Below are 54,052 nucleotides of genomic sequence, written 5' to 3' on the forward strand. Positions count from 1 at the left end.
ATCCACTCGCCGCTCTCCAGGGTGACCGGCCGCGACTCCCTCATGTGCGTCAGGGTCCGGGCGATGAGGACGTCGGGGGTGGGCGGCGGGCTCTCGCCGGCGGCACGCTCGTACATGTCCCGCACCACGCCGAGGACTTCGGTCACGATCGCGGCGATCAGCTCGTCCTTGCCCTTGAAGTAGCGGTAGACGGCACCCGCGGACAGCCCCGTCTCCTGGAGCACGTCCTGCATCGACGTGGCATGGAAGCCGTTGCGCGCGAAGCACAGGGCCGCGCCGTCGAGGATCTGCCGGCGGCGGGCGTCGAGGTGTTCCTGGGATACACGGGCCATGGCCACAACTTAAAACGAACGTTCCTTCTTGACAAGGAGCCGGAGACGCAGGACGGTGGAGTCACCCAAAACGAACGATCCTTCTTTTTAGCGGAGGAGCACGCCATGCCCCCGTCACCGCCCCCTTCTCCCTCGCCGTCGGCCTCCCCGTCACCGCAGGCCGCTCGGTCGCCGTCGGCGTCGCCCGTCCCCGGTCGTCGCGCCGTCGGTGTCGTCCTCCTCCTGGTCCCGGCGCTGGTCGCCCTGGCGCTGTGGGCCTTCGCGTGGCCCGCCGTCCGGACCGCACCCCGGGACCTGCCGCTCGGCGTGGCGGGTCCGGCCACCGCCGTCGCCCAGGTGGAGCAGCGGCTCGGCGAGCGGGAGGGCGCCTTCGAGGTCCACCGCTACGCCGACGAGGCCGCCGCCCGTGACGCCGTCGAGGACCGGACGGTGTACGGCGCGGTCGTCGTCACCGATCAGGGCCCGAAGCTGCTCACCGCGTCCGCGGCGAGCCCCGCCGTCGCCCAGCTGCTCCAGCAGGCCGTGGCGGAGCAGGCGGCCGGCGCCGGCACCGAGGTGCGGACGGTCGACGTGGTGGCCGCCCCCGCGTCGGACCCGCGGGGCGCCGCCCTGAGCGCGAGCGTGCTGCCGCTCGCCCTGGCCGGGATCGCCACCGGCGCCGGGGTGACGTTGCTGGGGCTGCGCGGGGTGCGCGCGGTGGCCGTGCTCACCGGCGCCGCCGCCCTGGTCGGAGTGGTCGCCGCCGCGATCGCGCACGGCTGGCTGGAGGCGCTCGGCGGAAGCTGGTGGGCCGTGGCCGGGGTGCTCGGGCTGGCGACGCTGGCCGCCGCCGGGGCGGTGGCCGGCCTCGGGGCGCTGCTGGGGCGGCCCGGTGTCGGGCTGGGCGCGTTCCTGGTGATGCTGCTGGGCAACCCGTTCTCCGGCGCGGCCTCGGCGCCGGAGCTGCTGCCCGAGCCGGTGGGGACGGTCGGCCAGTGGCTGCCGCCGGGCGCGGGTGTGCAGCTGCTGCGCTCGGTGTCGTTCTTCGACGGCGCGGCGGCCACCGGACCGGCGCTCACCCTGGCCTGGTGGGCGCTGCTGGGTCTGGGCGCGGTGCTGCTGGGCGAGGCGCTCCGCGGCCGGACGCGCCGTACGGTCCCCGCGGCCGGGGAACGGGAGCCGGCCCCCGCGGGCTGACCCCGGCGCCCGGCCCACGGCCCCGACGCCGCCCCCGTCCCGTCACGGACCCGGTCCCGTCATGGCCCCGACCTGGCCACCGCCAGGGCCGGGGCCACTGCCTGCGCCGGCGCCACCGGCACGCCCACAGCCGCCAGCACACCCGCCGGCACGGGCACAGCCGCCGCACCGGCACGGCCGCCCGCGCCGACAGGAGCGTCGGCACCGGCACACCCGCCCGCACCGACACAGCCGTCGGCGCGGGCACGGCCGCCGGTGCGGGCCCGGCCAACGTACGAGCCGCTCTACGCCCACCGCCCCGGAGGGAACTCGGGGCCGCCGGTGCCTGCGGGCGAGGTCAGGTGGGGTCCGGCCCCCGGTGCTCCGCCGCGATGCCGAAGCGCTGCCGGGGGCGCTCACCAGGGGCGGCGGGAGCGGCGGGAGCGTCCCCGAGCCGGGAGGCCGAGGTGACGACCTGGTCGTCGGAGGACTCGGGCAGTGCCTCCAGGCGCTGGAGGTCGGCGGCGGAGACGAGGGCGACGAGAGGCTTGCCGTGCCGCGTCACGACGACGCGTTCACCGCCGTACACCACGCGGTTGATCAGCTCGGCGAGTTCAGCCCCGGCTTGCGTCACCGGAATCCCGTAGGCCATGTGACCGGCTTACGGCGGCGGTCGTGGCGGCCCGGCTGCGCCGGACGGCCCCGCGCAGGACCATGGAACCCGGGGTGCGGGCGGCACACCGGCGGGCTCAGGAGGTCCCCATGGCAGGCGAACCGTCGTTCTTCGAACTGGGTGTGGCGGACCCCGAGCGGGGGCGCGCCTTCTACGGCGCGCTGTTCGGCTGGGACCTGGAGCCGGGCCCCGCGGGCCGCGGCTTCTCCATCGGCACCACCGGACTTCCGGGCGGGATGCACGGCGGCGACCCCGCGGCGTCCCCCTGTCTCTTCTTCCGGGTCGACGACCTGGACGCCGCCGTGGCGAGGGTGCGCGAGCTGGGCGGGTCGGTGCAGGACGTGGGCGAGGAGGGCGAGGAGGACGCCGCGTCGGAGGCGCGGTTCGGCCGCTTCACGCTCTGCCGGGACGACCAGGGCTCGTGGTTCGGGCTGCACGAGCCGCCCGCGGGCCGCTGAGCCGGTCTCCACACCGTCGGCTTGCCGGCGGACCGTTGGAGACCACGTGCCTGGGCCGGCCGAGTCCTGCGCGGCCGTGCTGCTCGCCGCGGGCACGCCGGGAAAGCGGGCCGTGCTCCCGGGCGCGCGCGTGGTGCTGCGACAGCCCGCGGTCACCGCACCGCTGGAGGGCCGGGCGAGCGACATCGCCATCCGGGCCGACGAGTTGACGCGGGTCCGCGCCCGGCTGGAGGAGATGCTCGTACGGCATACCGGCCGCACCCTTGAGCAGGTGCGCGCGGACCTCGAGAGGGACACGGTCCTCGACGCCCGACAGGCGCTGGAGTACGGCCTGGTGGACCACATCGTGGACCGGCCGCCCGGGCGTGCGCCCCGCCCCGGGCACGAGGTGAGCCGCCGACGCCCCAACGGGTCGCCCTGCCCCCGGAGAGCGGCAGTTGACGCATCCTCGGGTCCCGTGGGCCGGGGCGCCCCGCGGCAGCGACGAAACGGACCAAACGGCTGACCCTCTTTCGGCGTAGAAATATCTAGTTTTTCCGGGGCATCCGGGTTGCGTCCCCCGCCCGGCCAAGCGTCGGCGCCGGCCCCTTCGTTGCTGGTCGAGCGGTCCTCGGGGACCCCGCCACCACTGCGACCGCCCCGGCGTCCACCCGAACGGGCGAGCGGTGAGTAACAACACATATCCCCGGTTCCGTTGGGATTTTCCGACTTCGGTGGAGCAAGATCCGGACTGACGACAAGCCCCCGCCGCAGCGGTGGGGCGGTCCGGGCGGACGCCGAGTCCTGCCGCCGTCCGGACGACCGGTCGACAGGAGTGGATCGGCAGGAGTGGAGGACCCGAGCACGACGGGTCGCCGGAACGGCCGCCTCCGTGGTGGAGGTGCCGGACCGAGCAGCCCTTGGGGTGAAGCCGCAGTCATGCGGCCGGGCAACTTCGCCAGCCCGAATCCGACAGGTCATCCTTCACAGGCGGCTGACGAAGGGTTGCGCATGACCGCGCTCAATCGTGTCCCGTCTCTCATGGCCCGGGCCGGTACGGCCTCGGCCCTCACCCTCGCCGCCGTCGGCGGCTCCCTCGTGGTCCCCGGCGCCGCCTCCGAGGCCGCCGCCGCGAGCCACGCCACCAAGGCGCTGAACGTGGCGGCCTCCAAGAAGGGCTCCCCGTACCAGTACGGGGCCACCGGGCCCCACCGGTTCGACTGCTCAGGGCTGACGCTCTACTCGTTCAAGAAGGCCGGCAAGAAGCTGCCACGCACCGCCGCCCAGCAGTACAACAAGACCCGCCACATCTCCGCGAAGAACCGCAAGGCCGGGGACCTGGTCTTCTTCCACTCGGGCCGGAGCGTGTACCACGTCGGGATCTACGCCGGGAAGGGCAGGATCTGGCACGCCCCGAAGACCGGGGACGTGGTGCGGCTGCAGAAGATCTGGAGCAAGAGCGTCTGGTACGGACGCGTCAAGTGACCTGCCGCCGCCCGAGGGGGTGACGGTCACTCACGCCACCGGTCACCCCCTCGGGCGCGCGGCCCGGTCCCGTCCAGGGCAGCTCGATGGAGATGGTCTTGCCGCCCTCCCGCGTGGGCCTGATCCGCAGCTTGCCGCCGCACTCCGCCGTCAACCAGCGGATGATCACCATGCCCCGGCCGTTGTCCTGCTGGACGGCGGCCGGCAGCCGTTTGGGGAAGCGGGGGTGGCTGTCGGTGACGCCGACGCGCAGCCGCTCGTCACGGTCGAGCGCGAGGTCGACCGTGAAGGTCGGCGACTGCCCCAGCGTGTGCTGGACGGCGTTGGTGGCCAGCTCGGACACGATGAGCCGGATGGTGTCGGACACGTCCGTGTCCGCGGGCAGACCCCACTCCGCCAGGGTTCCCACCACGTAGGTGCGGGCGGCGGAGACCGAGGCGGGATCGCTCGGCAGAGTGACGGATGCTTCCAGATGGTCTGCCATGGCGACGTCGCCCCTTTCCCACGGGACCGGAGTCCGACACGGAGCGGATGGTTCGAGTACGGTCCCGGACTGGTGCTTCGCCCGCCAGACTGCCATCACCACACCGGTGAAGGGTGGCGATCCGCCAAGATATGCATATATCTGTCGCTCGAAGCGGTGAACTCTGCGACGGCAGACCGTATTTGGGCGGCTCATCAGGAGTAGAGGAGTGGCCCATGCAGCACGGTCCCGTGGTGCGCCGCCGGAAGCTGGGTGCCGAGCTGCGTGCGCTGCGCACCTCGGCCGGCATCACCAGCGGTGAGGCGGCGCGGCTGGTGGGCTGGCACCAGTCGAAGGTGAGCCGGATCGAGACCGGCACCAGCGGGACGAAACCGGCCGATGTGCGGTTACTGCTGGACGCCTACGGCGTGACCGACGCCCAGTTGCGGGAGCTGCTGCTGATGCTCGCGGGAGACGGCGGGGACGGCGGCCGGCACGACTGGTGGCACGCCTACCGCGGGGTGCTGCCGCCCACCTATCGGGACTTCATCAGCCTGGAGTCCCAGGCGAGCGCCATGCGCACCCTGGAGACGACGGTCGTGCCGGGGCTCCTCCAGACACCGGAGTACGCCCGCGCGGTGACGCGGGCCGCCGTGGACGGACTGCCGGAGGAGCGGCTGGACGCCCTGGTGGAGGTGCGGCTGGCCCGTCAGGTGGTGCTGCGGGAGGACCCGCCGCTGCGGCTGGACGCCGTGCTGGACGAGGCGGTGCTGCGCCGCGAGGTCGGCGGACCCGGTGTGATGGCCCGCCAGTTGCAGCGGCTGGTGGCGGCGGCCCGGCTGCCCCATGTGCGGCTTCAAGTGCTCCCGTTCGCCGCCGGGGCGCACATCGGCGTCACCGGACCTTTCGTAATCTTCTCATTTTCGAGCACTTCTGATCTGGACGTGGTTGTTCTCGACCACTTGACGCGTAGCCTTCATCTCGAACGGAAAGAAGACCTAGAGGCCTACACCGAGGCCTTCAACGCCCTTCGCAATCACGCCCTTTCGCCCGACGACTCGTTGGATTACATCGCCGCGACAGCGGCCGGCGCGTAAGGAGGCCACCATGACCGCACTGCCCAGGAACGTCACCTCCAGTACCCGACTGCACGGCGTGCGGTGGCTGCGCAGCAGCTACAGCACCGGAGCCAACAACTGCGTGGAGACCGCCCGGCCGGCGGCCGGCCCCTGGGCCGGACTGCTCGCCGTGCGCGACTCCAAGGACCCGGCCGGACCCGCGCTGCTCTTCTCCCCCGAGAGCTGGACGGAGTTCACCACCGGCCTGCGCACCCGCTAGGACAGGACGACAGCCACCGGGCGACGCACGGCCGTGCCCCGCCGACTCATGGCCGCGTTTCGCCGATCACCCGTACAGCGCGTTCGATCTGGTCCCCGGAGAGGTCCGCACGGGCCGTCAGCCTCAGCCGTGACACACCGTCGGGCACGGAGGGCGGACGGAAACAGCCCACGGCCAGGCCCGCGGCGCGGCAGTCCGCCGCCCACCGCACGGCCCCCTCCGGGGAAGGCGCGCGCACGGACACCACCGCGGCGTCGGGGCGCACCGCATCGAAGCCCGCGGCCGTGAGCCGTGCGTGGAGTTCGGCCGCCACCTCGCGGGCCCGGGCCGCCCGCCCGGGCTCGCGACGCAGCAGGCGCAGCGCCGCGAGCGCCGCGCCCGCCGCGGCCGGGGCCAGGCCCGTGTCGAAGATGAACGTCCGGGCGGCGTTGACCAGATGGTCGATCACCCGAGCCGGTCCGAGCACCGCGCCGCCCTGGCTGCCGAGCGACTTCGACAGCGTCACCGTGACGACGACGTCGTCGGCGCCCGCGAGTCCCGCCGCGTGCGGCGCGCCCCGGCCGCCGTCACCGAGCACCCCGAGACCGTGCGCGTCGTCCACCACCAGCCCGGCGCCGTGCTCACGGCACACCGCGGCCAGCGCGGCCAGCGGGGCGGCGTCGCCGTCGACGGAGAAGACCGTGTCGGAGACGGCGATCGCCGGTCCGTCGTGCGTCCCCAGCGCCTTGCCCACGGCCTGCGGGTCCGCGTGGGCCACGACCTGGGTGGTGCCGCGGGCCAGCCGGCAGCCGTCGATCAGGGAGGCGTGGTTGCCCGCGTCGGAGACGACGAGGGAGCCGTGCGGGGCCAGCGCGGTGACCGCGGCCAGATTGGCCGCGTACCCGGAGGAGAACACCAGCGCGGCCTCGGCACCGCAGAACGCGGCCAGTTCGCGCTCCAGCTCGGTGTGCAGCTCGGTCGTCCCGGTGACGAGCCGGGAGCCGGTGGCGCCGCCGCCCCAGACGCGCGCGGCCCCGGCGGCGGCCTGGGTGACCTCGGGGTGCCGGGCCAGGCCCAGGTAGTCGTTGCCGGCCAGGTCGAGGAGCGGGGAGCCGGCCGGACGCGGGCGCAGGCTCCGCACCAGGCCCGCGCGGCGGCGCAGCGCCGCCTGTTCGTCGATCCAGCCGAACGCCATGGGTCGGTCCTCCCCCGGACGGGTGTGCCGCCGGTGTCCTGTGGCGGTGAGCCGCCGGTGTTTTGTAGGCAGTGAACAGACACTAGCGGCACCGGTGGAGTCGCACGGTGTGGCGATACCCACACGGTGAACCGCCGGTGTTGTGCGAAGTCTCCTTGGCCCGGGGCCCCTGCGTAGGACAGGATCGGCTCTCATGGACCTGCTGAACACGCTGGTGGACAAGGGGCTGCGGCGCGAGCTGCCGACCCGCGAGGAGGCGCTGGCCGTCCTCGCGACTTCCGACGACGACCTGCTCGATGTGGTGGCCGCGGCCGGCAAGGTGCGCCGGCACTGGTTCGGCCGACGGGTGAAACTCAACTATCTCGTCAACCTCAAGTCCGGCCTGTGCCCGGAGGACTGCTCCTACTGCTCCCAGCGGCTCGGCTCCAAGGCCGAGATCCTGAAGTACACCTGGCTGAAGCCGGGCCAGGCCTCCGAGGCCGCCGCGGCGGGCGTGGCCGGCGGCGCCAAGCGGGTCTGCCTGGTGGCCAGCGGGCGCGGCCCGACCGACCGGGACGTGGACCGGGTCTCGGAGACGATCAGGACCATCAAGGAGCAGAACGACGGCGTCGAGGTGTGCGCCTGCCTGGGCCTGCTCTCCGACGGCCAGGCCGAACGGCTGCGCGAGGCGGGCGCGGACGCCTACAACCACAACCTCAACACGTCCGAGGCGACGTACGGGGAGATCACGACCACGCACACGTACGCCGACCGGGTGGACACGGTCCGCCGGGCGCACGAGGCGGGGCTGTCCGCCTGCTCCGGGCTGATCGCCGGCATGGGCGAGAGCGACGAGGACCTGGTCGACGTGGTGTACGCGCTGCGCGAGCTGGACCCGGACTCGGTGCCGGTGAACTTCCTGATCCCGATGGAGGGCACGCCGCTGGCCACGGAGTGGCACCTCACCCCGCAGCGGTGCCTGCGCATCCTGGCGATGGTGCGGTTCGTCTGCCCGGACGTGGAGGTGCGCATCGCGGGCGGGCGCGAGGTCCATCTGCGCACGATGCAGCCGCTCGCGCTGCACCTGGCCAACTCCATTTTCCTGGGCGACTACCTGACCAGCGAGGGGCAGGCGGGCAGGGCCGATCTGGAGATGATCGCGGACGCGGGCTTCGAGGTGGAGGGCGCCGACCAGGTGACGCTCCCGGAGCACCGCGCGGGCGGCGGCTGCGGCTCGCACGAGACCGGCGGGGGCTGCGGTGCGCACGAGACCGCGGGCTGCGGCTCGCACGGCACCGGTGGGGGCTGCGGCTCGCACGAGAGCGGTGGTGTCTGCGGGTCCGCCCCGGCCGCCGCACGGCCCGAGGAGCCGCGTACGGACCTGGTCGCGGTGCGCCGCAGGGGCGCCGGGACGGATCTCGCGCCCAATGCCTGAGCCGAAGCTGAGCGTGGACGACCTGCTCGCGCTGGACCGGCGGCACGTCTGGCACCCCTACGGACCGATGCCCGGCCGGCAGGAGCCGCTGGTCGTGGAGTCGGCGAGCGGGGTGCGGCTGCGGCTCGCCGACGGCACCGGCGAGCTGGTCGACGGCATGTCGTCGTGGTGGTCGGCGATCCACGGCTACAACCACCCGGTGCTCAACGAGGCCGCGCGCACCCAGCTGGGGCGGATGAGCCACGTCATGTTCGGCGGGCTCACCCACGAGCCCGCCGTGCGGCTGGCGAAACTCCTCGTCGACGTCTCCCCGGAGGGCCTGGAGCACGTGTTCCTCGCCGACTCCGGATCGGTGTCGGTCGAGGTCGCGGCGAAGATGTGCCTCCAGTACTGGCGCTCCCTCGGCCGCCCGGGCAAGCGGCGGATGCTGACCTGGCGGGGCGGCTACCACGGCGACACCTGGCAGCCGATGTCGGTGTGCGACCCCGAGGGCGGCATGCACGAGCTGTGGAGCGGCGTGCTGCCCCGCCAGATCTTCGCGGACGCGCCGCCCGCCGCCTACGAGGAGGCGTACGCGGAGCATCTGCGCGCGATGGTCGCCCAGCACGCCGACGAGCTGGCCGCGGTGATCGTCGAGCCGGTGGTGCAGGGCGCGGGCGGGATGCGGTTCCACTCCCCCGCGTATCTGCGCGTGCTGCGCGAGGCGTGCGACGCGCACGACGTACTGCTGGTGTTCGACGAGATCGCGACCGGCTTCGGCCGCACCGGCGCGCTGTTCGCGGCGGAGCACGCGGCGGTGACCCCGGACGTGATGTGCCTGGGCAAGGCGCTCACCGGCGGCTATCTGACGCTGGCCGCCACGCTGTGCACCTCGCGGGTGGCCGACGGCATCTCGCGCGGCGAGGTGCCGGTGCTGGCGCACGGGCCGACGTTCATGGGCAATCCGCTGGCGGCGGCCGTGGCGTGCGCGTCGATCGAGCTGCTGCTCGGCCAGGACTGGCGCACCGAGGTCAAACGGATCGAGACCGGCCTGCGCGACGGGCTGGCGCCCGCGGCCGGGCTGCCGCACGTGACGGACGTCCGGGTGCTGGGGGCGATCGGGGTGGTGCAGCTCGACCACGCCGTGGACATGAAGGCGGCGACGGAGGCGGCCGTGCGCGAGGGCGTGTGGCTGCGGCCGTTCCGCGACCTGATCTACACCATGCCGCCGTACGTCACGAGCGACCCGGACGTGGCGGCGATCGCGCGTGCCGTGTGCGCGGCGGCACGGGAGGGATGAGATGCCGGTACTGGTGATCACGGGCACGGGCACGGAGGTCGGCAAGACGGTGGTGACGGCCGCCGTGGCCGCGACCGCGGTGGCGGCCGGCCGGTCGGTGGCCGTGCTGAAGGCGGCGCAGACGGGCGTCGCCCCGGACGAGCCGGGCGACGCGCAGGAGGTCGCGCGTCTGGCGGGTCCGGTGACGACGGCGGAACTCGCCCGGTACCCCGAGCCGTTGGCGCCGGCGACGGCGGCGCGCCGGGCCGGGCGGGCACCGGTGCATCCGCGGGACGTGGCGGACGCCGCGGCCAAGCTGGCCACCGAGCACGACCTGGTGCTGGTCGAGGGCGCGGGCGGGCTGCTCGTGCGGTTCGACGCGGCGGGCGGGACGCTGGCGGACGCCGCCGCGCTCCTGGGGGCGCCGGTGCTGGTCGTCGCGGCGGCGGGCCTGGGGACGCTGAACACCACCGAGCTGACGACGCGGGAGCTGCGGGCCCGGGGGCTGGAGCCGGCCGGCGTCGTCATCGGCAGCTGGCCCGAGGCACCGGACCTCGCCTCGCGCTGCAACCTCGCCGACCTCCCGGACGTCAGCGGCGCGCCCCTGCTCGGCGCGGTCCCCGCCGGTGCCGGGTCGCTGGCCCCGGACGCCTTCCGGGCGGCGGCGCCGCTCTGGCTGGCGCCCCGGCTGGAGGGCACGTGGGACGCGGAGGCGTTCCGGGTCCGTCAGGCGCCCTGACCGGCGGGGCGTGAAGCGGTGCCCGGCAGCGGGGGTGCGCCGGGGCGGTACGGGGGACAATCGCGGTAAGGCGCCGCCTCGTGAGGGAGGTCCCATGCCGTTCCTGTCCGCCCGCTCCGGCCCGGTGCCGCGGGACGCCGTGCACCACCCGCTGTTCGCCCGCTGCTACGCCCGGTTCAGTGTCCGCGCCGAGACCGGCATGGGCATGGGCCCGCTGCGCGACCGGATGCTGGCCGGGCTGTCGGGGCGGGTCATCGAGGTCGGCGCGGGCAACGGTCTGAACTTCGCGCACTACCCGGGCGGCGTCTCGGAGGTCGTCGCCATCGAACCGGAGCGCCTGCTGCGGCAGTTGGCCGTGGAGTCGGCCGTGCGCTCCCAGGTGCCGGTGGACGTGGTGCCGGGCGCGGCCGAGGCGCTGCCGGTCAAGAGCGAGGCCTTCGACGCGGCCGTACTGTCCCTGGTGCTGTGCAGCGTCCGGGACGTGCCGCGGGCGCTGGCGGAGGTGCGGCGGGTGCTGCGGCCGGGCGGCGAGGTGCGGTTCCTGGAGCACGGCCGGGGCGGCGGACGGGCGATGGTCCTCACCCAGCGTGCCCTGGACCGGACGGTGTGGCCGCCCCTGTCCGGCGGCTGCCACCTCTCCCGGGAGCCGGTCACGGCCCTGCGGAGGGCCGGCTTCACGCTGGGCCCCTACCGGCGGGTCCTGGTACCGGAGCAGGGACCACGGCTGCCCAGCTCCTACTGCGTGCTGGGCACGGCGTGGCGGACGCCGGACGGGGAGTAGACGCGTCGCGGCCCGCGTACCCGGGGTCCGGCGGCGGCCGGTCCCGCTCCGGGTACCGCCGCACCTGACGGGGGAACAGGCGCGGGAAGCCCCCCATCGTGCCGGAGCCGCCCATCGTGCCGGTGGGGACCGTCGGGCAGGTGGCGGAGGGGGCGCGGGCCCCGGCGGAGCGGGCACGGTCCCGGCGGAGCGGGCACGGTCCCGGTGGAGCGGGCACGGTCCCGGCGGGAGCGCTGCGGGTTCTCGTACCCGACCGTCCAGATGCCGGAATTCCGCTTCCGCGGCCTCGCCCCGGTGATGGGATCACCCCATGACCGAACTGCTTGTACGGGCCGCCGGGCCCGAGGACCTGGACGCGGTGCTGGCCTTCTGGAAGACGGCCGCCGAGGGCACGAGCATCAGCGACGACCGGGACGGCGTGGAGCGGCTGGTCGCCCGCGATCCCGAGGCGCTGATCCTCGCCGAGCGGGGCGGCGAGCTGGTGGGCACGGTGATCGCGGGCTTCGACGGCTGGCGCTGCCATCTGTACCGGCTGGCGGTGCGTCCGGACCACCGCCGGCAGGGGATCGCCTCGGCGCTGCTGGCCGCCGCGGAGGAGCGCTTCGTACGGCTCGGGGGCCGGCGCGGCGACGCGATGGTGCTGGTGCGCAACGAACAGGCGCAGCACGCTTGGCGGGCCGCCGGGTACACGCCGGAGGAGCGGTGGCGGCGCTGGGTCAAGCCCCTGGCCGGGTAGCGGCCGTCGGGCGCCGGGACACCGTCCGGCCCCCGACAGCGCGCGGTCCGCCCCGCCCTGGCCGATCATGGGACGGAGGTGAACCGATGACCGAAGTGCTCCTGCTCCTGGTGGCGATCCTGCTGTCGCTGGCCTGCGGTGCCTTCGTCGCGGCGGAGTTCTCCCTGACCACCGTCGAGCGCGGCGAGCTGGAACGGGCCGCGGCACGCGGGGACCGGGGCGCGCCGGGCGCCCTGAAGGCGGTGCGGAACCTGACGTTCGAGCTGTCGGGGGCGCAGCTGGGCATCACGGTGACCAACCTGGTCGTCGGCATGCTCGCCGAGCCGTCGGTCGCCGCGCTGATCGCGGGCCCGCTGCGGGACCTGGGGGTGTCCCGGTCGGTCGCCTCCTCGCTGGCCCTGGTGCTGGGCACGGCGCTGTCGACGGTGGTGCTGATGGTGGTCGGCGAGCTGGTGCCGAAGAACTGGGCGATCTCCTCGCCGCTCGCGGTGGCACGCCGGGTCGGCAACCCGCTGCGCTGGTTCAGCATCGTCTTCCGCCCCTTCATCACCCATCTGAACAACACGGCCAACCGCATCGTGCGCCGGCTCGGCGTGGAGCCGGCCGAGGAGCTGGCGTCCGCGCGCGGCCCGCAGGAGCTGGCCGCGCTGGCCCGGCACTCGGCGAAGGAGGGCGCGCTGGAGGCGGACACGGCCGAGCTGTTCGTGCGGACGCTGAACCTCGCCGACCTCACCGCGGAGAACGTGATGACGCCGCGCGTGCAGGTCATCGCCCTCGACGACCGGGCGACGTGCGAGGACGTGGCGAACGCGACCCGGGCGACCGGCCTTTCCCGGTTCCCCGTCTACCGGGAGAGCCTCGACACGGTCGTCGGCACCGCCCACATCAAGGACGTGCTGGCGGTACCGGCCGAGCGCCGGCCGCGGGTGGCCGTGGCCGAGCTGATGCGCGAGCCGCTCCTGGTGCCGGAGACGCTCACCGTCGACCGGCTCCTGGACCGGCTGTCCGGGCGGCGCACGATGGCCGTCGTCATCGACGAGTACGGCGGGACGGCGGGGGTGGCGACGCTGGAGGACATCGTGGAGGAGGTCGTCGGCGAGGTGCGCGACGAGCACGATCCGCACGAGACGCCCGAGCTGGATCCGGCCGGCACCGACGAGCGCGGTCGCGCGCTGTACCGGGCCGACGGCGCCGCCCGGGTGGACCGGCTGGCCCGGCTCGGCTTCCGGGTGCCCGAGGGGCCGTACGAGACGCTGGCCGGGCTGGTCGCGGCCGGGCTGGGGCGGATCCCCGAGGCGGGCGACACCGTGGAGGTGGCCGGCTGGCGGCTGGACGTGGTGGACGCGACGGGCCGCCGGGCCGCCCGGGTGCTGCTGCACGCCCCGCTGGACGACACCGGGACCGGTGACGCAGAGGGGGCCGGGCGATGACCGCCGTACAGCTGCTGATCGGTCTGCTGACGCTGTTCCTCAACGCCTTCTTCGTCGGCGCGGAGTTCGCGCTGATCTCGGTGCGCCGCAGCCAGGTGGAGCCGTACGCCGAGGAGGGCGACCGGCGCGCCAAGAGCGTGCTGTGGGGGCTGAAACACGTCTCCGCCCTCATGGCGGCGGCCCAGCTGGGCATCACGCTGTGCACCCTGGTCCTGGGCATCGTCGCGGAGCCGGCGATCGCGCATCTGCTGGAGCCGGTGTTCCACGCCATGGGCGTGCCGTCCGGGGCCGGGCACGCGGTGTCGTTCGTGATCGCGCTGGCCCTCGCCACGTATCTGCACATGCTGCTCGGCGAGATGGTGCCGAAGAACGTCGCGGTGGCGGAGCCGGTGCGCAGCGCGCTGGCGCTGGGCCCGCCGCTGGTGGCGCTGGCACGGGCGCTGCGTCCGGTGATCTTCACCGTGAACGCCTTCGCGAACGCCCTGCTCAAGCTGCTCAGGGTGGAGACGAAGGACGAGGTCTCGGCGACGTTCACGGACCGGGAGCTGGCCCAGATCGTGAAGGACGCGAGCGAGGCCGGTCTCATCGACGACCGGGCCCAGGAGCGGCTGCACGACGCGCTGGAACTGGGGCGGCGGCCGGTGCGGGACGTGGTGCTGCCACTGGAGCGCGTCGTCCACGCGCGCGTGGGCGTCACTCCGGAGCAGTTGGAGCGGCTGTCGGCCCGGTCCGGGTTCTCCCGCTTCCCGGTGGTGGACGACGGGCGGCGGATCGTGGGCTACCTGCACGTGAAGGACGCCCTGGACGCCTCGCCGCGCGACGTGCCGTTCCGGCTGCGCGACATGCGGCCCATCGCGCGGGTGCGGGAGGCCACGCCGCTGGACGACGTGCTGACGGCGATGCGGGGCAGCCGCACGCATCTGGCGGCCGTCCTGGGGGCCGACGGGCGGCTCGCGGGCCTGGTGACCATGGAGGACGTGCTGCGGGAGCTGTTCGGGCAGCGGACGTGAGGCAGGGGCTCCGCCGGGGCGACCGACCGGCGGGTATGTGCAGGCGCTACCATTTCTGTCGCCATGCAGACGAACCCCACCCACTCCAGCCTGGTCGCGGTCGGCGACTCCTTCACCGAGGGCATGTCGGACCGGCTGCCCGACGGCTCCTACCGTGGCTGGGCGGATCTCCTCGCCGGCCGGATGGCGGCCCGCACGCCCGGTTTCCGGTACGCCAATCTCGCGGTGCGCGGGAAGCTGATCGGTCAGATCGTCGACGAGCAGGTGGACGTCGCCGCGGCCATGGGCGCCGACGTGATCACCCTGGTCGGCGGGCTCAACGACACGCTGCGGCCCAAGTGCGACATGGGCCGGGTGCGGGGGCTGCTCACCGAGGCGGTCGAACGGCTGGCCCCGAACTGCAAGCAGCTGGTGCTGATGCGCAGCCCCGGCCGCCGGGGCCCGGTGCTGGAACGGTTCCGGCCCCGTATGGAAGCGCTGTTCACCTGCATCGACGAGCTGGCGGAGCGGCACGGCGCGGTCGTGGTGGACCTGTACGGGGCGCCGTCCCTGGGCGATCCGCGGCTGTGGGACGTGGACCGGCTGCATCTGACCTCCGAGGGGCACCGGCGGGTGGCGGAGGCCGTGTGGCAGGCCCTCGGGTACGAGGCCGAGGACCCCGAGTGGCGCACCCCGCTGCCGACGGCGCTGCCCCCGGGCTGGGTCCTGCGGCGCGCCGCCGACCTGCGGTTCGCCCGGCAGCACCTGCTGCCGTGGATCGGCCGCCGGCTCACCGGCCGCTCCTCCGGGGACGGGCTGCCGCCGAAGCGTCCGGAGCTGCTTCCGTACGAGGGGTGAGCGGGGCCCGGGCATTCGGGTGACCCGGGCGTTGCCCGGCCCCGGGGACGGTCGTTGGGACGAGCATGATCAAGAAGCTCTCCCTCGTCCCCGCCGTCGCCGCCGCCCTGCTGGCCTCCGCGCCCGCCGCCCAGGCCGCGCCCGTCACCCACGCCGTCACCGCCGCTCCGGCCACCACCGCCGCGGCCCCCGGCCCGTCCACGGTTCCCGGTGGAGAGCTGCTGGGCGCTCTCCTCGGCTCCCTGGAGATCGGTCACCCGGTCGCCTCCGCGCAGTCGCTGCTGCCCGGCGGTGTCACCGGCAAGTGACCCCGCTCCACTGAAAGACCCACCGTCGTCGCAGGTCGGAGGGCGTCCACCGGGCGCTCCCCGGCCTGCGCACACGTGCGGGGGCCGGCCGGGGCGCCCGGTACACTCCGTACACGTGACTTCCGCTCCCGCCAAGCCCCGCATCCCGAACGTCCTCGCCGGACGGTACGCCTCCGCCGAGCTCGCCACGCTCTGGTCCCCCGAGCAGAAGGTGAAGCTGGAGCGGCAGCTCTGGCTCGCCGTCCTCCGCGCCCAGAAGGACCTCGGCATCGAGGTGCCCGACGAGGCGATCGCCGCCTACGAGCGGGTGCTCGACCAGGTCGACCTGGCCTCGATCGCCGAGCGTGAGAAGGTCACGCGGCACGACGTGAAGGCGCGGATCGAGGAGTTCAACGACCTCGCCGGGCACGAGCACGTGCACAAGGGCATGACCTCCCGCGACCTCACGGAGAACGTCGAGCAGCTCCAGGTCCGGCTCTCGCTGGAGCTGATGCGGGACCGGACGGTCGCCGTCCTGGCCCGGCTGGGCAGGCTGGCCGGCGAGTACGGCGAGCTGGTCATGGCCGGCCGCTCCCACAACGTCGCCGCCCAGGCCACCACGCTGGGCAAGCGGTTCGCCACCGCCGCCGACGAGCTGCTCGTCGCCCACGGCCGGCTGGAGGAACTGCTCGGCCGCTACCCGCTGCGCGGCATCAAGGGCCCGGTCGGCACCGCCCAGGACATGCTGGACCTGCTCGGCGGCGACGCCGGCAAGCTCGCCGACCTGGAGCGCCGGATCGCCGGACACCTCGGCTTCTCGCAGGCCTTCACCTCCGTCGGCCAGGTCTACCCGCGCTCCCTGGACTACGAGGTGGTGACCGCGCTGGTGCAGCTGGCCGCGGCGCCGTCCTCGCTGGCGAAGACGATCCGGCTGATGGCCGGGCACGAGCTGGTCACCGAGGGCTTCAAGCCCGGCCAGGTCGGTTCCTCGGCGATGCCGCACAAGATGAACACCCGCTCCTGCGAGCGCGTCAACGGCCTCATGGTGATCCTGCGCGGCTACGCCTCGATGACCGGGGAGCTGGCGGGCGACCAGTGGAACGAGGGTGACGTGTCCTGCTCGGTGGTGCGCCGGGTCGCGCTGCCGGACGCGTTCTTCGCCCTCGACGGGCTGCTGGAGACCTTCCTGACGGTGCTGGACGAGTTCGGCGCGTTCCCGGCCGTCGTGGCCCGGGAGCTGGACCGCTACCTGCCGTTCCTCGCCACCACCAAGGTGCTGATGGGCGCGGTGCGCGCGGGCGTCGGCCGGGAGGTCGCGCACGAGGCGATCAAGGAGAACGCCGTGGCGTGCGCCCTGGCGATGCGCGAGCAGGGCGCCGAGCGCAACGAGCTCCTCGACCGGCTCGCCGCCGACGAGCGCATCCCGCTGGACCGTGAGCAGCTGGCCGGGCTGATGGCGGACAAGCTGTCCTTCACCGGTGCCGCCGCCGATCAGGTGACCGCCGTGGCCGGGCGCATCGAGGAGATCGTCAAGCAGTACCCCGAGGCCGCGGGCTACACGCCCGGCGCCATTCTCTGAGGCGCCCGTCCCGTATGGCGCGCTTCACCCCGGAGGAGCTGGAGGCCGCCCGCGACCGTCTCGTACCGGACGTCGTCGCGGACGGTCTCCGCGTCCTCTTCTGCGGTATCAACCCCGGTCTGATGACGGCCGCGACGGGCCACCACTTCGCCCGCCCCGGCAACCGCTTCTGGCCCGTGCTGCACCTGTCGGGCTTCACCCCGAGGCTGCTGAAGCCGTCGGAGCAGCACGAGCTGCCGTCGTACGGGCTCGGCATCACGAACGTCGTCGACCGCGCGACCGCCCGTGCGGACGAGCTGTCCGCCGAGGAGTACCGGGAGGGCGGCCGGCGGCTGGCGCTGAAGGTGATGCGGCTGCGGCCCCGCTGGCTGGCGGTGGTCGGGGTGACCGCGTACCGCGCGGCGTTCGACGACCGCAAGGCCCGGGTCGGCCCGCAGGAGCGGCTCATCGGGGACACGCGGGTGTGGGTGCTGCCCAATCCCAGCGGACTCAACGCGCACTGGACGGCGCAGACGATGGCGGAGGAGTTCGCCCGGCTGAGGGTGGCGGCGGAAGCGTAGCGCCCCCGGGCGACCGATCGCCGGGCCGTCACGGCGGGTCCGTCTCCGTCACGGGGTCCGTCTCCGCCACGGGGATCCGTCTCCGCCACGGGGGTCCGTCGCCGTCACGGCGGGTCCGTCTCCGTCACGGCGGCCAGCAGTTCCACCTCGTCCTCCTCGTCCCGGTCCGCGACGGCGACCGCCACCCAGCGGCCGGTGCCCCGCGCCTGCCAGAGACAGGCCACGCGCGCCCGCGCGGCGAGGCCCGCCCAGGGCTCGGGTATCTCCTCCCGCTCGGTCCGCAGCAGGACCGTCTGGAGGTTCCACGGGTCGGTCTCCCCCCAGCGCGCCGCGAAGTGTTCGCAGAGCGCGTCCCGGTACTTCTCGTACTGCTCGACCGTCACCGTCCGCTCCGCGCGGTCGCCGGCGCGCAGGCCGTGGCTGCTCTCCAACGCCACCACGAAGTGGCCGTGTCCTCCCCTGCCCTCGCCCGACGGGCCGTGCCCCGCCGGGAAGGGGCGGTGGCACAGCTCGTCGACCAGGGCGATGTGCCGTGCGATGTCCATGGGCCCAGTAAAGCGGCGACCACTGACAATTGGCGGGGAGTCAGCCCCGGCCCGGGTCAGGCGTCGTGCCGTCGCAGCCGCCACGCACCGGCGAGCACGGCGGCGGCCGTCCACAGAGCGGTCACCGCCAGTCCGCTCCAGGGGCCGAGGGACCCGTCCCACGTCCGGTGCAGGACCACCTGCCCCGCCTTGTCGGGCAGGAACCCGGTGACGCCGCCCGCCGCGTCCCCGACCACGAACGACACGACGAGGATGAACGGGATCAGCACGGACAGGGTGGCGACGCCGCTGCGGAACAGGGCGGTGAGGCCGGCGGCGAACACGGCCATCAGCATGAGGTAGATCCCGCAGCCCACGACACCGCGCGCCTGCTCACCGACGGTGAGTCCGCCCGCGGCCGGGCCGAGGCCGGCCCGTGCCGCGGTGAGCGCGGCGAGCGCCGTGACGAGCCCGACGACGAGCGCCGGCACCGCGACGACCGTCAGTTTCGCCGCGAACCACCGGCCGCGGCGCGGAACCGCGGCCAGGGACAGCCGGATCCCTCCCGCGTGGTACTCGGCGGACACGGCCATGGCGCCGAAGGCGATCGCGGCGATCTGGCCGGGCAGGGCGCCGGACAGGGCCGTGTACAGCGGGTCGAACTCCGGCTCCGAGGGCTCGGAGAGCCCGGCGAGGGCGGAGAAGGCGGTGGTGGCGGCGAACACCGCGGCCAGGGCGCCGTACAGCGACCGCAGAGTGCGCAGCTTGATCCACTCGGCGTGCAGAACGGGGGTGATCTCCATGGTCAGACCTCCTGCGACGGTGCGGTGAACTCGGTCTCGGCGGCGGTCAGACCGAGGTAGGCCTGCTCCAACGTGCCCTCCTCCGCCGCCAGTTCGAGGAGCGGCACGCCGGCCTCGGAGGCCAGGCGCCCGATGTCGTCCACGCGCGCGTCGTACACGGTCCAGTGCCCGTTCGCGTGCTCCACGGCGTCGTGGCCGTGCCGTGCGAGGACGCCTTTGAGGGCACCGGCGTCCGAGGTGCGCACCCGCACGCGCGGCCGCACGCGCGCGTGGATGAAGTCCCGCATCGGGGTGTCCGCGAGCAGCCGGCCCCGTCCGAGGACCACGAGGTGGTCGGCGAAGGACGCGGTCTCGTTCATGAGATGGCTGGAGACGAGGACGGTGCGGCCCTCCGCCGCCAGTCGGCGCAGCAACTCCCGGATCCAGATGATGCCTTCGGGATCGAGGCCGTTGGACGGCTCGTCCAGCATCACCACCTCCGGCTCGCCGAGCAGCGCGGCGGCGATGCCCAGCCGCTGGCGCATGCCGAGGGAGTACGTCTTCACCCGGCGGTGCGCCACCGCGGCGATGCCCGTCTCCTCGAGCACCTCGTCCACGCGGGGGCGCGGGATGCGGTTGCTCGCCGCCAGGGCGCGCAGGTGGTCGCGGGCGGTGCGCGAGCCGTGGGCGGCCCCGGCGTCGAGCAGGGCTCCGACGCGTCGCAGGGGTTCGCGGAACGCGGGGTAGGCGTGCCCCCCGACGGTGGCGGTTCCGGAGGTCGGCCGGTCCAGGCCGAGCACGAGCCGCATGGTGGTGGACTTGCCGGCGCCGTTCGGGCCGAGGAAGCCCGTGACGCGGCCGGGCCGCACGGTGAAGGTGAGGTCGTCGACGGCGCGTCGGGTGCCGTACTCCTTGGTGAGGCCGTGAACGTCGATGCTGGTCATGGCAGCAGCGTGCCGGTGCGTGCGGGGGCCGGTCCTCCCCCGGCGGTGGAGATCGCCTCCCCCCTGCGGGGGAGGACCGGTGCCGGTGACCACTGCGAGGATGGCGGGATGATCCGGCTGCTGCGCCCGCTCGTCCGGTGGAGGACGTACACACGGCTGATCCACCTGTGGGTGCCCATGCTCATCGTGAGCGTGTGGGCGCTGGTCCACGGGCCGACGCTGTGGTGGTCCCCCGCCGTGCTGGTCCCGGTCGGGCTGGTCCCGGCGGTGCGGACCGGCGAGGGGGTCCAGGCGCGGTGGCTGCTGGTGCTGGGACGGGAGGACGCGGCCTTCTCGGTGGCTCCGTCGGCGACCTGGCGGGACCGGCTCCGCACGGTGGTGTGGCTGGAAGTGCGCATGGTGCTGGGCGGATGCGCGGCGTTCGCCTGCGTCTGGCTGCCGATCCTCACCGTCAAGCTGATCGGGCTGTCCCTCGGGCACCCGGGCGACGGCGCGCCCGTGGTGTGGGACGCCGACCCGCACTGGGCGTACGTCTTCCTCGCGCCGCTCCCCCTCCTCGCGCTGTACGGCTCCGTCGTCGGTCTCGGCGCCCTGGCGACGGCGGCGGCCCGCGCGTTCCTCGGCCCCTCGGCGGCGGAACGGCTCGCCGCTCTGGAGGAGCGCACCGAGCAGCTCCTGGAACGCAACCGCATCGCCCGCGAGTTGCACGACTCCATCGGGCACGCGCTGACGGTGGCGGTCGTGCAGGCGGGGGCGGCCCGCGCGGCGAACAGCCCGGAGTTCACCGAGCGCGCACTGGCCGCCGTGGAGGAGACCGGGCGGGCCGCTCTCGAGGACCTGGAGAGGGTGCTCGGGGTGCTGCGGGAGGCCGGGCGGCCCGCGAGCGCGCGCCCCACGCTCGCGGACGCGGGCCTGCTGCTGGAGTCCGCGCGGTCCTCGGGGGCGACGGTCGAGGCCGACCTGAGCGGACCGCTGGACACGGTGCCGGGGCCGGTGTCCCGCGAGGGTTACCGCATCCTCCAGGAGGCGCTGACCAACGTGCTGCGGCACGCCGGAGCCGTTCCGGCCCGCGTCCGGGTCCATGTGGCGGCCGGTCTCCTGACGCTGGAGGTGCGCAATCCGCTGGGGGCCGCGCCGCCAGGTCCCGGCCGGGGCAGTGGTCTGCGCGGCATCCGCGAGCGGGCCGCGCTCCTCGGCGGGCGGGCCCGCACCGGTCCCGACGCCGGTGACTGGCAGGTGCGCGTGGAGCTGCCGTTGGGCTGATCCGGGGCGGGCTCTAGGCTGGCCGGATGCCGGTCACCGTTCTCCTCGTCGACGACGAACCCCTCGTACGCGCGGGTCTGCGGGCCGTGTTGGAGGCCCAGCCCGACATCGAGGTGGTCGGGGAGGCGGCGGACGGTGCGGCGGTCGTTCCGCTGGTGCGGCAGACCCGGCCCGACGTGGTGGCCATGGACGTGCGTATGCCGCTGCTGGACGGCATCGAGGCCACCCGGACCCTGCTGCGGACGGTGGCCGATCCGCCGAAGATCCTCGTGGTGACGACGTTCGAGAACGACGAGTACGTCTACGAGGCGCTGCGCGCGGGTGCCGACGGGTTCCTGCTGAAGCGGGCCCGCCCGGCGGAGATCGTGCACGCGGTACGGCTGGTGGCGGAGGGCGAGTCGCTGCTGTTCCCGGCGTCGGTGCGGCGACTGGCCGCCGAGCACGGGGACGGCGGCGGGAACCGCGCGGCGCGCGCGGTGATGGAACGGGCGCACCTCACCGAGCGTGAGGGCGAGGTGCTGCGGCTGATGGCGCGGGGGCTGTCCAACGCGGAGATCGCCGCCCGGCTGGTCGTCGGCACGGAGACCGTGAAGTCGCATGTGAGCGCCGTCCTGGCGAAACTGGGGGCGCGGGATCGCACACAGGCGGTGATCGCGGCGTACGAGTCCGGGTTCGTGGCGCCGGGTTAGCACCCGCCTCCGGGCCCGGCGCCGGCATCCGGCGGCACACCTGAGCGGACCGGCGCTCGCCGGTGGACGGCACGCCGAGTACGATCCGGCCAACACGCGCACGAGCTGGGAGGGCGGACGGTGGGGCGGCTGACCGGCGGGGACCCCTCGCTGTTGCGGAGGATCAACTCCGCGGTGGTGCTGCACGCGCTGCGCGCCACGGACTGCGCGACGCTGACCGAGATCACCCGGGTGACGGGCCTGTCGCGGCCCACGGTGGAGGGCGTCGTCGAGGGGCTGATCGAGGCCGGTCTCGTCATGGAGGCGGCGGCCGAGGAGGGCGCCGCCCGGCGGCAGGGGCGGCCCGCGCGGCGGTTCCGCTTCCGCGCGGAGGCGGGGCATCTGCTGGGGCTGGAGATCGGGCCGCACCGCGTGGCCGCGCTCCTGTCCGACCTGCACGGCCGGGTGATCGGCGCGCAGGCCAAGGACGTGGACGAGACCGCGTCGGCCGACGAGCGCCTGGAGCGGCTGCGCACCGCGGTCGCCGAGCTGCTGCGCCGGGCCGGGGTGGCCCGGAGCTCGCTGCGGGCCGTGGGCGCGGCCACCCCGGGGATCGTCGAGGCGGACGGCACGGTCCGGCTGGGCACGGCGCTGCCCGGCTGGACGGGGCTGCGTCTCGGGGAGCGGCTGGGGCGCTCCTTCAAGTGCCCGGTGCTGGTGGAGAACGACGCCAACGCGGCGGCGGTCGCCGAGCACTGGAAGGGGGCCGCCACCGAGTCCGACGACATGGTGTTCGTGCTGGCCGGTTTGAGCCCGGGGGCCGGCGCGCTGATCGGCGGGCGGCTGCACCGGGGGTACGGCGGGGCGGCCGGCGAGATCGGCGCGCTGCATCTGCTGGGCCGGGAGGCGACGCCGGAGAGGCTGCTGTCGACCACCGACGAGCCGCTGCATCCGCTGGACGAACAGGCCGTCGCCAAGGTCTTCGCCCAGGCCCGGGACGGCGACCAGCGGGCCCGCGCGGCCGTCGACCGCTTCATCCGCCGGCTGGTGCACGACGTGGCGGCGCTGGTGCTGGCCCTCGACCCGGAGCTGGTCGTGATCGGCGGCTGGGCGGCCGGTCTGGACGGCGTGCTGGAGCCGCTGCGGCGCGAGCTGGCCCGCTACTGTCTGCGTCCGCCGAGGGTGACGCTGTCGCTGCTCGGCGAGGCGGCCGTGGCGACGGGCGCGCTGCGGTTGGCCCTCGACCACGTCGAGGAGCAGTTGTTCGCGGTGGAGGGCACGACGGCGCGCCGCTAGGGCCCGCCGACGGTCCCGACACCCCGGCGCCTCGCCCCTTGCCGTCCGGGCGGCGTTCCGACAGCCGCCCGCGGCGTGCGCCGAGTCCACGTCGGCCCCGCGGTGCCCGGCAGTCGCTGGGGGCAGCACCGAACCCGGCCGCCATGGCACCGTCCCGCGGGGCGCGCCGCATCCCCGGTGCTGGCCCGGCGGTGCCCGGCAGTCGCCTGGGAGCGGCACCGAACCCCGGCCGCCACGGCAGTCGTCCGCGCGGTGCGCCGCATCCCCGGCGCCCGCTCAGTGGTGTCCCGGCAATCGTCCGGGAGACGCGTCGGCCCGGCGGTGCCCCGTCCGGCGCATCGCCGGCGCCCGGCGGGCCGGCGGCCGGTCAGGAGGCCCGGGACTCCGGGCCGTGGTGGATCTCGACGTCGCCGGAGTCCCCGAAGGTCAGCCGGCAGGTGTCCGCGCGGTAGGTGGCGACGGAGAGCGCCACGGTGTTGCCCTCGGCGCGGTAGCTGGTGGTGACGACCAGGACGGGCGCGCCGGGCAGCCGGTCCAGCTCCCTGGCGTCGTCGGCGCGTGCCGACCCCAGCTCCACGGCGCTGTCCTGCCGCTCCAGCTCCAGGTGCTGAAGCTCGCGCAGAACGGCACGCGCGCGTGCCGGCCCGGACGGGGCGTCGATCGCGGAGAGGTCCGGCACCGAGGACGGCGGGATGTACAGCAGTTCGGCGGCGACCGGCTGGCCGTGGGTGACGCGGGAGCGGCGCACGGTGTGGACGGGCTCCTCGCGGCCGGTGCCGAGCGCCGCGGCGACCGCGGCGGGCGGCGCCGCCAGGGTGCAGTCGAGCACCTGCCAGGCGTCTCCGGCCGCTCCCGGCCAGGCGTGCTGGCGGGTGCCGACGGCCACGCCGACGCGCGGCGGGGCGACCGTCGTCCCGACCCCGCGGCGGCGCTGGAGCCGGCCTTCCAGCTCCAGTTGCTCCAGTGCCTGGCGGAGCGTGGCCCGGGCGACGCCGAAGCGTGCGGCCAGTTCCCGCTCGTTGGGCAGGATCTCGCCCACCGAGAACTCCGAGTCCAGCGCTTCGCTGAGCACGGTCTTCAGATGCCAGTACTTCGGCTCCGGCACCGATTCCAACTGCGTGGTCCCCACCCTGTCCTCCGCAATCGCCGTGTCCGGCGGCGTTTTGGCGCCCTTGTTTATTAAAGGTTGTTGCACTTGTCTGCGACCATAAGGCGGCCCTCCCCCTTGGTCAAGACCAATCCTCGACCGCCCGGGCACCGCGCGGGTGCGGCGCAGCACAGCGTTCACGGGGCGTTCGCAGGGGACGGCGGGAGTGACGGGACGGCGAAGTCCCCGCCGGCCGGCGCGGGCGGCCCGCGACCCGGGCGGGGCGGGGCGGCTTCGGGCTGCCGGGTGCGCCTACGCGGCCAGGGAGCGCAGCTTGTCCGGGTTGCGGATGATGTACATCGCCTGGATGCGCCCGTCGGCGACATCCACCTGGAAGACGGAGTCCGGTCGGCCCCCGGACAGGGCCAGCAGGGCCGGCCCGCCGTTGAGCTCCAGGAAGCGGTAGGAGAAGTCCGGGATGCCCTTGCGGGCGGCGCCCAGGAGGAAGCGGCCGACCTTGTCGGCGCTGTCCAGGACGCGCAGCGGGGCCTTGGACTTGCCGCCGCTGTCGCCGACCAGCCGGACGTCCGGCGCGAGCAGGGCCATCAGCCCCTCGAGGTCGCCGTCGGCCGCGGCGGCCAGGAACCGTTCGGTGAGATCACGGCGCTGGGCCGGGTCGACGTCGTAGCGGGGGCGCCGCTCGTCGACGTGTTTGCGGGCGCGGCCGGCGAGCTGGCGCACGGCGGCCTCGCTGCGGTCGAGCACGGCGGCGATGTCGGCGTAGGGGTGGCCGAAGGCCTCCCGCAGGACGAAGACCGCCCGTTCCAGCGGGGACAGCGACTCCAGCACGACGAGGACGGCGAGGGAGACGGAGTCGGCGAGCACCGCCCGCTCGGCGGTGTCCGGCACGGTGTCGCCGAAGTCGGTGGCGTAGGGCTCGGGCAGCCAGGGACCCACGTAGGTCTCGCCGCGCGCCTTGATCTGGCGGAGCCGGTCGATGGCGAGGCGGGTGGTGACGCGGACCAGGTAGCCGCGCGGTTCGCGGACGTCCGACCGGTCCGCCCCGGCCCACCGCAGCCAGGCCTCCTGCACCACGTCCTCCGCGTCGGCGAGCCGGCCCAGCATGCGGTAGGCGACGCCCAGGAGGACGGAGCGGTGCTCTTCGAAGACGTCGGTGGCGGTGTCGGTGCTCACCGTCCCATCCCAGCGGACGAGCACGGGCGTGTCCAGGCGGATACGCCGCGCCCGGAACGGAGACCGAGGAAGGACGACCGGGGTCTACCCGTCGGTAGCTATTGCTGACAGTCTGTCTACGCACGCTGTCACCGAGCGTTCCCCGAGGAGCCCCATGTCCACCACCGTCTCCTTCCCGGTCCCCACTCCGCACGGCTCGCGGAACCTGACCGTCGCCTACGCGCGCGTGGGCACCGGCGAGCCGCTGCTCCTGCTGCACGGCATCGGCCATCACCGCCAGGCCTGGGACCCGGTGGTCGGCATCCTGGCGACCGAGCGCGACGTGATCGCCGTGGACCTGCCGGGGTTCGGTGCGTCCCCGGCACTGCCGGAGGGGCTGCCGCACGACCTGCCGACGATGAACGCGGTGCTCGGCGCCTTCTGCACGACGCTGGGGCTGGACCGCCCGCACGTGGCCGGCAACTCGCTGGGCGGCCTGCTCGCCCTGGAGCTGGGGCGGGAGGGGCTGGCCCGGTCGGTCACCGCGCTGTCCCCGGCCGGCTTCTGGTCCGAGGCGGAGCGGCGGTACGCCTTCGGCGTGCTGACGGGGATGCGGGCCACCGCGCGGAGGCTGCCGCTGCCGCTGGTCGAGCGGCTGTCCCGCACGGCGGCCGGCCGCGCCGCCCTGACGAGCACCATCTACGCCCGTCCGGGCCGCCGCTCCCCCGAGGCCGTGGTCGCCGAGACACTGGCGCTGGCCGGGGCCGAGGGCTTCGCCGAGACCCTCCGGTCCGGACGGGAGGTCCGGTTCACCGACGACGTCCCCGGCATACCGGTCACCGTGGCCTGGGGCAGCCGCGACCGCCTGCTCATACCCCGGCAGGGCGTCCGCGCCAAGCGCGTCGTCCCGCGGGCCCGCCTGGTGCGGCTGCCCGGCTGCGGTCACGTGCCGATGAACGACGATCCGGCCCTGGTCGCCCGCGTGGTCCTCGACGGCAGCCGCGTTCAGTCGGCCAGTGCCTCGAGCACCACGCGCAGCACCGTCGCGTTGTAGGGCATGCTCGCGTGCGGGGTGTGGTCGTCGGGGGCCAGATCCTGGAGGACGATGTTCCGCACGTAGCGGCCCTCGGTCTCTTCCAGGGCGCACGAGGTGTACGGGGTGACCACGTCGTCGTACCGGGTGGCGATGACGGTGTGGCGGACGCCCTCCGTGGTCTCCCCCAGCTCGGCCAGCTCGCGCTGGAAGGGGTGGTCGTGCTGGAGCTGCGGCCAGGCCGGCACGACCTCCCCGATGGCGCCCTGCTCGACGATCTCCTTCGCGCCGGGGATCTGCCGGGCGAGGTTCATCAGCCCCTGGGCGGTGACACCGTGGTTGCTGGGCGAGATGCCGACGAAGTTGTGCACCTTCGGGCCGCCGCCCAGGGCGTTGAGGTAGTAGCGCGGCAGCATGCCGCCCTGGGAGAAGCCCACGATGTCCACCTGCCGCGCGCCCGTGCGGCGCAGCACCTCGTCGACGAAGTCCGCGAGCTGCCGGGCGGACCGCTTGATGTCGCCGAGGCCGAAGATCACCGGGTTGAGGTGCTGCCCGTAGTCCAGCCGGAAGACCCGGTACCCGTGCTCCCGCAGCAGGGGGGTGGCCGAGGTCCAGGTGTAGCCGCGGTTGCCGAAGGTGCCGTGGACCAGCACCACCGGCCGGGGATGCTCCTCGGTGAGCGGCAGGTCCCAGTCGTCCTCTCCGCCGTCCACGTCGACGGTGGCGACGACCGTGGCGCCGGCCACCTCGGTCAGGGCGGTGGCCCGGTGGGGTGCTTCGGTGATGTCCGTGACGACGTCGTCCGAGTTGAACCCGGGGACACGTGGATTGAGGAAACTCACGGAATTGCTCCTCCCTTTCCTGCCGGAAATCCGGCATGGACGGGAAACCAGGGGGATTTCCCGGGCTTCTCAGTGTTCCGTCCAGGAAATGCCGTCACGATCCCTCGTCCGAGGGAAAGAATTCCCACCGACGAATGAACAGGGGTCACCCCTTCGGGGCCGTATCCGGGCGGGAAGTCGCCTGGACGGCCAGGCTCGGCACCAGCCGGGCGGTGGCGGCGCGCAGCAGGCGTACGTAGGGACTCCAGGTCGCGGGGCGGGCCACCCGGCCGGTCAGCGCCCGCTCGGCGCGGTCCAGGGCCTGGCGGAACACCGCGTCGTGCACGGGCCGGAAGAAGAGCGGCCACGCGGCCCAGCGCACCCCCCGGGGGCGGAGCACCAGCGTATGGCGCAGCACGCTCCGCCCCCCGTCCAGCGGCTCGACGGCGAACTCGTGGAAGCCCTCGAAGCCCCGCGGTCCGGTGAAGCGGAACCGCACCCAGCGGCCGGGCACGTAGTGGCTCACCACGTAGCGCACGGGGCCGTGGGCGCCGGGCACGCCCACGGCGAGCGGACCGGCGAAGCGGACCGGGGGCCAGCCGGGCGGCCAGAGACGGTCGTCCGCACCGCCCAGGGCGTCGATCAGCGTGCCGACCTCCTCGGGCGGTGCGGCAAGGGTGCGTTGGTGGGTGTTGAGCACGGCGATCACGCCCCCAGACTGCCTGGGCGCCCGCGCACCGCGACAGCCCCCGAACGGGGACCCCGCATGCGCGCCCCGAGCGCGTGAACCGCGCCGCGCGCCGTCGGTCTCGCCTCAACGCGCCACCGGCGCAGGCGACTTGGGAGTGGCCGAATTCCGCCAGGTCCACCGGCGGCGGGCGCCCGCGCGGGCGCGCACTCAACTCCGCGGCGTCCGCGCACCGACCGCCATTGCCGTACCCCCGTTCGATCCCGGGAGGCGAAGACCGGCCATGGCGACCGGTGGGAGGGGGCCGCGAGGGCGGGAGGGGAAGCGGAGCCCGGGGCGTAAAGCGGGGTGAGACGGAAGCAACCAACCGGTTGCGCAGGCAAGGGGGTTGGCCATGACCGCACGGCCCGGCACGCCCGGCTCCGGCGACGGTGACCCGGACGACGACCGCGGCCGGGACGTGCGCCCGGGACCGGTTCCGCCGGAGGCGCTGCCCGAGGCCTGGCGGCCCCTGCTCGGCCGCCCGCCGCTGGCGGAGCTGCTCGGGCAGCCGCTGGCGGGAGCCGCCCTGGCGGAGATGTGCCGGCTGCTTCCGCGGCGGGTCGCGCTGCACTCGCTGCGGACGTTCCTGCTCGCCGACGCCCGTGCGCGCGTCCAGGGCATCACCTACGACCGGGCGGGGCTGCTGGCCGCGGCGGCGTTCCACGACACCGGCCTGGTGGGGTTCGCCCCGCTCGGCCGGGGCGGGTTCCCCCACCGCTCCGCCGAGTTGCTCGACCGCTTCCTGGCCGACCACCGGGTCGACGCCCGCCGGCGCGGGGCCCTCACCCGCGCGGTGCGCGAGCACATGCGGCTCTTCCCCGCACCGGACGCGGGGCCCGAGGCGAGGCTGCTGCACTTCGGTGCCTGGCTGGACGTCACCGGGCGCGGGGAGCGCCGTATCCCCGGTGAGCGCCGGCTGCTCACCGCCGCCGCGCCCACTCCCTGCCTCGCCGTCTCCTTCTCCGCCCGGATGGCCGCCTGCGGGCTGCGCCGGGTGCTGCCGGCCGCCCGCCGGTGACCGCCGGCCCGGCAGCTCGCTCATCCCGTCGCGAAAGGACCAGACATGCAAGAGGACCAGCGTGTGTTCGACGTCGCCATCGTCGGGGGCGGCATCGGCGGGACGATGCTGGGGGCGATCCTCGCCCGGCACGGCGTGCGGACGCTGCTGCTGGAGGGGAGCGGGCACCCGCGGTTCGCCATCGGCGAGTCCACCGTCCCGGAGACCACGTTCGGCCTGCGGGTCCTGGCCCGCCGCTACGACGTGCCGGAGATCGAACACCTCGCGACCAACGGCGCGCTGCGCCGTCATGTGTCGTCGAACTGCGGGGTCAAGCGGAACTTCAGCTTCGTCTACCACCGGGAGGGCGAGCCGACCCGGGCCGAGGAGTGCACCCAGTACCCCACCTGGGGGCCGCCGCTCGGCCCCGACTCGCACTACTTCCGGCAGGACGTGGACGCCTACATGTTCCACGTCGCCGTCTCCTACGGCGTGGTGGCCCACACCCACACCATGGTCGACGACGTGAAGTTCGAGGAGGACCGGGCCACCCTGGTCACCCGCGACAAGGGCACCTTCCGGGCGTCGTACGTGGTGGACGCCGGCGGCATGCGGGCCATGCTGCCGGAGCGGCTGGGGCTGCGGCAGGAGCCGCCCTACCGCACCCGCTCGCGCACGATCTTCACGCACATGGTCGACGTGCGCCCCTTCGACACGGTGGCGCCGCCGCGCGAACAGCACCGCATGCCCAGCCCGTTCAGCCAGGGCACGCTGCACCATCTCTTCGAGGGCGGGTGGTTCTGGGTCATCCCGTTCGACAACCACAGCTTCGGCACGAGCGAGCTGTGCAGCGTCGGCGTCAACCTCGACCTGGACCGCCACCCGCGGCCCGAGGGGGTCACGGCGGAGGAGGAGTTCTGGCGGCACGTGCGCCGGTTCCCCAGCGTGGAGCGGCAGTTCGAGCGGGCCAGGGCGGTGCGGCCGTACGTCTCCACCGACCGCACCCAGTTCTCCTCACAGCAGGTCGTCGGCGACCGGTGGTGCCTGCTGCCGCACGCCAGCGACTTCATCGACCCGCTGTTCTCCAGCGGCCTGGCCGTGACCGTGATGGCGCTGAACGCGCTGGGGCACCGGCTCATCGACGCGGTGCGCGAGAACGACTTCGACACCGCCCGGTTCCGGTACCTGGAGCACTGGATCAAGCGGATGTTCCGGTTCTACGACGACCTGGTGTCGTGCAGCTACATCTCCTTCGACGACTTCGAGCTGTGGAACGCCTGGAACCGGGTGTGGACGATCACCACGCTGTACGGCACCAATGCCCAGAACCAGGCCGCCGTGACGTACGAGAAGACCCGCGACCGCACGTGTTTCGACGCTCTCGAACTGCCGCCCTACCGAGGGCTCCAGGGGGTCGACAACCCGTGGGTGGAGCGGCTGTTCACGCAGTCCCGGGACGCCGTGCTGGCCTACCGGGACGGCCGGTCGAGCAAGGAGCGGACCGTCGCCCGCATCTACGGGCTGCTGCGCGAGAGCGGGCTGTGCCCGGCGGTGTGGGGCACCCTGGACCCCGAAGACCGCTGCCCCTCCGGGGTGTTCACGCTCTGGCCGCTCATGAGGATCCTGCTGTGGGGCAAGTTCCGCGCCCCCCGGCACGTACGGGGCTCCTACTTCACGGGGGGCGCGCGGATGGTGGCGAAGGAGGCCGTGGAGGCGTACACCACGGAACTGCGCGGCGGTGCGACCCAGGTGCACCAGACCGTGCGGGACATGTGGGTCAACTGGAACCGCGACTGGATGCGACGGCCGGCCCCGCGTGCCGAGAAATGACCCTGAAAAACCATTCCTGCTGATCAGCGGAGGCAAACATTCCGGTTTGCCGCCCCAAAGCCTCGGGTAGGAAATTCTCACGGCCGACGAAAGAAAAATCGGCGGCGGTTCTCCCTGCCCAATCCGAGAGACAACGGGCTGCAATCCACAATGGCGCTACATTCCACCTGCCAATCGCCCGCTGAAAGCTCCTGGGAGGAAATCTTCCAGCACCAGGACCGCCTCATGCGATTGGTTCGACGACGACTTCCCAGTTTCCAGGACGCCGAGGACTGCGTTCAGGAAACCATGGCCCGCGCAGCCGCGCACCGTACGTTGGACAGAACTCGCCTGGGTCCCTTTCTGACGTCGGTGGCGCTTCGCCTCTGCATCGACTTCTACCGCGATATGGAGCGTCGCAGCAGATTGTTGCAGCGGGCCGCGCTCCTGGACTCCCCCGGCACGACCGAGGAGGACGTCTGCGACGAGGACTTCGGCAGATGGCTGCTGAGCCAGGTGCACCAACTGCGCGGCCGGGAGCAGGAAGTCATACTCGCCCGAGCCGCGGGAATCTCCACCGCAGAGTTCGCCCGCATGCACAACATCTCGCTCAAGGCGGCCGAAGCCGCTTTCACCCGGGGCCGCGCGCGTCTGAAGACAGCGTGCGCCCGGGCCTTGGACGACTCTGCGGGATAGACCTCTCCGTCCCCGTTCCGCGTCCATCAGAAAGGGATCGCTCATGGCCAACAACAAGAACATCCAGGACATTTTCAAGGACTTCGTCGGGAATATGGCCGACAGCAGCAAGGAGGCCTTCGACGACATCCTCAACCGGGCGGACAAGCCCGCCTCCGACAACCCCGTCGACACGCTGGCCGGGCTGCCCGGGAACGCCCTGGGCGCCCTGGCCGGCGCGGTCAACCCGGCCACGGCGCTCGCGGGCGCCGCCAACCCGCTCGCCACGCTCGGCGGCGTGGCCGGTGCGGCCAACCCCCTGGCGGGGCTCACCGGGGCCGCCGCCGGCCAGCTCGGGAACATCGCGGGCGCCGCGCAGAACCCGCTGGCCGCGCTCACCGGCGGCGCGGGCGGCGGCAATCCGCTCGCGGCCGTCGCCGGCGCCGCCAACCCGCTGGCGGCGCTCGCCGGCGCCGGGAACCCGCTCGCCGCCCTCGGCGGGGCGGGCAACCCCCTCGCCGCGCTCGGCGGCGCGGCCGGCGCCCTGGGCGGGCTGGGACAGCTGGCCGGGGGCGCCGGACAGGCCGCCGCCGGCGTGGGCGACGTACTGTCGTCGGTCGCCCAGCTGCCCGCCCAGCTCAACCAGCTGGGCGAAATGATCACGAAGCTGCTCCAGGCGCTCCAGAGCCAGGTCGGGCAGGCCGCCGGCCAGGCGGCGTCGGCGGCCGGCGGCGCCGCCAAGGCGGCGGGCGACGTCGCCAAGGGCGTGACCGGGTAAGGCGGCCGGGCAGCCGCCCCCCCGTCCGCACGTCGCCGTCCCGCTCCGCCCGTCACGCCGAACACCCTCCGGCGGCGGCCGTGGCGCCCACATGCCGAGGAGGATCGCCCACCATGCCGTCTGCCGTCGGCGACCGGTTGCGTCTCGTGGTCAAGGTGCTGGGCAGTCTCGTCGCCGACGAGGTCGGCCAGGCCACCCGGCTCGCCAGACGCCGGAAGCGGGGCCCCTGGCCCCCGGCGGGGTCCGCCGAACCGCCCGACGCGGCGGCGGACCCCGCCGGGGCCGAACAGCGGCGCGCCAAGGCCGTGCGCCACGCCCTGGAGAGCCTCGGCCCGTTCTACGTGAAGCTCGGTCAGATCCTGTCCACCCGGCCGGACATGGTGCCCGAGTCCATCCGGGACGAGTTGCAGAACCTGCACGACCAGGTCGACGTCCAGCCGTTCTCGGCGTTCGAACCGGTGCTGGCACGGGACCTCGGGCCGGACTGGAAGCTGCGCTTCGACGACATCGACACCGTCGAGCCGCTCGGAGCCGCCTCCCTCGCCCAGGTCTACCGGGTGACGCTGCCCGGCGGCCGGCCCGCCGTGGTGAAGGTCCAGCGGCCCGGCATCCGCGAGGGCGTGCTCGCCGACATGGCGCTGATGCGGCGGGCCGCCCGGATCGTCGCCCGCGTCGCGCCCCGGTTCAACGAGGTCATCGACATCGAGGCGATGCTCGGCTCCGTCTTCGACGCGATGGAGCCGGAGCTGGACTTCACCGGCGAGGCCCGCAACATGGACGAGGCCCGCGAGCACGTGAAGTCGTTCCGCACCCTGGCGGTGCCGCGGGTGATACACGCCAGTCCGCGGGTCCTGGTGCAGTCGCTGGCCCCGGGCACGTCGGTGCGGCACCTGGAGCCGAGCCACTTCGCCGACGACGAGCGCATCGAGATCGGCCGCGACCTGCTGCGCTTCATGTACCACGGCTACTTCGTGCACCGCTTCTTCCACGCCGACCCGCACGCCGGCAACGTCTTCGCCTCGCCCGGGGCGCCCGCGACCATCATCGACTGGGGCATGGTGGGCCGCCTGGACCGGCGTACGAGCCTGCAACTGCTGCCGCTGTTCATGACGCTGGCGCAGAACGACGGTGCGGGCCTCGCCCAGCACTGGGCGGAGATGGGCCGGATGACGCCGTGGGCCAACATGCCCGCCTTCACCGCCGACATGGCCGCGTTCGTGCCCAAGGTCTCCCATCTGTCACTGGAGGAGCTGAACTTCGGGGTCTCGCTCACCACCGTGCTGGCCAAGGCGACGAAGCGGGGCATCGGATCGCCGCCCGCCGTGTCGCTGCTGGGCAAGTCCTTCGCCAACCTGGACGGATCGGTGCGGCACCTCGCCCCGGAGATCACCCTGCCGGAAGTGTTCCAGGGCGAGGTGCCGAGGATCCTCCTGGCGCTGGGTCGCGAGTTCCTCGGCCGCCACCAGTTCGCCCGCAACACCATGGAGCTGCTGCTGGCCGCCGTCACCAGCCCCGAGCAGGTCCGCGGGGTCCTCGCCGACGTCGCCAACCGGCAGTTCGCGCTGCACGTCCATGAGCCGCGGACACCCGCCGCCATGGGCGGCCAGCGTCCCACGCGGCCCTCCGGCGGGCTGCTGGCGCTGGGCGCGCTGGCGTTCCTGCTGGGCCGCCGCCACGCCCGCTGAACCGTTCCCGCCTTCCGATTCGGAGGTCTTCCATGCCGGACGCCGTACGCCCGCAGTCCCCGCCCGGTCCCGGCGCCCCGCCGCCGGAGGGGCCGTCGCAGGTCGCGCTCTGGACGGCCGCCGCGCACGCCGGGGAGTACGACCGGCCCGCGCCGTACGTGCGCGACCCGTGGGCCGGTGCGTTCCTGCGCGCGGCCGGTTTCCGCGGCGGGCCGCCGGGGGACGGCCCGTTGCAGCGGCTGCTGCCCGACTGGGCGGTCGTCCGCAGCCGCTTCTTCGACGAGCATCTGCTCGCCGCGGCGCGGTCGGGCCGCCGCCAGGTGGTGCTGCTCGGCGCCGGACTGGACAGCCGGGCGTTCCGTCTCGACTGGCCGGCCGGGGTGCATGTCTTCGAGGTGGAGGAGCCGGCCCTGCTGGCCTTCAAGGAGCAGGTCCTGGACCGGACGGAGCCGTCCTGCGGACGGCGCAGCACCGTCGGCGCCGCACCGGCGGACTCCTGGGGCGAGGAACTGCTCGCCGCGGGCTTCGATCCGCGCCGGCCCACGGCGTGGCTGTGCGAGACGCTGCTGTACCACCTGCGGCCACCGCAGGTGGAACACATCGTCCGTACGGCGACCGGACTCTCCGCGCCCGGCAGCAGCTTCGGCGCCGAGTGCGTGAACGACGGGTCCGCGTCCTCCTCGTTCGTGGCGCCGTTCCTGGACGCGCTGTCCGCCACCGGGATCTCCTGGCACTGGCGGCTGTCCGAACCGGAGGCCTGGTGGGCGCGGCAGGGCTGGCAGACGCGGGTCGCCGACCTGTTCGCCCTGCCCTACGTGGTCGAGCGCCTCGCGCCCCATCTGCCGCTGCTCGGCGAGTCCGCGGCGAAGGCGGTGTTCCTGACGACCGGGACGCTGCGCCCGCCGCGCTGAACGGCACGCGGAGAGGGGAGCCCCCGGCGCCGGGGGCTCCCCTCTCCGCGTGCTGTTCCCTCGTGCGGGCGCCGCTCGCCGCTATCCCCGCTCCAGCTCCAGCAGCGCCGCGAGCCACAGGTCCGGCAGTTCGCCGGCGGTCGCCAGCGTCCGGTCGTGGACCACGGTCAGCCGGGCGGCGTCGCGCTGGCTGGTCAGGGTCACCAGGCAGCGGATGCCCGAGGCCAGACCGGAGTAGACCGCGGCCCACCGGGCGGCGGCTCCCCGGTGCACCAGCGCCTCGCCGAAGTTGACGCTGCTCGCGGGGCCGGCGACGACCGCCCCGTTGACCAGGCGGGTGCCGATCCGGGCGCCGACCGCGCGCGGCGTCGCGGCCATGAGCAGCCGGAAGGCGTCGCGCCGGCGGCTCTCGCGCAGCCGGCGGGTGCCGGCCGTCACCCGCGCGAGGGCCCGCCGCGGCGACTCCTCGTCGCACGGCAGCAGCAGCCGGGCCGTCACCAGCCGGTTGCCGGGCGCCAGTTCCTCCCCCGGAGCCCGCACGGACATCGGTACGGCGACCGGCAGCGGCGGATGCTCCTCCCCGGCGTTCTTCAGGTGCCAGGTGCGCACGGCGTGGGACAGGGCGGCGAGGTAGACGTCGTTGACCGTGGCGCCGTGCGCGCGGCCGACGGCCCGCAGCCGCGCCACCTGCGTGTCGGCGTGGCACACGCCGGTGCGCCCGCTCACCGGCCCGTCGAAGGCCGGTTTGGCGGTGGAGCCGCGCAGGCCGTCCGCCACGTCGCCGAGCACCCCGGCGAACCCGCGCAGGGCGGGCCGCCCGCCGGGCTGGGCGGCCGGTCCGCGCTCGGGGTGGTCGTCGAGGAGGGCGCGGGCGGTGTACGCGGCTCCCACACCGTCCTGGTAGGCGTGGTCGGTGCGGTAGCACAGGGCGTGCCCGCCGGCCGGGCCGTGCACCAGCCACACCTCCCAGGGCGGCCGGTCGCCGGTGGCCAGGGGCCGGGAGAGCAGCATCCGTCCGGTGGCCGAGCCGTCGGTGTCCTCGGGCAGCCACGCCTCGTGCACGTGCTGCTCGGCCGCGATCCGCTCGACCCGCCGGAACACCGCCCGGCCGGTGGCCGGCCGGTAGCGCAGCGCCGGGATGTGGTGGGCGCGTTCGGCCACGCGCGCGCGGATCGCGTCCAGCGACGGAGCGGGTCCCGCGAAGCCGAAGACGAAGGGCAGCGGCAGCGGCCCGCCGCGGGTGGCGCGGCGATAGGCGAGGTCCGCCGTCCGCATCGGCAGGGCCGCCGGGAGACCGCCGTCGACGCCGGGCTGGGAACGCATCGTGAACCTTCCTGTGGGGGTGGGCACTCAGCCTGCCCGTCCGGGCGGCCGTCAGCAGGCGCGGCGCGCGGCCCGGCCGAGCGCGTCGACGTATCCGCGCAGCAGCGGCCGGGCCGGGCCGCGCACGGGCAGCCGAGGGGCGCGCGACCGGTGCCACGGCAGCGGGTCGCCGGGGTCCGGTTCGCCGAGCAGGGCGGCGGCCACGTGTGCGCCGTGGGCCACGGACAGCGCGAGGCCGTGGCCGCAGCAGCCGCCGATGTACCAGACGTCGGGGAAGCCGCGGACCGGGCCCACGACGGGCAGGTCGTCGCCGGTCATGCCGATGCGGCCGGACCAGCGGTGGGTGACGCGGACCCGGGCCAGCTCGGGGTGGAGGGAGCGCAGCCACCGCTCCAGCCACGCCCAGGCCCGCTCGCGCACCGCCCGCAGCCGGGCCGCGCCCAGCCCCTCCGGCACGGTGACGGTGCCGCCCCCGGCCACCACTCCCCCGTCCGGGAGCGGCCGGAAGTACGGCGCCAGGGGCACCGCGTCCACCACGGCGTGCCCGGCGGCCCCGCCCAGCGCCTCGTACGCCGGCCGGCTCAGCGGCGCGGTGGCGACGGCGTACACCTCCAGCGGAAGGACGGTGCCCACCGGCAGCCCGAGCGCGGCGGCGGCGGAGTTGACGGCGAGCACCGCCTGTCCGGCGTAGAGCCGTCCGTGCGGGAAGACCAGCTCGGGTCCGACGAGGTCGCCGGGGCGTACGGTCAGCAGCGGGCTCTCGCCGTAGAACCGCACGCCCTTGGCGGCACAGGCCCGGGCGAGGGCGCAGGTGAGCGCGGCCGGGTCGAGGGTGGCGGCGGGGCGGTGCAGCAGCCCCGCCCGGTAGGGCACCCCGACCCGGTCGCGCAGGGCGGTGGCGCCGAGGACCGGTACGTCCAGGCCGAGCCGGCGGTAGGCGCGGGCCTGGCGGGCGAGGGCGGCCAGGCCCGCGGCGGAGCGGGTGGCCATGATCTGCGCACCGGGCCGCAGCCCGCAGGGCACGTCGAGCCGCCGGGACAGGGCCAGGACGTCGTCGACCGCGCGGATGGCGGCCAGGTGCATGCGGCGCGCGGCGTCCGGGCCGTGCCGGCGCACGGCACGGTCGACCGGTGGGCCGCCCCGGGGGCCGAGCAGGCCGGTGCCCCGGCCGCTGGCACCGGCCGCCGGGCGCTGGGCGTCGACCACGGCGATGTCCAGGCCCGGGGCGCGTTCCGCGAGGTGGTAGGCGCAGGCGAGCCCGGCCAGACCGGCGCCGACGACGGCCACGTCGGCGGTGACCACGCCGTCCAGCCGGGGCTGCGGCGGGAGTTCCGCCGGGTCCCAGTACGGCGTGCCGGGGGCGGGCCGGTTCATCCGGCGTGGTCCGGCCGGGGCTCGGTCAGGGCCCGGAACCGGCGGTCGTGCCAGAGCAGCGGGCGTCCGCCGCCGACGTGCACGGCGGCGACCCGGCCGACGACGAGGTGGTGGTCGCCGTAGCGGCGCACGTCCTCCGTCAGGCACACCGACCAGGCCAGCGCCCCGGAGAGCACGGGGACACCGAGCACCTGGCGCAGCCGCGTGCCGGCGAACCGCTCGGAGGCGGGTGTCGTCGGGGACGCGAACCGGGTGGCCAGTTCCTGCTGTTCCTCGCGCAGCAGGTGCACGGCGAAGGCCCGGTGCGCGCGGACGGCGGCGAGGGTGCGGGAGCCGTCGCGCAGGCAGACCAGCAGCAGCGGTGGCCGGGCGGACAGCGAGGTCACCGCGGAGACCGTCATGCCCGACGGGCCGCTCCCGCCGGGGGCGGTGACGACGGTGACGCCGGCGGCCAGTTTGGCGTACAGCCCCAGGCAGCGGGCCGCGCCGGGGCCGGGTTCCTCGCGCAGCGGTTCGGTGTGCGGCGCCCCGGTGGCCGCCGGGTCAGCCGTGGGCCGCGGCGGCGCGGTCATCGGTCACCTCCGCGTCGAGCAGGCCGGAGACGATGTCGGCGACGAAGCCGCGCAGGGTGGACTCGGCCACCGGGTCGAGGATCTGCGCCAGGCTCGGGATGCCGAGGTCGAAGGAGGCGGTGAAGACGACGCGCGTGCCGCCGCCCTGCGGTTCGCAGCGCCAGCTGCCCTCGAAGCTCTGGAAGTCGCCGGTGAGCTGCTCGAAGGTGACGGTGTGGGTGTCGGGGGCGAAGGTGTCGCGTTCCCGCCAGCGCATCAGGCCGCCGCGGAAGACCACGGCCCAGTCGGAGACGACCGAGCCGTCGGGCAGCGGCGGGTCGGTCCGCACTTCGCGGACCGTGTCGGTGAAGTCGGGGTAGCGGCGGAAGTCGCTGATGCGCCGGTAGGCGTCGGCCGGGGCCAGGCCGTCGGCGACGGCGTGCACGACCACGTGGGGCATGGGAGTCGGTTCCTTCCCGGTCTGGTGGCGGACGGCGGTCGCGGGGGTCACCCGGCCATGCGGGCGGCCGTGCTCCGCAGGGCCTCGGCGAAGGTGGTGAGGAACAGCTCGAGGGCGGCGTCGTCGACCAGGGCCGGCGGGGTGAGCCGCAGCACCCGGCCGGAGTTGAGGGAGTGGTTGACCAGGACGCCGCGGGCGATCATCTCCAGCAGGAGTTCCCCGACCGCCTGTTCTTCGGTGAACTCGATGCCGATCAGCAGGCCCCGGCCGCGCACCTCGTGGACCAGCCCGCCGTCGTACGGCGCGCAGACCGCCCGTACGCCGGTGAGCAGGCGGGTGCCGAGGGCCGCCGCGCGGGCGACGACGTCCTCCGCCTCCATGGCGCGCACGGTGGCGAGCGCCGCCGCGCAGGCCAGGGGTGAGGCGCCGAAGGTGGAGGTGTGCAGGTAGGGGTCGCGGCTGAAGGGGGCGTAGGCCTCGGCGGTCGCGGCCATCGCGGCGATGGGGACGACTCCGCCGCTGAGCCCCTTCCCGACCAGCAGGATGTCGGGGGTGACGCCCTCGGTGTCGACGCCCCACCAGCTGCCGAGCCGGCCCATGCCGGTCTGGATCTCGTCGACGACGAGGAGGGCGCCGTACGCCCGGCACAGGGCCTCGGCCCGGCGGAGGTAGCCGGGGCGCGGGATGCGCACCCCGCCCTCGCCCTGCACCGGTTCCAGGACGACGCAGGCCCGGTCGCGGCGGGCGGCGAGGGCCTGTTCGAGTTCGGCGGGGTCGTCGTAGGCGACCTGTGCGACGTCCGGGAGCAGGGGCTGGAAGGGTGTCTGGTAGGTGGCGTTGGCGGTGACGCTGAGCGCGCCCAGTGTCTTGCCGTGGAAGCCTCCGCGCGTGGTGATCACCGAGGTGCGGCCGTTCGCGCGGGCGAGTTTCAGGGCCGCTTCGGTGGCCTCGGCGCCGGAGTTGACGAAGTGGACGTACTCGATGCCCGGCGGGGTGTGCGCGGCCAGGGCCTGGGCGGCGTGGGCGGCGACGGGTTCGAGGAAGACGCGGCTGGCGAGCGGGTGGGTGTCGAGCTGCCGGTGCACGGCCTCGACGACGGCCGGGTGGCGGTGGCCGAGGAGGAAGACGCCGTAGCCGCCGAAGTCGAGGAAGCGGCGGCCGTCGTCGGCGTGGATCCAGATCCCCTCGGAGCGCACCTCGGCCATGCCGCCCATGACGCGGCCCATGACGGCCCGGCCGGAGCTGATGTGCCTGAGGTACAGGTCGACGACGTCGCCGTGGGCGCCGGTGTGCCGGGCCTCGGGCGGTGAGAGGGTCATGACGCCACCTCCGTCGGGGCGGTCGCGGCGGCCCGGTGCCGGGCGAGCAGTCCGGAGTGGTCCTCGGCCCAGCGGGCGGCGTTGCGGTCGAGGGCGGCGCGGAGGCCGGCGTGGGTCAGGCGGGTGCCGCAGTCCGGTTCGCCGAGGGAGGTGTCGAACGGCAGGTCCCGCTGGAAGACCAGCAGCAGTTCCGCGTAGTGCTCCAGCCGGCGGCGCAGCGAGGCGGGCAGCGCGGTGCCCTCGAGCATGGGCAGCAGCAGGCGGTGCACCGCCTCGACGGGGATGAGCCGGGGCCGCTGCGGCCGGGGCAGGCCGTGGCGTACGGCGACGTCGGCGCAGACGTCGGCGAACTCCTGCAGCTCGATCGCTTCCTTGCCCGCCGTCAGCCAGTACTCGCCGCGGCCGACCCCGCCCCGGATCAGGTCGCCGACGGCCCGTGCGACGTAGTCCTGGGGCACCATGTCGATGCGCGCCTCGGGGGCGCCGGGCAGCACGGGCACCTGTCCCAGCAGCATGGAGCCGATCGTCCTGGTCAGGCCCTGCTGCCCGGCGATCCGCCCGGTGCCGGAGTCGCCCATCACGACGGAGGGCCGCACGATCGCCCCGGGTACCCCGGCCTCGCGGAACAGCTGCTCGGCGCGGGCCTTGGAGCCGAGGTAGGCGGCGGCGCCGGGGAACCGCCAGTGGTCCTCCTCGGTGGGGGTGTTGGCGACGAACGCGGTGCTGACCAGGTACAGCGGGGCGTCGGCCCGGGCGGCCAGGTCGAGCATGGTGTCGGCGCCGCGGACGTTGGTGCACACGATCCGCTCGGGCTGCCTGCGCCAGTTGGTCTCGGCCGCCGAGTGCAGGACGACGTCCACCCGGAGGGCGAGTTCGTGCCAGGCCAGCGGGCTCAGGCCGAGGCGGGGCGCGAGGAGGTCGCCCTGGAGTTCGCGCACGCGCGGGTCGTGCAGCGGGGTGGAGCGGCGCAGGCACAGCAGGTCGAAGTCGGCGCACAGCTCGTCGATCAGGGCCCGGCCGAGGACTCCGGAACCGCCGGTGAGCAGCAGGGTGGGGCGCTCACGCGGTGCGGTGCGGGCGGCCGGAAAGGGGGTGGGGCGGGGGATGTCCGGTGGCGTCGGCCGGGTGCCGGGGGGCGTGGGCGGGTTGTCCGGTGGCATCAACGGTGCTCTCCCAAAAGGGCTCGGCCGCCGAAGGCGGGGCGGCGGCTTCGGCGGGACGTCAGGCGATGGCGAGGGGCCTATCCGCCAGGTAGGCGGAGAACGGCCCGGTCATCCGGGAGCGGGACGGCGGGTGCAGGGACAGGCCGTTGGCCGAGGCGGCCAGGTGGCCGACCTCGTCGGAGGTCATGAAGTTCAGCCCGCCGAGCAGTTCGACGGCGCGCGGGACGATGCGGGCGAGGGCGTCCTGCACGCCGTAGCGGGTGTACAGGGCCTGGGCGAGGGCGGACTCGTCCAGGTCTCCGGCGTCGACCCGGCGGGCGATGCCCTCGGCGGCGGACATCGCGGCCTCGGTCTCGACGAAGAGGCGGACCCGGTCGTGCTCGGGGATGCGGTCGTTGAGCAGGACCCGTTCCACCAGGGCGCTCGCGGCGCCCAGATAGCTGCCGGTCATCAGGACCTGGAACCAGATCAACCCGGCGGTCTGGAGCTCGTCCAGGTGGTCTTTGGCGGCGGAGGCGGTGCGCAGCAGCAGTTCCGGCGGTACGAGCACGTCGGTGAGGGTGACCTGCTCGCTCTCGGCCCCGGCGAGGAAGGCGCTGGACCAGAAGCCGGTGACGGAGATGCCCTCGCTGTCGGCGGGGACCAGGGCGATGGCGAGTTCCTCACCCGGCCCGTCCTCGCGGGGCACGGTGACGCTGGCGGTGAGGACGTCCATGGAGCGGGCCAGGCTGCACGGGCGTTTGACCCCGTTGACGCGGATGCCGTCGTCGGTGACCGTGGCGGTCATCGCCGGGTCCAGGATGCCGGCGCCGCTGCGGCCCTCGGCGAATCCGGAGGCGACGATGCGGTTGCTCGCCGCCACGCCCTCGATGAGCATCCACTCCAGGCCGTCGCCGAGCGCGCCGAGGCCCACGAGGGTGGCCATGGAGAAGTGGTGCATCGTGGTGGCCACGGCGAGGGACGGCGAGCGGCTGCCGATGGCCCGCTGCACGCGCAGCGCGTCCAGTGCGGTCGCGCCGCGTCCCTGGTGGGAGACGGGGACCAGCAGTCCGGGCCCGCCGCTGTCGCGGAACAGCCGGATGCCGGGGCTCGTGGGCCGCTCCAGCTCCATGAGGGGCACCTCGCGCAGGGCGGGGTCGAGGTCCGGCAGCAGCTTGGCGAGGGTGGTGCGTTCACGCTCGAGGAATCTCATGGGCGCGCGGTCCTCCTGGACGCTCCGGGACGGGATGGGAGGGGGCGGGCGGGATCGCCCGGGTCTAGACGGCGTTGGTGGCGCGGAGCAGCTGCCAGAAGGCGCCGGCGCGGGGCCTGCCGAGGAAGGCGATGTACTCCGGCAGGACGGCGTGGGGGGCCCACTTCTCCTTGTACTCGAGCTGCGAGGCCGCGGGATAGATCGCCTCCCCGTGCCGGGCCAGCAGCCGGGTGCAGCGGCTGAACAGGGGGCCGGCGCAGGGCAGTTCGTGCTCCGGGTCCAGGCCGGTGAACGGGGTGAACCCGAAGTGGAGCCAGCCGGCCCCCTCGTCGGTGAGGCGTTCCATCACCGTGGCGTTGAGCGCCTCCATCACACCGGGCGGCGCGTCGGGGCGACGCCGGCTGAGGTCGTGCAGCCAGCCGGGGCGGCTGCCGTACACCGGCGAGTAGTTGATGTAGCACACGGCCGCGCCGTCGATCCGGCCCACGAACAGCCTGCGGTGCTCCTGGAGGGGCCCGTCGCGCTGGCCGACGAGGAACCGCAGCTCCTTGACGTGCCGGCCCTTGTCGCGCAGCCAGCTCTCGTCGAGGCGGTCCAGTTCGGCGCAGTCGTCGCCGGCCTTCACCTCGGTGATCTCCAGGCCCGCCCGGCGGGCGCGGGAGATCTTGTTCCGCAGCCGGACGAACTTGGAGCCGCGCAGCGTGAAACGGGAGAGGTCCACGGCGTACGACGCGCCGATCTGGTTGACGGTGAAGCCGTGCGCCGCGTACAGCTCGGCGTCCGCCCGTTGCAGTTGCACGGCGACCAGCCGCCGGCCGGCGTGGGCGATGAACGCCTCCAGCAGCCGGGCGCGGTGCTCGGGTGCCGTGAACGGGCCGCCGAACTGAAGGACGTAGCGACCGGAAGTGCGGTAGGCACAGGCGCCGTCGAACCCGTCGTCGCGGAAATAGGCGTTTCCGCTGTTCAGGGCGAGAAAGGCACTGGGGTTGTCGCTGTTGGCGGCGACGGTGTCAAGCACGGACGGCATTCTTGCCCTCCACGGAGGTCCGGGGGTCCGTCGTTTCGGCACCGGTGAACACCGGGCGGTAGCGCCGCTCGAATTCACGGAAGGCCGGGTCGGTTTCCGGTTCGAAGGAGACACCGAAAGGCTTCAGGGAGTTCCCGAAGAGGGCCCGGTCGCCCATGAGGTGGACGGGCAGCGCCAGCAGCGCCCACTCCGGTCGGACGAACAGCGCCCAGGCGCCGGCCAGGAGACCGGCCGTGACCAGGCTGTGCATCACGTTGTAGGCGACGTAGTAGCCGCGGGCGACACGCCGGTCGGGACTGCGTCGGTGGGCGATCGCGCCGGGGAGGTAGCCGATGACGTCGATCACGGCGAACAGCAGCGCGAAGACCCACCACCGGATCTCCGACCGGTGCTGGACGGTGAGCACGAGCGACACGGCGAGGAATCCCAGCCATTCGAGCCGGGAGAGCGCGAAGGTGGTTTTCGTCTCGAAGCGGTTCTTGGCGTCCACGGGCGCTCCAGGATTGCGCGTGCGGTTCCAGGCCATTTGACGCGTAGGTTTCCGGGCGTGTGCCGCGTACGGTTCCGGACGGTTTTCCGGGACGTACGCCGCACACGGATTCCGGGGCGTGTGCCGCGGTCGGCGTGCGGGATTCCCGGGCGTCGGATTCCTCGTCCGGACGCGACATCAGCCTGCCCCCTCGCTGCGGTCTGTCACTTCTGTTTACGAGGCGGTCGGCGCAACCCCTCGTAAAATGAGGGCAATTGACCCGCGACCGGAGCTGACGGGGGTTGCCTTCATGACGTCACCGACGACGGACCGCGGCGCTGGAGGGCCCGGCCGGGACCCGGCGGGCGCGCACGGCGGTCCGGCGTGGGAACTGCTGCTCCCCGCGGCGTCCGCGCCGGTACGCGCGCGTGGCCGCGCGTTGCAGGAGGCGCTGCGGGAGGCCGTCCGCTCGGGCAGGCTCACGCCGGGCACCCGGCTGCCGTCGAGCCGGGACCTGGCCGCGGACCTCGGGGTGTCCCGCGGGCTGGTGACGGAGGCGTACGAGCAGCTGACGGCCGAGGGCTATCTGCGCAGCGGCCGGGGCTCGGGGACCTGGGTGGGCGACGCGGTGCGGGCAGCGCGCCCACGCGCGCGTGATCTCGCTCCGCGCTCTCCCGGCGCCCGCGCCGACTTCGTGCCCGGTACGCCGGACCTGTCGCTGTTCCCCCGCGCCGCGTGGTCGGCCGCGCAGCGTTCGGTGCTGGCCGAGCTGACGCACGACGGCCTCGGCTATCCCGATCCGCGCGGACTGCCGCGGCTGCGGACGGCACTGGCCGGGCTGCTCGCGCGGCGTCGCGGCGTGGTGGCCGGTCCGGAGCGGATCGTCGTGGTCTCCGGGGTGGCACAGGCGACGGCCCTGCTCGGTCTCGCACTGCACGCGCGCGGGATGCGCACCGTCGGTGTCGAGGACCCCGGCAGCCCGCAGCACGACGCCTTGTACGCGTCGGCGGGCGTCGCCACGGTGCCGCTCCCGCTGGACGACGAGGGGCTGGCGCTGGGACCGCTGCGGGAGTCGGGCGTGCGGTCGGTGGTGACGACGCCCGCCCACCAGTTCCCCACCGGGATCGCCTACTCGGCGCGGCGGCGCACCGAGCTGCTGGACTGGGCACGCTCGGTGGACGGACTGGTACTGGAGGACGACTACGACGGTGACTTCCGCTACGACCGGGCTCCCGTCGGGGCGCTCCAGGGCCTCGATCCGGAGCGCGTCGCCCACACCGGCTCGGTCAGCAAGTCGCTGGCGCCGGGGCTGCGGCTGGGCTGGCTGCTCGTGCCGGAGTGGCTGGCGGACGAGGTCGTGGAGCGCAAGCGGACCATGGACCTCGGCCATCCGGCCCTCGACCAGGAGCTGTTCGCCCGGTTTGTGGAGCGCGGCGACTACGACCGTCAGCTGCGCCGCTGCCAGCGCGCCTACCGCGAGCGGCGGGACGCGCTCACGGCGGCGCTGGCCGAGCACTTCCCCGGCACGGAGGTCTCCGGGATCGCGGCGGGCCTGCACGTCATCGCGGCGCTCCCGGCGCGGTTCGGTCCCCTGGAGCGGTTCCTCACGCGCGTGGCGTCGGCCGGGGTGGCGGTGCGCGCGCTGACGGAGTACGCCCACGCGGCGGGCGGGCCCGTGTCGACCGGCGCCGGTCCGGGCACGGTGGGGGCGGAAGGCCGGGACCGGGAAGAGCGCGTCCGCCTGGTGCTGGGGTACGCACACCTGACGCCGGCCCGGATCCGGGCGGGCGTACGGCTGATGGCGGAGGCGGCGGGCGTGTGACGGTGCTCCCGCGCGTGCGGGCGGCCGACGCCGTGCGCCCGTGGGAGAGCTGTGCGGTGGCCGAGGCAAGGGCGCCTGGGAGAGGAATGTTCCCGTGCGGGCGGCCGGACGGCCCTCCGTCCCTCCGGCGAGAGGCGGGGCGGGGGCGGTAGCCGGTAGGAGAGGGAGGCGGCCGACGGTGGCCGGTGGGAGGCGGAGGCTGCCGACGGTGGCCGGTGGAATGCGGAAGCGGCCGACGGTGGCCGATGGGAGGCGCGCAGCGGCCGGCGGGTGGGGCGTGCCGGCCAGCGTGCCGGTGGCCCCCTGGCGGACACCCCGGGCGGAAGCCGTCCCGCGGGCCCCGTGGCGGGCGCCAGGCGGGAGGGGAGTCCGGCGGGCCCCATCGCGGGCGCCGCGTGGGAAGGGAGTCCGGCGGGCCCCACCGCGGGCGCCGCGTGGGAAGGGAGTCCGGCGGGCCCCACCGCGGGCGCCGCGGGCGAGCGTCGGCCGGCGGGTGCCGGTGGTGGGCCGGGCTCCGCCCGCCCGTGCGGCGTGTTGTTCACCCGGGGTTCGCGTGCCCGCCGTGGCGCCCGAGTAGGTGTGGCACTGCCCACTGGCCGGATCCTGTCCCTGGAGGCGCATCGATGTCCCACCGTCCTCACCGTCCCTTCCCGGGCCGCCGCAGCGTGCTGCGCGGTTCCCTCGCCGCCTCGGCGGCCCTCTCCCTGCCCACCGCCCTCGCGGCGGCACCGGCGTTCGCCCGCTCCGGGCGGCCGGCGGCGAGCTGGGGCGTGCAGACGGGAGACGTCTCCGCGCACTCCGGTCTGGTGTGGACCCGCTCCGACCGGCCGGCCCGCATGATCGTCGAGACGTCCGCCACCGAGTCGTTCCGCAACCCCCGCAGATGGCACGGTCCGCTGCTCGGCCCCGGCACGGACTTCACGGGCACGACCCGGCTGCGCGGGCTGCCTCCGGGCGAGCAGATCCACTACCGGGTGCTGCTGGCCGACCCGGACGACCCCCGGCGCACGGGCGAGCCGGTCGCCGGCACCTTCCGTACGGCGCCGGTGCGCCGGCGCGACGGGGTGCGCTTCGTCTGGTCGGGCGATCTGGCCGGCCAGGGCTGGGGCATCAACCCGGACCTCGGCGGCTACCGCATCTTCGACGCGATGGCCGCCCTGGACCCGGACTTCTTCCTGTTCAGCGGTGACACCGTCTACGCCGACGGGCCCATCGCCGCGACCGCGGCCCTCCCCGACGGCGGCACCTGGCGGAACATCACCACCGACGAGAAGTCCAAGGTCGCGGAGACCCTGGCGGAGTTCCGCGGCAACTTCCGCTACAACCTCCTCGACGAGAACCTGCGCCGGTTCAACGCCCAGGTGCCGACGGTCGTCCAATGGGACGACCACGAGGTGCGCAACAACTGGTACCCGGGGCAGCTCGTCGCCGACACCGACGAGCGGTACACGGAGAAGCGGGTGGACGTGCTCGCCGCCCGGGCACGGCGCGCGTTCGCCGAGTACTTCCCGGTCTCCACGCTCCGTCCCGGCGCACGCCAGGGCCGGGTGTACCGGGTGCTGCGGCAGGGCCCGCTGCTGGACGTGTTCGTGCTGGACATGCGCACCTACCGCGACGCCAACTCGGCCAACGACCGGACCGTGGACCCGCAGGGCATCCTCGGCCGCGAACAGCTCGACTGGCTCAAGCGGGAGCTGTCGCGGTCCCGGGCGGTGTGGAAGGTGATCGCCGCCGACATGCCGATCGGCCTGGTGGTGCCCGACTCGACGGAGGGCAGGCCGAACTTCGAGGCGATCGCGCAGGGCGACCCGGGCGCGCCGCTGGGCCGCGAGCTCCAGATAGCGGAGCTGCTGCGGTTCGTCAAGCACCGCGGGATCACCGGCACCGTGTGGCTGACCGCCGACGTGCACCACACCTCGGCGCAGCACTACCAGCCGTCGCGGGCCGCGTTCGGCGACTTCGAGCCGTTCTGGGAGTTCGTCTCCGGGCCGCTGAACGCGGGCGCGTTCCCGGCGAGCGCGCTCGACGGCACGTTCGGCCCGGAGCGGGTGTTCGTGAAGGCGCCGGCCACCGGGAACGTCTCCCCCGCCGGCGGCCACCAGTTCTTCGGCGAGGCCGACATCGACGGCGGCAGCGGCGAGCTGACGGTGCGGCTGCGCGAGCAGGACGGCACGGTGCTGTTCACGAAGGTGCTCCAGCCGGGCCGGGTCGGCCAGTGAGGCGGCAGGCTGCCGTAGCCTGAACCCGTGCCGCGCACCGGTGTCATCCCCCGGTGCGCGGCCCGGCGCGAGAACTCCCCCGATTCCCTACGGTCCTGGGGCGCCGTAGCGGCCGACGCAAGGCCCGGCCGGCGCAAGGACTGGGAAAAACCTCAACAAATGCACCCAGAAGGACTTTTTACTCACCGGTCACAAAGCGTTCGTGATCGCGCAACACCGGTCCTTCACAGTGGCTGCATGACTCGAGACATGTCTGAAGTGACGCCCGCTCAGCGCCTCGCCGCCGCGGTCTCGGCGGGCTTTCGCTCCTGGTGGTCACGGCGCCACGGGGACGCCCCGCCGACGGACGATACCGGTGCCCGGCCGCCCTCCAGCGCGGGGCGGACCGGGCCGGCGGAGCAGGTGCCGAGCGCACTGTGGCGGATGCGCACCACGGTGCGGGACGAGCCGGGCTCGCTGGCCGCGCTGTGCACGGCGCTCGCCGGGGAGCGGGTGGACATCCTGAGCCTCCAGACCCATCCGCTGGCCGACGGCACGGTGGACGAGTTCCTGCTGCGGGCCCCGGGCGAGCTGTCGGCGACCGAGCTGACCCGGGTGGTGTCGGCGGCGGGGGGCACCGACACCTGGGCGGAGCGCGCCGACGCGCACGATCTGGTGGACGCCCCGACCCGGATGCTCTCACTGGCCGCCCGTACCGCGCTGGACGCGGCGGAACTCCCCCTGGCGCTCAGGCAGTTGCTGGGCCGGTGCACGATCCGTTCGCTGCCCGCGGGCGGCGGCCGGGACACCGGCGGTGTGCCCGCGGAAGGGGCTCTGGAGGACACGGTGATGCGGTTGCGCGCGCCCGAGGGCGGGGTGATCAGCGTGGAGCGCCCGTATCTGCCGTTCACCCCGACCGAGTTCGCCCGCGCCCGGGCGCTGGTGGACCTGGACGCCCGCCTCGGACCGCGGGTGCCGCGCGCCCGGCACGTGCTGCGGCTGTCGGAGGGCAGCGACATCACGGTCCGCCGGGCGGACACCGGCGACCTGGCGGCGGCCAGGGCGATGCACGAGCGGTGCTCGCCCGCGACGCTCGCGATGCGCTACCACGGTCCGGTCAAGGACGCCGACCGGTATCTGAACCACCTGCTCGGCCCGCGCTTCGGCCGCACCCTCGCCGCGCACACGGCGTCGGGGAGGCTCGTCGGACTCGGCCATCTGCTGTGGGACGGTGACGAGACGGAGGTCGCGCTGCTCGTCGAGGACGCCTGGCAGCGGCGCGGCATCGGCGGCGAACTCCTCGGCCGGCTGGTGGCGATGGCCGCCGAGGCGGGCTGCGAGAGCGTGTACGCGGTGACGCAGTCGTCCAACACCGGCATGGTCGCGGCGATGCGGGGCCTGGACCTCCCCCTCGACTACCAGATCGAGGAGGGGACCCTGGTCATCACCGCCCGCCTGGACACGGCCGGGACCGGCGCGCGACTGCCGTACGGGGAGCGGGTCGGCCGGGAGTGAGACGCGGGGCCGGAGGCCCGCTTCCCGGAGGCCGGCTTCCCGGCGGCCCGCTTCCCGGAGGCCCGCTTCCCGGAAGGCCGGATCACCGGGGCCCCGCACGGCGGTGGCCCCACCCCGGCCGCGGCTCCCGGCCCGCCCCGCGTCACTCGGCCCCGGACAGCGCCTCCCGCAGCGGGACCGCCTCGGTCCGCTCGCCCAGGGCCCGGTCGAGGTCGGCCCACAGGTCGTCGACGTCCTCCAGGCCCACGGACATCCGCAGCAGCCGGTCGCCCACCCCGGCGTCCCGCCGGTCGCCGGCGTCCACGATGCGGTGGCTGATGGACGCCGGGTGCTGGATGAGGGTGTCGACGCTGCCGAGGCTGACGGCCGGCGTGATCAGCCGCACCCGGCCGATCACCTCGTGCGGGTCGCCGTGCACCTCGAAGGAGACCATGGCGCCGCCGATCCGCGGGTAGTGGACGCGGGCGACGCGCGGGTCGGCGGCGAGCCGGCGGGCGAGTTCGGCGGCGCTCGCGGAGGCGGCCCGCACCCGCACCGGCAGCGTGGACAGGCCGCGCAGCAGCAGATAGCCGGCCAGCGGGTGCAGGACGCCGCCGGTGGCGAACCGGATCCGCCGCAGCAGCCCCGCGAACTCCTCGTCGCAGGCCACCACGCCCGCCAGCACGTCGCCGTGCCCGCCCAGGTACTTGGTGGCACTGTGCAGCACGAGCCGGGCGCCCTGCTCGGCGGGCCGCTGGAGGACCGGCGTGGCGAAGGTGTTGTCCACCAGCAGCGGCACGGAACCGCAGGCGTGGGCGACCGCCCGCAGATCGACCTCGGCGAGGGTCGGGTTGGCCGGGGACTCCACCAGCACCAGACCGGTGTCCGGGCGCAGGGCGTCCGCGACGCCCGCCGGATCGGTCCAGGTCACCTCCGAGCCGAGCAGCCCGGCGGTGAGCAGATGGTCGCTGCATCCGTACAGCGGGCGCACGGCGACCACGTGCCGCAGCCCCATGGAACCGCGGGCCAGCAGCACGGCGCTCAGCGCGGCCATGCCGCTGGCGAAGGCGACCGCGGCCTCGGTGCCCTCCAGCCGGGCCAGGGCGGTCTCGAACCTGGCGACGGTCGGGTTGCCCAGCCGTCCGTAGACCGGCGGGCCGTCCGGTTCGGCGCCGGTGGTGGCGAACGCGTCGATGCGCTCGGCCTCGCCCCGGCTGTCGTACGAGGGGTAGGTGGTGGACAGGTCGATGGGCGGGGCGTGCAGGCCCTGCCAGGCGAGATCGTCGCGGCCGGCGTGCACGGCCTCGGTGGCCAGTGCCCGGGTGGGGCCGGCGGCCGGTGCGGTGGTGCGTACGTCGTCGGATGGTGACGTGTGCGTGCGCGCAGTGTCCATGGCCGGAAGAGTGAACACCGGCCGGTGCCCGAGCGGAGAGGACCGTGCTACGTTCGGCCAATGGCGGAATCTGTCGTACTGGATCCGGTGGATCTTCATCTGCTGCGGCTGTTGCAGAACGACGCCCGGACGACGTACCGCGATCTCGCCGCCCAGGTCGGGGTGGCCCCCTCGACGTGTCTGGACCGGGTCACGCGGCTGCGCCGGGCCGGGGTGATCCTCGGCCATCGGCTCCAGCTCGATCCGGCCAAGCTCGGCCGTGGCCTGGAGGCGTTGTTGTCGGTGCAGGTCCGGCCGCACCGGCGGGAGCTGGTGGGGCCGTTCGTGGAGCGGATCCGGGCGCTGCCGGAGTCGCGGACCGTCTTCCACCTGACCGGTGCGGACGACTACCTGGTGCATGTCGCGGTGGCGGACATGGCGGATCTTCAGCGGCTGGTCCTGGACGAGTTCACCTCGCAGCGGGAGGTGGCCCGGGTGGAGACGCGGCTGATCTTCCAGCAGTGGGACTGCGGGCCCCTGCTGCCGCCCGGCGCGCCGGGCGCCACGCCGTGAGCGAAATCGGGCCGCCCGCGGGCGTGGGCCGGGGAAACGAGGCTGACGCGGCACCGGTGTCCGTATCAGGATGTCCGCATGTCAGAGACCAAGAGCCCGCTGCCCCGCGAGGTCGCCGACGCCTACGTCGACGACCTCATCGCCCTCGACCCGGTCACCGGTACCTATCTCGGCGTCCCGGAGAGTTCCAGCCGTCTGCCCGACTTCTCGCCCGCCGGCCAGGAGGCGCTGGCCGCGCTGGCCCGGACCACGCTCGCGCGGCTGGACGAGGCGGAGCGCCGGCCCGGCGGGGACAGTGACGTCGAGCGGCGCTGCGCCCGGCTGCTGCGCGAGCGGCTCACCGCGGAGCTGGCCGTGCACGAGGCGCAGGAAGGGCTGCGCTCGGTCGGCAACATGGGCACGCCGGCGCACTCGGTGCGCGAGGTGTTCACCGTGACGCCCACGCAGACGGACGAGGACTGGGCGCGGATCGCCGAGCGGCTGCGCGCGGTGCCGGCCGCGCTGGCCGGGTACCGCGAGTCCCTCGCGCTGGGCCTGGAGCGCGAGCTGTACGCGGCGCCGCGGCCGGCGGCCACGTTCGTCGAGCAGCTCGGCGAGTGGGCGGACACCGGCGAGGGCCGGGGCTGGTTCGAGGACTTCGCGTCCGCCGGGCCCGACGCGCTGCGCGGCGAGCTGGACGAGGCGGCCCGGGCGGCGACGGCGGCCGTGGTGGAGCTGCGGGACTGGATGCGCGACGTGTACGCGCCGGCGATCGAGGGCGCGCCGAACACGGTCGGCCGGGAGCGCTACGCCCGCTGGTCGCGCTACTTCAACGGCACCGACCTCGACCTGGACGAGGCCTACGCCTACGGCTGGGCGGAGTACCACCGGCTGCTCGGCGAGATGCGCAAGGAGGCCGACAAGATCCTGCCGGGCGCCGAGACACCGTGGGCGGCGCTGGCCCACCTGGACGAGCACGGCAAGCACATCGAGGGCGTGGACGAGGTCCGCGACTGGTTGCAGGGCCTGATGGACCAGGCGATCGAGGCGTTGGACGGCACGCACTTCGAACTGGCCGAGCGGGTGCGGAAGGTGGAGTCGCGCATCGCTCCACCGGGCAGCGCGGCCGCGCCGTACTACACGCCGCCGTCGGAGGACTTCTCCCGTCCGGGCCGCACCTGGCTGCCGACGATGGGCCAGAGTCGCTTCCCGGTCTACGACCTGGTGTCGACCTGGTACCACGAGGGCGTCCCCGGCCACCACCTCCAGCTCGCGCAGTGGACGCACGTGGCCCGGAACCTCTCCCGCTACCAGGCCTCCGTCGGGATGGTCAGCGCCAACGCCGAGGGCTGGGCGCTGTACGCGGAGCGGCTCATGGACGAGCTGGGCTTCCTGACGGACCCCGAACAGCGGCTCGGGTACCTGGACGCGCAGATGATGCGGGCCGTCCGGGTCATCGTGGACATCGGCATGCACCTGGAGCTGGCGATCCCGGACGACTCCCCGTTCCACCCGGGCGAGCGCTGGACTCCGGAGCTGGCACAGGAGTTCTTCGGTGCGCACAGCAGCAGGCCGGCGGACTTCGTGGAGAGCGAGCTGACCCGGTACCTGACGATCCCGGGCCAGGCGATCGGCTACAAGCTCGGTGAGCGGGCCTGGCTGCTGGGCCGGGAGAAGGCCCGCGCGCGCCACGGCGAGGCCTTCGACCTCAAGGCCTGGCACATGGCGGCGCTCTCGCAGGGCTCGCTCGGCCTGGACGACCTGGTGGACGAGCTGGCGCGGCTCTGAGGCGGGTTCCGGGCGCGGACCGCTCAGCGGCGGAAGCCGCCCTCGCTGTCGATGACCTGACCGGTGATCCACTCCGCCTCGTCCGTGGCGAGCCATGCGATGAGGCGGGCCGGATCGTCGGGCATGCCCCACCGCCCGGCGGGGAAGAGCGCCGCGATGGCGTCGTAGTCCGCGCCGGTCAGGTAGTCGGTGTCGACGGGGCCGGGGTTGACGGTGTTCACGGTGACGGCCTGCTCGGCGAGGGCTGTCGCGAGGGAGCGCGTGATGGAGGCGAGCGCCCCCTTCTGGAGCGCGTAGGCGATCTCGCCGGGCATGCCGCCGGCGATGTCCTGTCCGGAGGTCATCATCATCACGCGCCCGCCGGGGGTGCGCGGCGGGAGTGCGGCGCGGTGTCGGGCGTACGCCTGGACGAGCAGCAGCACCGAGCGGGCGTCGACGGCCCAGTGCGCGTCCAGCATGGCGGCGTCGATCTGGTCCAGGGTGCCGTCACTGCCGCTGAGGGCGTGATTGGCGACCACGATGTCGAGCCGTCCGCCGAGCGCCTCGGCGGCGCCGGCCACGAGTGCGGCGGGCGCGGCCGGGTCCGCGAGGTCGGCGGGCCCGGCGGTCACCGTCGCCTCGGGGTCGCCGAGCGCGCCGCGGACGGAGGCGACCACGTCCTCGATGCGGTCGGCGCCCCAGGGCATGCCGGCGTCGTGCGGGACGTGGTGGTGCAGGTGGACGCTCGCGCCGTACGCGGCGAGCCGGCGGGCCACCGCGTGACCGATGCCGCCGCGCCGGCTGGCGCCGGTGACGAGCGCGGTCCGCCCGCGCAACGGCAGCGGGTCACGGCGCAGTTGGTCAGGAGTGGGCTGCGGAAGTCTGGGCATGCCCCCCATGATCACCCGGCACCCGGGCCCGTCGCACACGCTTTACCGTCACAGCGCCGGGCCTCCGCACCCACCCAGGAGCGCGGGGAACCGCGCGACCGGCCACGCCGGGACCCGCACCCGCCGCCGACGCGCCGGGGGCACCCCGGAAGACGCCCCCCTTCCCGCTACCGGTGTCCCAGCCGCCGCAGCTGCACCAGCCCCACCCAGGTCTC

54 protein-coding genes, 1 pseudogene and 1 riboswitch (2 of these 56 cut by a window edge) are annotated in these 54,052 nt (G+C 74.4%); of the genes and pseudogenes, 32 read left to right on the forward strand and 23 right to left on the reverse strand.

What is annotated here, in order from left to right:
• On the reverse strand, positions 1–332 hold the 5' portion of the coding sequence (locus ACZ45Q_RS19940) for a TetR/AcrR family transcriptional regulator (protein ID WP_468262838.1). The gene continues 310 nt to the left of window position 1, outside the view; the window shows 332 of its 642 coding nt (coding positions 1–332); its start codon is at positions 330–332; the stop codon falls past the left edge of the window.
• Between the two features lie 105 nt (positions 333–437).
• On the opposite strand from ACZ45Q_RS19940, the gene ACZ45Q_RS19945 reads away from it, so the two are divergent.
• Positions 438–1,508, forward strand: a complete 1,071-nt coding sequence (locus ACZ45Q_RS19945; protein ID WP_468262841.1) for an ABC transporter permease — start codon at positions 438–440, stop codon at positions 1,506–1,508.
• Positions 1,509–1,845: 337 nt separating this feature from the next.
• Here the strand turns inward: ACZ45Q_RS19945 and ACZ45Q_RS19950 are convergent, their stop codons facing one another.
• Complete coding sequence (locus tag ACZ45Q_RS19950; RefSeq protein WP_468262844.1) at positions 1,846–2,139, reverse strand: type II toxin-antitoxin system Phd/YefM family antitoxin; 294 nt, start codon at positions 2,137–2,139, stop codon at positions 1,846–1,848.
• Between the two features lie 110 nt (positions 2,140–2,249).
• Here ACZ45Q_RS19950 and ACZ45Q_RS19955 point away from each other — a divergent pair, with 110 nt between their 5' ends.
• From ACZ45Q_RS19955 to ACZ45Q_RS19965, 3 genes and pseudogenes are all read left to right on the forward strand, one after another.
• The gene (locus tag ACZ45Q_RS19955; protein WP_468262847.1) at positions 2,250–2,618 is read left to right on the forward strand and encodes a VOC family protein; all 369 of its coding nucleotides are present in this window, start codon (positions 2,250–2,252) and stop codon (positions 2,616–2,618) included.
• Between the two features lie 41 nt (positions 2,619–2,659).
• Positions 2,660–3,015: pseudogene (locus ACZ45Q_RS19960) on the forward strand (ClpP family protease); the annotation flags it as partial.
• A gap of 445 nt (positions 3,016–3,460) precedes the next feature.
• A riboswitch (cyclic di-AMP (ydaO/yuaA leader) is annotated at positions 3,461–3,605 on the forward strand.
• A gap of 3 nt (positions 3,606–3,608) precedes the next feature.
• Positions 3,609–4,082 (forward strand): C40 family peptidase, encoded by a 474-nt coding sequence (locus ACZ45Q_RS19965; protein WP_468262850.1) that lies wholly within the window; start codon positions 3,609–3,611, stop codon positions 4,080–4,082.
• On the opposite strand, the gene ACZ45Q_RS19970 is transcribed toward ACZ45Q_RS19965, so the two are convergent.
• Positions 4,075–4,566: an ATP-binding protein gene (locus ACZ45Q_RS19970; protein ID WP_468262853.1), complete on the reverse strand. Its 492-nt coding sequence runs from the start codon at positions 4,564–4,566 to the stop codon at positions 4,075–4,077. The genes ACZ45Q_RS19965 and ACZ45Q_RS19970 overlap by 8 nt on opposite strands.
• Positions 4,567–4,781: 215 nt before the next feature.
• On the opposite strand from ACZ45Q_RS19970, the gene ACZ45Q_RS19975 reads away from it, so the two are divergent.
• Positions 4,782–5,642, forward strand: a complete 861-nt coding sequence (locus tag ACZ45Q_RS19975; RefSeq protein ID WP_468262856.1) for a helix-turn-helix domain-containing protein — start codon at positions 4,782–4,784, stop codon at positions 5,640–5,642.
• A 10-nt stretch (positions 5,643–5,652) separates the two neighbouring features.
• Entirely contained in the window at positions 5,653–5,883 is a 231-nt protein-coding gene (locus ACZ45Q_RS19980; RefSeq protein ID WP_468262859.1) for a DUF397 domain-containing protein, read from the forward strand.
• A 46-nt stretch (positions 5,884–5,929) separates the two neighbouring features.
• Here ACZ45Q_RS19980 and ACZ45Q_RS19985 read toward each other — a convergent pair whose 3' ends face one another.
• Positions 5,930–7,057 carry an 8-amino-7-oxononanoate synthase gene (locus ACZ45Q_RS19985; RefSeq protein ID WP_468262861.1) on the reverse strand — a complete coding sequence of 376 codons (1,128 nt, stop codon included), beginning with the start codon at positions 7,055–7,057 and terminating at the stop codon, positions 5,930–5,932.
• 193 nt (positions 7,058–7,250) lie between these two features.
• Between ACZ45Q_RS19985 and bioB the strand changes: the two genes are divergently transcribed.
• From bioB to mug, 11 genes are all read left to right on the forward strand, one after another.
• Entirely contained in the window at positions 7,251–8,471 is a 1,221-nt protein-coding gene (gene bioB / locus ACZ45Q_RS19990; protein WP_468262865.1) for a biotin synthase BioB, read from the forward strand.
• Positions 8,464–9,750 (forward strand): adenosylmethionine--8-amino-7-oxononanoate transaminase, encoded by a 1,287-nt coding sequence (locus ACZ45Q_RS19995; protein WP_468262868.1) that lies wholly within the window; start codon positions 8,464–8,466, stop codon positions 9,748–9,750. The genes bioB and ACZ45Q_RS19995 overlap by 8 nt, the downstream gene beginning before the upstream one ends.
• 1 nt (position 9,751) lies before the next feature.
• Entirely contained in the window at positions 9,752–10,468 is a 717-nt protein-coding gene (gene bioD / locus ACZ45Q_RS20000) for a dethiobiotin synthase (RefSeq protein WP_468262871.1), read from the forward strand.
• A 94-nt stretch (positions 10,469–10,562) separates the two neighbouring features.
• Positions 10,563–11,249 carry a class I SAM-dependent methyltransferase gene (locus ACZ45Q_RS20005; protein ID WP_468262874.1) on the forward strand — a complete coding sequence of 229 codons (687 nt, stop codon included), beginning with the start codon at positions 10,563–10,565 and terminating at the stop codon, positions 11,247–11,249.
• 310 nt (positions 11,250–11,559) lie between these two features.
• Positions 11,560–11,985 carry a GNAT family N-acetyltransferase gene (locus tag ACZ45Q_RS20010; RefSeq protein ID WP_468262877.1) on the forward strand — a complete coding sequence of 142 codons (426 nt, stop codon included), beginning with the start codon at positions 11,560–11,562 and terminating at the stop codon, positions 11,983–11,985.
• A gap of 86 nt (positions 11,986–12,071) precedes the next feature.
• Positions 12,072–13,415, forward strand: a complete 1,344-nt coding sequence (locus ACZ45Q_RS20015; protein ID WP_468262879.1) for a hemolysin family protein — start codon at positions 12,072–12,074, stop codon at positions 13,413–13,415.
• Positions 13,412–14,425, forward strand: a complete 1,014-nt coding sequence (locus tag ACZ45Q_RS20020) for a hemolysin family protein (RefSeq protein WP_468262881.1) — start codon at positions 13,412–13,414, stop codon at positions 14,423–14,425. Before ACZ45Q_RS20015 ends, ACZ45Q_RS20020 begins: the two co-directional genes overlap by 4 nt.
• Positions 14,426–14,488: 63 nt before the next feature.
• A complete protein-coding gene (locus ACZ45Q_RS20025; RefSeq protein ID WP_468262883.1) occupies positions 14,489–15,262 on the forward strand; it encodes an SGNH/GDSL hydrolase family protein in 774 nt (257 codons plus the stop codon).
• Positions 15,263–15,327: 65 nt separating this feature from the next.
• Positions 15,328–15,570: a hypothetical protein gene (locus ACZ45Q_RS20030; protein WP_468262886.1), complete on the forward strand. Its 243-nt coding sequence runs from the start codon at positions 15,328–15,330 to the stop codon at positions 15,568–15,570.
• Positions 15,571–15,685: 115 nt separating this feature from the next.
• Positions 15,686–17,128: an adenylosuccinate lyase gene (gene purB / locus ACZ45Q_RS20035; protein ID WP_468262888.1), complete on the forward strand. Its 1,443-nt coding sequence runs from the start codon at positions 15,686–15,688 to the stop codon at positions 17,126–17,128.
• 14 nt (positions 17,129–17,142) lie between these two features.
• Positions 17,143–17,688, forward strand: coding sequence for a G/U mismatch-specific DNA glycosylase (mug, locus tag ACZ45Q_RS20040; RefSeq protein ID WP_468262890.1), 546 nt, complete (start codon positions 17,143–17,145; stop codon positions 17,686–17,688).
• A 104-nt stretch (positions 17,689–17,792) separates the two neighbouring features.
• Here the strand turns inward: mug and ACZ45Q_RS20045 are convergent, their stop codons facing one another.
• The 3 genes from ACZ45Q_RS20045 to ACZ45Q_RS20055 are packed head-to-tail and all read right to left on the reverse strand — an operon-like array spanning position 17,793 to position 19,938.
• The gene (locus ACZ45Q_RS20045) at positions 17,793–18,233 is read right to left on the reverse strand and encodes a hypothetical protein (protein WP_468262892.1); all 441 of its coding nucleotides are present in this window, start codon (positions 18,231–18,233) and stop codon (positions 17,793–17,795) included.
• Positions 18,234–18,289: 56 nt separating this feature from the next.
• Positions 18,290–19,015: an ABC transporter permease gene (locus ACZ45Q_RS20050; protein WP_468262894.1), complete on the reverse strand. Its 726-nt coding sequence runs from the start codon at positions 19,013–19,015 to the stop codon at positions 18,290–18,292.
• A gap of 2 nt (positions 19,016–19,017) precedes the next feature.
• Entirely contained in the window at positions 19,018–19,938 is a 921-nt protein-coding gene (locus ACZ45Q_RS20055; protein ID WP_468262897.1) for an ABC transporter ATP-binding protein, read from the reverse strand.
• 108 nt (positions 19,939–20,046) lie between these two features.
• Between ACZ45Q_RS20055 and ACZ45Q_RS20060 the strand changes: the two genes are divergently transcribed.
• From ACZ45Q_RS20060 to ACZ45Q_RS20070, 3 genes are all read left to right on the forward strand, one after another.
• On the forward strand, positions 20,047–21,201 hold the full coding sequence (locus ACZ45Q_RS20060; protein WP_468262899.1) for a sensor histidine kinase: 1,155 nt from the start codon (positions 20,047–20,049) through the stop codon (positions 21,199–21,201).
• Between the two features lie 26 nt (positions 21,202–21,227).
• Positions 21,228–21,890: a response regulator transcription factor gene (locus tag ACZ45Q_RS20065; RefSeq protein ID WP_468262901.1), complete on the forward strand. Its 663-nt coding sequence runs from the start codon at positions 21,228–21,230 to the stop codon at positions 21,888–21,890.
• 120 nt (positions 21,891–22,010) lie between these two features.
• Complete coding sequence (locus tag ACZ45Q_RS20070; RefSeq protein ID WP_468262904.1) at positions 22,011–23,165, forward strand: ROK family transcriptional regulator; 1,155 nt, start codon at positions 22,011–22,013, stop codon at positions 23,163–23,165.
• A gap of 367 nt (positions 23,166–23,532) precedes the next feature.
• Here ACZ45Q_RS20070 and ACZ45Q_RS20075 read toward each other — a convergent pair whose 3' ends face one another.
• A complete protein-coding gene (locus ACZ45Q_RS20075) occupies positions 23,533–24,294 on the reverse strand; it encodes a GntR family transcriptional regulator (RefSeq protein ID WP_468262907.1) in 762 nt (253 codons plus the stop codon).
• A 270-nt stretch (positions 24,295–24,564) separates the two neighbouring features.
• Positions 24,565–25,446: an RNA polymerase sigma-70 factor gene (locus ACZ45Q_RS20080; protein ID WP_468262910.1), complete on the reverse strand. Its 882-nt coding sequence runs from the start codon at positions 25,444–25,446 to the stop codon at positions 24,565–24,567.
• Positions 25,447–25,600: 154 nt separating this feature from the next.
• Between ACZ45Q_RS20080 and ACZ45Q_RS20085 the strand changes: the two genes are divergently transcribed.
• On the forward strand, positions 25,601–26,479 hold the full coding sequence (locus ACZ45Q_RS20085) for an alpha/beta fold hydrolase (RefSeq protein ID WP_468262913.1): 879 nt from the start codon (positions 25,601–25,603) through the stop codon (positions 26,477–26,479).
• Here ACZ45Q_RS20085 and ACZ45Q_RS20090 read toward each other — a convergent pair.
• Positions 26,431–27,300: an alpha/beta fold hydrolase gene (locus ACZ45Q_RS20090; RefSeq protein ID WP_468262916.1), complete on the reverse strand. Its 870-nt coding sequence runs from the start codon at positions 27,298–27,300 to the stop codon at positions 26,431–26,433. The genes ACZ45Q_RS20085 and ACZ45Q_RS20090 overlap by 49 nt on opposite strands.
• Positions 27,301–27,445: 145 nt before the next feature.
• Positions 27,446–27,985 carry an SRPBCC family protein gene (locus tag ACZ45Q_RS20095; protein WP_468263252.1) on the reverse strand — a complete coding sequence of 180 codons (540 nt, stop codon included), beginning with the start codon at positions 27,983–27,985 and terminating at the stop codon, positions 27,446–27,448.
• A gap of 376 nt (positions 27,986–28,361) precedes the next feature.
• Here ACZ45Q_RS20095 and ACZ45Q_RS20100 point away from each other — a divergent pair, with 376 nt between their 5' ends.
• From ACZ45Q_RS20100 to ACZ45Q_RS20125, 6 genes are all read left to right on the forward strand, one after another.
• Positions 28,362–29,027: an HD domain-containing protein gene (locus tag ACZ45Q_RS20100; RefSeq protein ID WP_468262919.1), complete on the forward strand. Its 666-nt coding sequence runs from the start codon at positions 28,362–28,364 to the stop codon at positions 29,025–29,027.
• A gap of 45 nt (positions 29,028–29,072) precedes the next feature.
• Positions 29,073–30,836 carry an NAD(P)/FAD-dependent oxidoreductase gene (locus ACZ45Q_RS20105; RefSeq protein WP_468262922.1) on the forward strand — a complete coding sequence of 588 codons (1,764 nt, stop codon included), beginning with the start codon at positions 29,073–29,075 and terminating at the stop codon, positions 30,834–30,836.
• Positions 30,837–30,986: 150 nt separating this feature from the next.
• On the forward strand, positions 30,987–31,511 hold the full coding sequence (locus tag ACZ45Q_RS20110; RefSeq protein ID WP_468262926.1) for an RNA polymerase sigma factor: 525 nt from the start codon (positions 30,987–30,989) through the stop codon (positions 31,509–31,511).
• 43 nt (positions 31,512–31,554) lie between these two features.
• Complete coding sequence (locus ACZ45Q_RS20115) at positions 31,555–32,268, forward strand: hypothetical protein (protein WP_468262929.1); 714 nt, start codon at positions 31,555–31,557, stop codon at positions 32,266–32,268.
• A gap of 113 nt (positions 32,269–32,381) precedes the next feature.
• On the forward strand, positions 32,382–33,953 hold the full coding sequence (locus tag ACZ45Q_RS20120; protein WP_468262932.1) for an ABC1 kinase family protein: 1,572 nt from the start codon (positions 32,382–32,384) through the stop codon (positions 33,951–33,953).
• 32 nt (positions 33,954–33,985) lie between these two features.
• Positions 33,986–34,864, forward strand: coding sequence for an SAM-dependent methyltransferase (locus tag ACZ45Q_RS20125; protein WP_468262935.1), 879 nt, complete (start codon positions 33,986–33,988; stop codon positions 34,862–34,864).
• A gap of 81 nt (positions 34,865–34,945) precedes the next feature.
• On the opposite strand, the gene ACZ45Q_RS20130 is transcribed toward ACZ45Q_RS20125, so the two are convergent.
• The 9 genes from ACZ45Q_RS20130 to ACZ45Q_RS20170 all read right to left on the reverse strand — a co-directional run bounded on the left by ACZ45Q_RS20130 (position 34,946) and on the right by ACZ45Q_RS20170 (position 43,763).
• Positions 34,946–36,187 (reverse strand): wax ester/triacylglycerol synthase domain-containing protein, encoded by a 1,242-nt coding sequence (locus tag ACZ45Q_RS20130; RefSeq protein WP_468262938.1) that lies wholly within the window; start codon positions 36,185–36,187, stop codon positions 34,946–34,948.
• Positions 36,188–36,238: 51 nt separating this feature from the next.
• Positions 36,239–37,561 (reverse strand): NAD(P)/FAD-dependent oxidoreductase, encoded by a 1,323-nt coding sequence (locus tag ACZ45Q_RS20135; RefSeq protein WP_468262941.1) that lies wholly within the window; start codon positions 37,559–37,561, stop codon positions 36,239–36,241.
• Positions 37,558–38,133 carry a flavin reductase family protein gene (locus ACZ45Q_RS20140; RefSeq protein ID WP_468262944.1) on the reverse strand — a complete coding sequence of 192 codons (576 nt, stop codon included), beginning with the start codon at positions 38,131–38,133 and terminating at the stop codon, positions 37,558–37,560. Before ACZ45Q_RS20140 ends, ACZ45Q_RS20135 begins: the two co-directional genes overlap by 4 nt.
• Positions 38,105–38,572, reverse strand: coding sequence for an aromatase/cyclase (locus tag ACZ45Q_RS20145; protein WP_468262947.1), 468 nt, complete (start codon positions 38,570–38,572; stop codon positions 38,105–38,107). Before ACZ45Q_RS20145 ends, ACZ45Q_RS20140 begins: the two co-directional genes overlap by 29 nt.
• 47 nt (positions 38,573–38,619) lie before the next feature.
• Positions 38,620–39,891 (reverse strand): aspartate aminotransferase family protein, encoded by a 1,272-nt coding sequence (locus tag ACZ45Q_RS20150; RefSeq protein WP_468262950.1) that lies wholly within the window; start codon positions 39,889–39,891, stop codon positions 38,620–38,622.
• The gene (locus ACZ45Q_RS20155) at positions 39,888–41,051 is read right to left on the reverse strand and encodes an SDR family oxidoreductase (protein WP_468262952.1); all 1,164 of its coding nucleotides are present in this window, start codon (positions 41,049–41,051) and stop codon (positions 39,888–39,890) included. The genes ACZ45Q_RS20150 and ACZ45Q_RS20155 overlap by 4 nt, the downstream gene beginning before the upstream one ends.
• A 61-nt stretch (positions 41,052–41,112) precedes the next feature.
• Positions 41,113–42,246 carry an acyl-CoA dehydrogenase gene (locus ACZ45Q_RS20160; protein ID WP_468262955.1) on the reverse strand — a complete coding sequence of 378 codons (1,134 nt, stop codon included), beginning with the start codon at positions 42,244–42,246 and terminating at the stop codon, positions 41,113–41,115.
• A 64-nt stretch (positions 42,247–42,310) separates the two neighbouring features.
• Complete coding sequence (locus tag ACZ45Q_RS20165) at positions 42,311–43,273, reverse strand: bifunctional lysylphosphatidylglycerol flippase/synthetase MprF (RefSeq protein WP_468262958.1); 963 nt, start codon at positions 43,271–43,273, stop codon at positions 42,311–42,313.
• On the reverse strand, positions 43,257–43,763 hold the full coding sequence (locus ACZ45Q_RS20170) for a hypothetical protein (RefSeq protein ID WP_468262961.1): 507 nt from the start codon (positions 43,761–43,763) through the stop codon (positions 43,257–43,259). The genes ACZ45Q_RS20165 and ACZ45Q_RS20170 overlap by 17 nt, the downstream gene beginning before the upstream one ends.
• Positions 43,764–44,052: 289 nt before the next feature.
• Here ACZ45Q_RS20170 and pdxR point away from each other — a divergent pair, with 289 nt between their 5' ends.
• The 3 genes from pdxR (at position 44,053) to ACZ45Q_RS20185 (ending at position 49,277) form a co-directional block, all read left to right on the forward strand.
• On the forward strand, positions 44,053–45,564 hold the full coding sequence (gene pdxR, locus ACZ45Q_RS20175) for a MocR-like pyridoxine biosynthesis transcription factor PdxR (protein WP_468262963.1): 1,512 nt from the start codon (positions 44,053–44,055) through the stop codon (positions 45,562–45,564).
• A gap of 623 nt (positions 45,565–46,187) precedes the next feature.
• Positions 46,188–47,783: an alkaline phosphatase D family protein gene (locus ACZ45Q_RS20180; RefSeq protein ID WP_468262966.1), complete on the forward strand. Its 1,596-nt coding sequence runs from the start codon at positions 46,188–46,190 to the stop codon at positions 47,781–47,783.
• A gap of 237 nt (positions 47,784–48,020) precedes the next feature.
• On the forward strand, positions 48,021–49,277 hold the full coding sequence (locus ACZ45Q_RS20185; RefSeq protein ID WP_468262968.1) for a GNAT family N-acetyltransferase: 1,257 nt from the start codon (positions 48,021–48,023) through the stop codon (positions 49,275–49,277).
• Between the two features lie 142 nt (positions 49,278–49,419).
• On the opposite strand, the gene ACZ45Q_RS20190 is transcribed toward ACZ45Q_RS20185, so the two are convergent.
• Positions 49,420–50,649 (reverse strand): trans-sulfuration enzyme family protein, encoded by a 1,230-nt coding sequence (locus tag ACZ45Q_RS20190; RefSeq protein ID WP_468262971.1) that lies wholly within the window; start codon positions 50,647–50,649, stop codon positions 49,420–49,422.
• A 60-nt stretch (positions 50,650–50,709) separates the two neighbouring features.
• On the opposite strand from ACZ45Q_RS20190, the gene ACZ45Q_RS20195 reads away from it, so the two are divergent.
• Both ACZ45Q_RS20195 and ACZ45Q_RS20200 read left to right on the forward strand, forming a co-directional pair.
• Positions 50,710–51,201, forward strand: a complete 492-nt coding sequence (locus ACZ45Q_RS20195) for an Lrp/AsnC family transcriptional regulator (protein WP_468262974.1) — start codon at positions 50,710–50,712, stop codon at positions 51,199–51,201.
• A gap of 78 nt (positions 51,202–51,279) precedes the next feature.
• Positions 51,280–52,968: a DUF885 domain-containing protein gene (locus tag ACZ45Q_RS20200; protein ID WP_468262977.1), complete on the forward strand. Its 1,689-nt coding sequence runs from the start codon at positions 51,280–51,282 to the stop codon at positions 52,966–52,968.
• Positions 52,969–52,991: 23 nt separating this feature from the next.
• Here the strand turns inward: ACZ45Q_RS20200 and ACZ45Q_RS20205 are convergent, their stop codons facing one another.
• Positions 52,992–53,837, reverse strand: a complete 846-nt coding sequence (locus ACZ45Q_RS20205) for an SDR family oxidoreductase (RefSeq protein ID WP_468262979.1) — start codon at positions 53,835–53,837, stop codon at positions 52,992–52,994.
• Between the two features lie 167 nt (positions 53,838–54,004).
• On the reverse strand, positions 54,005–54,052 hold the 3' portion of the coding sequence (locus ACZ45Q_RS20210; protein ID WP_468262981.1) for an immunity 21 family protein. The gene runs 471 nt beyond the window's last position; 48 of the gene's 519 nt are visible here — the last part of the coding sequence; its start codon lies beyond the right edge, outside the window; its stop codon occupies positions 54,005–54,007.

Source organism: Streptomyces sp. NPDC031049, assembly GCF_055571015.1.

What these genes read in the sequence shown, in the direction of transcription:
- ACZ45Q_RS19945 (WP_468262841.1), top strand. Translation starts at nt 438, where the DNA reads ATGCCCCCGTCACCGCCCCCTTCTCCCTCGCCGTCGGCCTCCCCGTCA.
- ACZ45Q_RS19950 (WP_468262844.1), bottom strand. Translation starts at nt 2,139, where the DNA reads ATGGCCTACGGGATTCCGGTGACGCAAGCCGGGGCTGAACTCGCCGAG.
- ACZ45Q_RS19955 (WP_468262847.1), top strand. Translation starts at nt 2,250, where the DNA reads ATGGCAGGCGAACCGTCGTTCTTCGAACTGGGTGTGGCGGACCCCGAG.
- ACZ45Q_RS19965 (WP_468262850.1), top strand. Translation starts at nt 3,609, where the DNA reads ATGACCGCGCTCAATCGTGTCCCGTCTCTCATGGCCCGGGCCGGTACG.
- ACZ45Q_RS19970 (WP_468262853.1), bottom strand. Translation starts at nt 4,566, where the DNA reads ATGGCAGACCATCTGGAAGCATCCGTCACTCTGCCGAGCGATCCCGCC.
- ACZ45Q_RS19975 (WP_468262856.1), top strand. Translation starts at nt 4,782, where the DNA reads ATGCAGCACGGTCCCGTGGTGCGCCGCCGGAAGCTGGGTGCCGAGCTG.
- ACZ45Q_RS19980 (WP_468262859.1), top strand. Translation starts at nt 5,653, where the DNA reads ATGACCGCACTGCCCAGGAACGTCACCTCCAGTACCCGACTGCACGGC.
- ACZ45Q_RS19985 (WP_468262861.1), bottom strand. Translation starts at nt 7,057, where the DNA reads ATGGCGTTCGGCTGGATCGACGAACAGGCGGCGCTGCGCCGCCGCGCG.
- bioB (WP_468262865.1), top strand. Translation starts at nt 7,251, where the DNA reads ATGGACCTGCTGAACACGCTGGTGGACAAGGGGCTGCGGCGCGAGCTG.
- ACZ45Q_RS19995 (WP_468262868.1), top strand. Translation starts at nt 8,464, where the DNA reads ATGCCTGAGCCGAAGCTGAGCGTGGACGACCTGCTCGCGCTGGACCGG.
- bioD (WP_468262871.1), top strand. Translation starts at nt 9,752, where the DNA reads ATGCCGGTACTGGTGATCACGGGCACGGGCACGGAGGTCGGCAAGACG.
- ACZ45Q_RS20005 (WP_468262874.1), top strand. Translation starts at nt 10,563, where the DNA reads ATGCCGTTCCTGTCCGCCCGCTCCGGCCCGGTGCCGCGGGACGCCGTG.
- ACZ45Q_RS20010 (WP_468262877.1), top strand. Translation starts at nt 11,560, where the DNA reads ATGACCGAACTGCTTGTACGGGCCGCCGGGCCCGAGGACCTGGACGCG.
- ACZ45Q_RS20015 (WP_468262879.1), top strand. Translation starts at nt 12,072, where the DNA reads ATGACCGAAGTGCTCCTGCTCCTGGTGGCGATCCTGCTGTCGCTGGCC.
- ACZ45Q_RS20020 (WP_468262881.1), top strand. Translation starts at nt 13,412, where the DNA reads ATGACCGCCGTACAGCTGCTGATCGGTCTGCTGACGCTGTTCCTCAAC.
- ACZ45Q_RS20025 (WP_468262883.1), top strand. Translation starts at nt 14,489, where the DNA reads ATGCAGACGAACCCCACCCACTCCAGCCTGGTCGCGGTCGGCGACTCC.
- ACZ45Q_RS20030 (WP_468262886.1), top strand. Translation starts at nt 15,328, where the DNA reads ATGATCAAGAAGCTCTCCCTCGTCCCCGCCGTCGCCGCCGCCCTGCTG.
- mug (WP_468262890.1), top strand. Translation starts at nt 17,143, where the DNA reads ATGGCGCGCTTCACCCCGGAGGAGCTGGAGGCCGCCCGCGACCGTCTC.
- ACZ45Q_RS20045 (WP_468262892.1), bottom strand. Translation starts at nt 18,233, where the DNA reads ATGGACATCGCACGGCACATCGCCCTGGTCGACGAGCTGTGCCACCGC.
- ACZ45Q_RS20050 (WP_468262894.1), bottom strand. Translation starts at nt 19,015, where the DNA reads ATGGAGATCACCCCCGTTCTGCACGCCGAGTGGATCAAGCTGCGCACT.
- ACZ45Q_RS20055 (WP_468262897.1), bottom strand. Translation starts at nt 19,938, where the DNA reads ATGACCAGCATCGACGTTCACGGCCTCACCAAGGAGTACGGCACCCGA.
- ACZ45Q_RS20060 (WP_468262899.1), top strand. Translation starts at nt 20,047, where the DNA reads ATGATCCGGCTGCTGCGCCCGCTCGTCCGGTGGAGGACGTACACACGG.
- ACZ45Q_RS20065 (WP_468262901.1), top strand. Translation starts at nt 21,228, where the DNA reads ATGCCGGTCACCGTTCTCCTCGTCGACGACGAACCCCTCGTACGCGCG.
- ACZ45Q_RS20085 (WP_468262913.1), top strand. Translation starts at nt 25,601, where the DNA reads ATGTCCACCACCGTCTCCTTCCCGGTCCCCACTCCGCACGGCTCGCGG.
- ACZ45Q_RS20100 (WP_468262919.1), top strand. Translation starts at nt 28,362, where the DNA reads ATGACCGCACGGCCCGGCACGCCCGGCTCCGGCGACGGTGACCCGGAC.
- ACZ45Q_RS20105 (WP_468262922.1), top strand. Translation starts at nt 29,073, where the DNA reads ATGCAAGAGGACCAGCGTGTGTTCGACGTCGCCATCGTCGGGGGCGGC.
- ACZ45Q_RS20110 (WP_468262926.1), top strand. Translation starts at nt 30,987, where the DNA reads ATGGCGCTACATTCCACCTGCCAATCGCCCGCTGAAAGCTCCTGGGAG.
- ACZ45Q_RS20115 (WP_468262929.1), top strand. Translation starts at nt 31,555, where the DNA reads ATGGCCAACAACAAGAACATCCAGGACATTTTCAAGGACTTCGTCGGG.
- ACZ45Q_RS20120 (WP_468262932.1), top strand. Translation starts at nt 32,382, where the DNA reads ATGCCGTCTGCCGTCGGCGACCGGTTGCGTCTCGTGGTCAAGGTGCTG.
- ACZ45Q_RS20125 (WP_468262935.1), top strand. Translation starts at nt 33,986, where the DNA reads ATGCCGGACGCCGTACGCCCGCAGTCCCCGCCCGGTCCCGGCGCCCCG.
- ACZ45Q_RS20130 (WP_468262938.1), bottom strand. Translation starts at nt 36,187, where the DNA reads ATGCGTTCCCAGCCCGGCGTCGACGGCGGTCTCCCGGCGGCCCTGCCG.
- ACZ45Q_RS20135 (WP_468262941.1), bottom strand. Translation starts at nt 37,561, where the DNA reads ATGAACCGGCCCGCCCCCGGCACGCCGTACTGGGACCCGGCGGAACTC.
- ACZ45Q_RS20140 (WP_468262944.1), bottom strand. Translation starts at nt 38,133, where the DNA reads ATGACCGCGCCGCCGCGGCCCACGGCTGACCCGGCGGCCACCGGGGCG.
- ACZ45Q_RS20145 (WP_468262947.1), bottom strand. Translation starts at nt 38,572, where the DNA reads ATGCCCCACGTGGTCGTGCACGCCGTCGCCGACGGCCTGGCCCCGGCC.
- ACZ45Q_RS20150 (WP_468262950.1), bottom strand. Translation starts at nt 39,891, where the DNA reads ATGACCCTCTCACCGCCCGAGGCCCGGCACACCGGCGCCCACGGCGAC.
- ACZ45Q_RS20155 (WP_468262952.1), bottom strand. Translation starts at nt 41,051, where the DNA reads ATGCCACCGGACAACCCGCCCACGCCCCCCGGCACCCGGCCGACGCCA.
- ACZ45Q_RS20160 (WP_468262955.1), bottom strand. Translation starts at nt 42,246, where the DNA reads ATGAGATTCCTCGAGCGTGAACGCACCACCCTCGCCAAGCTGCTGCCG.
- ACZ45Q_RS20165 (WP_468262958.1), bottom strand. Translation starts at nt 43,273, where the DNA reads ATGCCGTCCGTGCTTGACACCGTCGCCGCCAACAGCGACAACCCCAGT.
- pdxR (WP_468262963.1), top strand. Translation starts at nt 44,053, where the DNA reads ATGACGTCACCGACGACGGACCGCGGCGCTGGAGGGCCCGGCCGGGAC.
- ACZ45Q_RS20180 (WP_468262966.1), top strand. Translation starts at nt 46,188, where the DNA reads ATGTCCCACCGTCCTCACCGTCCCTTCCCGGGCCGCCGCAGCGTGCTG.
- ACZ45Q_RS20185 (WP_468262968.1), top strand. Translation starts at nt 48,021, where the DNA reads ATGACTCGAGACATGTCTGAAGTGACGCCCGCTCAGCGCCTCGCCGCC.
- ACZ45Q_RS20190 (WP_468262971.1), bottom strand. Translation starts at nt 50,649, where the DNA reads ATGGACACTGCGCGCACGCACACGTCACCATCCGACGACGTACGCACC.
- ACZ45Q_RS20195 (WP_468262974.1), top strand. Translation starts at nt 50,710, where the DNA reads ATGGCGGAATCTGTCGTACTGGATCCGGTGGATCTTCATCTGCTGCGG.
- ACZ45Q_RS20200 (WP_468262977.1), top strand. Translation starts at nt 51,280, where the DNA reads ATGTCAGAGACCAAGAGCCCGCTGCCCCGCGAGGTCGCCGACGCCTAC.
- ACZ45Q_RS20205 (WP_468262979.1), bottom strand. Translation starts at nt 53,837, where the DNA reads ATGCCCAGACTTCCGCAGCCCACTCCTGACCAACTGCGCCGTGACCCG.